Here is a 49566-nt window from a genome sequence, read left to right as displayed (position 1 = left end):
CCGGTTCGATCCCTCCGCCAAGGCAAGGCGGCACAGCTCTTCCCGGCTCTTCTCCCGGTCCTGGAACGGCATCGGAAGCCTCATGGGTACACTCCCTGGGAGTGTTCACCATGTCTCCGAACATCCGTTCACTATGTCTCCGGTCCGTACACAGATGACTGGGGAGGAAATGGACACGGCGCTGGCACGCTTGTTGCCTTCATGGGGACACCGCTTGGGGCGGAGTGGGAGTCCTTCATGATCAATCGTCGTCGTCTTCTCGCCAGCGCCAGCGTGGCTGCCGCCGGAACGCTCGCCGCGCCGTCGATCCTGCGCGCCCAGGCCGGACAGACGGTCAAGATGGGCGCGCTCCGCCTCGTCCACTCGATGCCGCCGCACTTCTACGAGAAGTTCGCGCCCGCCGGCCTCAAGATCGAGATCATCACCTTCGACAGCCCGACCGATTGCAAGAACGCCGTGGTCACCAAGTCGGTCGACCTCGGCACCTTCGGCATCGCCGCCGGCATCCTGGGCGCCGCCGCCGGCGAGCCGGTCGTCGTTGTCGGCGCGATGTCGAACAAGGGCATGGGCGTGATCTCCAAGGCCGGATCCGACGTGAAGACGATCAAGGACCTCAAGGGCAAGAAGGTCGGCATCTGGCCGGGCTCCACGCAGGAGGTCTTCATCCTCGAGCGCATGCGCATGGAAGGTCTCACGCCGAAGGACATCACCTCGGTCCGCGTGCCGTTCGGCGAGATGCCGGCGATGCTCTCGCGCGGCGACATCGACGCCTATGTCGGCGCCGAGCCGGGCCCCGCCCTTTCCATCACCTCCGGCGTCGGCCAGCTCGTCGAATATCCCTATGGCACGGCCATGGGCGGCCTCAACATGATCATCGGCACCAACGAGGAGACTGTCGCCAAGAACCCCGACGTCATCCGCACCATGCTGAAGATCCATCGCCAGGCCGTCGAGTTCATGTCGGCGAACAAGCCGGCGGTGGTCGACATGACCGTGCAGAAGCTCGGCGCCAACCGCGCCGCGGTCGAGCAGGTGCTCGCCGCCAACAATGTCGAGTATGTCTGGAAGCTCGACGACAAGGTGCAGGGCCAGGCCAAGACCTACGCCCAGCACATGCTCGAGCTGAAGCAGATCCGCGCCCTGCCGAAGTTCGAGACCTTCCTCAATCCGAAGTTCTCGAACGAGATCGCCAGCTAGCGAGACTGACATGGCGATCGTCGAGACAGGATCGGTCCCGGTGCCGGCCGTTGCCTCGGTGACGGCGGCGCCGCGCCGCTCGCGGTCGACATGGTCGCGCGTCAAGCCGACCGTGCTGGCGCTGATCGTGCCGCTGATCCTGCTGGCCTTCTGGCAGGTCGCGACGACGCAGCAATGGACCCGGCTCATCCCGACGCCCTACCAGGTCGGCGAGTACATGGTCGATTTCGCGGTGGGCGGCATCTACGACGATGCCTACTCCGCGACGCTGACGACCCATCTTCTGGCCTCGATGAGCCGCGTCTATGGCGGCTTCGCGCTGGCCGCTCTCTTCGCCCTGCCGATCGGCATCCTGATCGGCCGCGTGCCGGCCGCACGCATGGTGCTCGACCCGTTCCTGCAGGTGATGCGGCCGATCCCCGTCACCGCCTGGCTGCCGCTGTCGATGATCCTGTTCGGCCTGGGCGCCAAGTCGGCCTTCGCACTGGTCTGCCTCGGCGCCTTCTATCCGATCCTGCTGAACACGATCTTCGGCGTGCGCTCGGTGGACCCCAAGCTGTTCGAGGCGGCCTCGATGCTGGGCTGCCGCGGCAACGCCCAGTTCTACAAGGTGGTGCTGCCGGCTGCGACGCCGTCGATCTTCACCGGGCTGCGGCTCGGCCTCGGCCTTGCCTGGTTCGTCATCGTCGTCGGCGAGATGACCGGCGTGCCGCAGGGCCTGGGCGCCGTCATCATGGACGGCCGCACCCTGTCGCGCACCGAGCTGGTGATCTGCGGCATGATCGTGATCGGGCTCGCGGGCTACATCTCCGACCGCGTGGTCGTGGTCATCGGCAACCGCCTGCTGCGCTGGAGCCCCACCCATCATGGCTGACACCGCCACGCCGATCATCGAGATCCGCAACGTCTTCAAGACCTTCCAGCTGCAGGACCAGACGATCCATGCGCTCTCCGACGCGCACCTCTCGATCAACAAGGGCGAGTTCATCTGCCTGATCGGCGCCTCGGGCTGCGGCAAGTCCACCCTGCTGCGCATCATGGCGGGCTTCGACCAGCCCTCGTCGGGCCAGGCGCTGATGTGGGGCAAGCCGATCGCCGGCCCCGATCCGTCGCGCGGCATGGTGTTCCAGGACTATGCGCTGTTCCCGTGGCTGAGCGTGCGCGAAAATATCGGCTTCGGCCCGTCTGCGCGCGGCCTGGGTCGGGCCGAGGTCAAGCAGATCGTCGACAAGTTCATCGACCTGGTGGGCCTGTCCAAGTTCGCCAACGCCTATCCGCACCAGCTCTCGGGCGGCATGAAGCAGCGCGTGGCGATCGCCCGCGTGCTGGCCAACGACGCCGAGCTGGTGCTGATGGACGAGCCGTTCGGCGCCCTCGACGCCATGACGCGCGAGCGCCTGCAGGACGAGCTTCTCGACATCTGGGAGCGCACCAAGCTCACCGTCGTGTTCGTGACGCATGCGGTCGAGGAAGCGATCCTGCTGGCCAACCGCGTGGTCGTGATGACGCCGGGACCCGGTCGCATCGAGAGCGACAACCTGCTCGACCTGCCGCGTCCGCGCGACGTGGCGAGCCCCGAGTTCAACGCCATCCGCCGCGTGCTGAGCGCCAAGCTGCACAGCCACCACGGCAAGAAGGCGGCCTGATCCTTCAGCGACGCCGCGGCCTGCGCAGCATCGGCACAATGGTCGGCGAGCTGCCGTACTGGATCTGGCCCGTGATCTCGAAACCGTGGCGCTGGTAGAGCGGTATGTTCCTGGGGTTCGACGATTCGAGATAGGCCGGCACGCCATCGCGATCGCAGATCCCGGTGACATGAGCGAGCAGCGCGCCGCCCAGCCCCTTCCCCTGGTGCCTCGGGTCGATGCCGATCAGCGGCAGGTACCAGTGCGGCTCGCTTGGGTGATGGCTCTCCATCTGCCGCATCACCTGCATTCCGTCGCTCATCGACTGCGGCGACGCCGTGGTCCGCATCACCTCGCCAAGCGCTGCCCCATCCGGTTCGACGCCCGGCGGCAGCCAGAGCGCCGTGCCGGCATGATCGCCGACGATGTGGGCGCCGCCCTTCGCAAAGCCCGCGCCACCGAACGCCCTGGCGAAGCGCGGAAAGGCGTCGAGATAGGCCTGCGCATTCGGCCACGTCCAGCGCGTCGCCGGATCGGTGCTGAAGGCGAGCGTCAGCGTGGCGATAGCCGCCGCCTCTTCCGCCGGCGTGGCGTTCCGAACCGTCTTCACCATGATCGCCTCACAGGATCGCTGCCATCGAGGACGGCAGCGATCCTGAGGGCGTCCTGTCACTTCCCGCAATAGGCTTCGATGCGATAGCCGTCGGGGTCGATCACGAAGGCGGCGTAGTAGGTCGGGCTGTAATCGGACCGGACACCGGGCTTGCCGTTGTCCTTGCCGCCGGCCTTGAGCGCTCCTGCGTGGAAGGCGTCGACCGATTTCCGGTCCTTCGCCACCAGGCAGAAATGCAGGTTGGACTCCCTGTCCGCCTTCACAGGACTCGCCGACTTGCCGATCCACAGGCCGACTTCCTTTTCGCCGTAGCCCAGCGATGTCTCGCCATCGCTCAGCCGCGCGTAGCCGAGAGGCTTCAACGCCGCATCGTAGAACGTCCGGGCTCGGGCAACGTCCGCAACGCCGATGGAAACATGGTCGAACATGGCAATTCCCTCCTTCATAACCATATAACTGGTTATATAGTTATTCATGAGCCCTGCCTTGTCAACCCGACAACCGGTTAGTAAGTCCGGTCGATGACTGCCCCCGACCTCTGTCTGGACTTCGCCAACACGCGCTATTGGCGCGGCCAGGCGACGCCGACGGAGACGCTGAATGCGCCGGCCGATCTCGCGGCCTGGGCCAAGGCGCCGAAGGCGCCGGTTCAGGAGGAATTCGAGCAAGCACTGGTCCTGCGCGAAACAATCCATCGGCTGTTCGATGCCGTAGCGCAGGGCAAGGCGCCGCCCGGGCGGGACTTCGAGGCGCTGAACGCGGCCCTCGCGGCAGCCCCCGCCCGCACGACACTCAAGCGCGGCAAGGACAGCTACGACTGGGACCTCGACCTGAAATCGGGCACGGCGCTGGCGCTGCTCGCGCCCGTCCTGTGGTCGGCCGGCGACCTGCTGGCCAGCGCGAAACTCGGCAAGATCCGCCGCTGCGCCAACCCGGACTGCCTCTACCTGTTCCTGGACGAGAGCCGGGCCGGCAAGCGGCGCTGGTGCACCATGTCGTCCTGCGGCAATCGCGCCAAGGCGAAGCGCCACTATCACAAGAGCAAGCAGGCATAGAAAAGGGCCCCGGTGATGGGGCCCTTGTAATTACCGTGTGGGCTTTCGCGCCTCTGAAGGCGCTGTCGCCCACCCGCGCGTGTGAACGCGCGCTAGCGCAGAATAGACTGCAGCTTCATTGCGACGCCCATGTCGCCTTCGATCTTGAGCTTGCCGGTCATGAACGCGGTCATGCCGTCGAGCTTGCCTTCGATGAGGTCGGCGAAGTCGCTGAAATCCATCTTGATGGTGCAGTCGGCATCCGTGTCGTCGTTGGTGACGGCCGGCGGGTTCTGGTTGCCGTCGATGAGGACGACGCCCTGATCCGTGGCGAACTTGACGCTGTTTCCGAAGGACGACTTCTTGGAAGCGCCTTCCTTCATTTTCGCGGTGATTTCCTGCAAGGTCATGGGCGAGTTCCTCCAGTCGGCCAATGGTCTGGGGGCTTACTTGACCTTTACGTAAACGTCAAATACAGGCCGGTAAACGGCCGTTCAATCCGGAGGAAACATGACGTATCGCTCGGTCTTCAAACCGGGATTGTTTGAGGGCCAGACCATCGTCGTGACCGGCGGGGGCAGCGGCATCGGACGCTGCACCGCGCACGAGATCGCGTCGCTCGGCGCCCATGCCGTCATCACCGGCCGCAAGCAGGAGAAGCTCGACGCGGTGAAGGCCGAGATCGAGGCGGTGGGCGGCACCTGCGAGACGCATGTCTTCGACATCCGCGAGGAAGCCCAGGTCAAGGAAGCGATCGCAGCGATCGTGGCGAGGAACGGCCGCATCCACGGCCTGTTCAACAATGCCGGCGGCCAGTTCCCCTCGCCTGCCGCCAATCTCAGCGCCAAGGGCTTCGACGTCGTCGTGCGCAACAACCTGACGGGCGGCTTCATCGTGAGCCGCGAGGTCTTCATCCAGTCGATGCAGGAGCACGGCGGTTCGATCGTCAACATGACGGCCGACTACCGCAACGGCTTCCCCAACATGGTGCACACCGGCGCCGCGCGTGCCGGCATGGCGAACCTCACCATGACCTTGGCCTACGAATGGGCGGCGGCCGGCGTGCGCGTGAACTCGGTGGCGCCGGGCTGGGTTGCCTCCTCCGGCATGGACACCTACACGGGTGAGTTCAAGGAGCAGATCCCCAAGCTCAAGGGCTACTGCCCATTAGGGCGCCTCGCCACCGAGAGCGAAATCTCCGCCGCCGTCTGCTTCCTGCTGAGCGACGCCTCCGCTTACATGACCGGCACGGAACTGCGCATCGACGGTGGCGTGCCGCTGGCCAACCGGTCCGTCGACCTACCGGCGACTGACAAGTCGAAGCCGTTCAACGGCTTCCACCTCGCCAAGACACCCAAGGTCCTGGGCGGCTGAGGACGACATGCCCCTCCTCGAAAGCCAGATCGATCGCAACAGCGACGAGTTCAAGCAGAACCGCGAACGCATGCTCGCCTCGATCGCGGAGTTCCGCGACGCCGAAGCGAGCGTCCAGGCGGCCACCGAGAAGTCGCGGGCGCGCTTCGCCAAGCGCAAGCAGCTCATGCCGCGCGAGCGCATCGCGCTGCTGCTCGACCGCGGCGCGCCCTTCCTCGAACTGATGCCGCTCGCCGGCTACCGCATGCACGACGACAAGGACGGATCGAGCGCCGGCGGCGGCTCGGTCGCGGGCATCGGCTATGTCGAGGGCGTGCGTTGCGTCGTGTCGGCCTCGAACTCTGCCATCAAGGGCGGCACCGTTGCGCCCTCCGGCCAGCGCAAGGGCCAGAGGGTCCAGCAGATCGTGATGGAGAACAAGCTGCCGGTCGTGAACCTGGTCGAGTCCGGCGGCGCCAACCTCCTTTATCAGGCCGAGATCTTCGTGCCCGGCGGCCGCGGCTTCGCCAACCAGGCGCGCATGTCGGCGCGCGGCATCCCGCAGGTGACGGTGGTGCACGGCTCCTCGACCGCGGGCGGCGCCTATCTGCCCGGCCTCTCCGACTACGTCATCATGGTGCGCAACCAGGCCAAAGTGTTCCTGGCCGGCCCGCCGCTGCTCAAGGCCGCGACCGGCGAGATCGCGACCGACGAGGAGCTGGGCGGCGCCGAGATGCACGCCACCGTCTCCGGCGTCGCCGAATGGATGGCGGAGAACGACGCCGACGGCATCCGCATGGCGCGCGACGTGATCGCGAAGTGGCACTGGAACGACCGGCTGCCGCCGCGCGCCGAGCGGTCCTTCAAGGAGCCGCTCTACGACGTCGAGGAGCTATGCGGCGTCGTTCCGCCCTCGCACAAGGAGCCCTACGACGTGCGCGAAGTCATTGCGCGCCTGGTCGACGGTTCGGACTTCCTCGAATTCAAGGCGCTGTTCGACCAGCAGACGATCTGCGGCTGGGCCGCGATCGAGGGCGAGCCGGTGGCGTTGATCGGCAACAATGGTCCGATCACCACCAAGGGCGCGGTGAAGGCCGCGCAGTTCATCCAGCTCTGCTGCCAGCAGGGCACGCCCATCGTCTACCTGCAGAACACGACGGGCTACATGGTGGGCACCGAGAGCGAACGTGGCGGCATCGTCAAGCACGGCTCCAAGATGATCCAGGCGGTGGCCAACGCGACCGTGCCGCAGATCACCATCGTGATCGGCGGCAGCTTCGGCGCCGGCAACTACGGTATGTGCGGCCGCGCCTTCGACCCTCGCTTCATCTTTGCCTGGCCCAACACGCGTACGGCGGTGATGGGCGGCGAGCAGGCGGCGGGCGTCATGAAGACCGTGACCGAGCAGAAGTTCCTGCGCGAGGGCAAGGAGCCTCCGCACGAGCAGATCGACAAGATGTTCAAGGGCATCGTCGACCAGTTCGAGCGCGAATCGACCGCGCTCTACGGTACTGCCCATCTCTGGGACGACGGCATCATCGACCCGCGCGACACGCGCCGCGTCCTCGCCTTCACCCTGTCGATCGCCCGCGAATCGATCGTGCGACCGCTCAATCCCATCTCCTTCGGCGTGGCGAGGATGTGAAGAATGAGCGCAGCACCATTCGTGTCATCCCGAGCGCAGCGAGGGATCCTTAACAACGCCGCCCGACAAGGATCCCTCGCTGCGCTCGGGATGACACGGGAAATGGATCGCAAGACTGTGCGCAAGGAGTCGTCCAAATGAAATTCACCCCCGAGCATGAGGCATTGCGCCAGACCTGGAAGACGCTGATCGATCGCGAGATCAATCCCTATGTCGACCAGTGGGAGAAGGAGGGCCAGTTCCCGGCCCATGAGCTGTTCAAGAAGATGGGCGATGCCGGACTGCTGGGCGTCGACAAGCCCGTCGAATATGGCGGCTCCGGTCTCGATTTCTCCTACGCCATGGTCTGCGCCGAATCGCTGGGATGGGTGAACGGCGGCTCGATCCCGATGGCGACCGGTGTGCAGATCTCGATGGCGACCCCCGCCCTCGCCCGCTACGGCAGCGATGAGCTGCGCAAGGAGTTCCTGACGCCGTCGATCACTGGCGACTCCGTGGCCTGCCTTGGTGTCTCCGAAACAGGCGCCGGCTCGGACGTCGCTTCGATCAAGACCACGGCGCGCAGGGTCGGCGGCGACTGGGTGATCAACGGCGGGAAGATGTGGACAACCAACGGGGCGCAGGCCGACTGGATGTGCCTCCTCGCCAGCACCGACGACGGGCCCGCGCACAAGAACAAGTCGCTGATCGTCGTGCCGATGCAGACGAAGGGCATCGAGATCGTGAAGAAGCTCGACAAGCTCGGCATGCGCGCGTCGGACACGGTGCAGACCTTCTTCGACGAGGTGAAGGTGCCGGTGCGCTACACGATCGGCCAGCCGGGCATGGGCTTCACCTATCAGATGCAGCAGTTCCAGGAGGAGCGGCTGTGGGCCGGCGCCGGCTCGCTCAACACCTGCGAGCGGCTGATCAACGCCACCATCGACTACACACGCGAGCGCAAGGTCTTCGGCAAGCCGCTGCTCGACAACCAGGTGATCCATTTCCGCCTGGCCGAGCTCAAGAGCGAGGTCGAGGCGCTGCGCTCCATCGTCTATCGCGCCTGCGAGGATTATCTCGCCGGCAAGGACGTCACGATGCTGGCCTCGATGGGCAAGCTGAAGGCCGGCCGCCTGCGCCGCGAGGTCTCCGACTCCTGCCTGCAATACTGGGGCGGTGCCGGCTACCTCTGGGACAATCCCGTGGCCCGCGGCTATCGCGACGGCCGCCTCGGCTCGATCGGCGGCGGCGCCGACGAGGTCATGCTGCAGATCATTTCCAAGCTGATGGGCACCCTGCCCCGCTTGGGCAATCGCTAGGAGCCCGCCATGCAATTCACCCAGGAGCATGACGAGATCCGCCGCACTTTGCGGGCGATCATCGACCGGGACATCAATCCGCATGTCGACCAGTGGGAAGAGGATGGCATCTTCCCGGCCCACGAGGTCTTCAAGAAACTGGGGAATGCCGGCCTGCTCGGCATCAACAAGCCCACCGAATTCGGCGGCATGGGCCTCGACTATTCCTACGCCATGGTGATGGCGGAGGAGCTGGGCCACATCAATTGCGGCTCCGTGCCGATGGCCATCGGCGTGCAGACCGACATGGCGACCCCGGCGCTCGCGCGCCACGGCAGCGATGCGCTGCGCCAGGAATTCCTCGCGCCCTCGATCGCCGGCGACTATGTCGCCTGCCTTGGCGTCTCCGAGGTCGGTGCGGGCTCGGACGTCGCCTCGATCAAGACGACGGCCCGCAAGGTCGGCGGCGATTGGGTGATCAATGGCGGCAAGATGTGGACGACCAACGGCACCCAGGCCGACTGGATGTGCCTGCTGGCCAGCACCGGCGAGGGCCCGGTCCACAAGAACAAGTCGCTGATCTGCCTGCCGATGAAGACCAAGGGCGTGGAGGTCGTGAAGCAGCTCGACAAGCTCGGCATGCGCTCCTCCGACACCGCGCAGATCTTCCTCGACGAGGTGAAGGTGCCGGTGCGGAACCTGATCGGCCAGGAGGGCATGGGGTTCGTCTACCAGATGCAGCAGTTCCAGGAGGAGCGGCTGTGGGGCGCCATCAGCGCCGTGGTCGGCATGGAACGGCTGATCGACCAGACGATCGAGTACACGCGCGAGCGCAAGGTGTTCGGCCGGCCGTTGCTCGACAACCAGGTGATCCATTTCAAGCTGGCCGAGCTGCGCACCGAGATCGAGCTGGTGCGCTCGCTCTGCTACCGCGCCTGCGAGGACTATCTCGATGGGACGGACGTCACGATGCTGGCCTCGATGGCCAAGCTGAAGGCCGGCCGCATGATGCGCCTCGTCACCGACGGCTGCCTGCAATACTGGGGCGGCGCCGGCTACCTCTGGGAATCGCCGACCGCCCGCGCCTTCCGCGATTCCCGCCTCGCCTCGATCGGCGGCGGCGCCGACGAGGTGATGCTGCAGATCATTTCCAAGCACATGGGCACCTTGCCCCGTTTGGAAAATCGATAGTGCGCACCGTTGTCGCGACACCAACCATGTCATCCCGAGCGCAGCGAGGGACCTTTACTGCTTCAGCGCAAGGGTCCCTCGCTGCGCTCGGGATGACAATGGGTGGCGCGGCGTATGGCGTGCGCCATTTCAGGAGTTTGTGATGACTGAATTCGCCGACAAGTACGAAGCCCTCCTCCTCCGCCGTGAGCGGTCGCGTCTCTACGTCACCCTCAACCGGCCGGAGGTGAAGAACGCGCTGAACCCGACGCTGATCGGCGAACTGAAGTCGGTGTTCGCGATCCTGAAGGACCGTCGCGATATCAAGGTCGTGATCCTGCGCGGCGCCGGCGGCACCTTCTGCGCCGGTGCCGATCTGAAGAACATGGAGCAGAGCTTCACCGACACGCCGAAGCCCGGCGAGAAGGACCCGATCGCGGTCTGGAACCGCCAGTTCGGCGCCTTCCTCGAAATGGTGAACACCACGCCGCAGGTCGTCGTCGCGGCGGTCGAGGGCTACGCGATTGCCGGCGGCTTCGGCATCCTCTGCGTCTCCGACGTGGCGATCTGCACCGAGGGCGCGGGCTTCGCCATGAGCGAGACCGCCATCGGCATCGTGCCGGCCCAGATCGCGCCCTTCGTCGCCGAGCGCATCGGCGTGCCGCAGACCCGGCACCTCGCCCTCACGGCGGCGCGCTTCAAGGGCCCGGAAGCCCTGCGGCTCGGCATCGCCCACTATCTCGTGGCCGATTCTGCCGCCCTCGATGCCAAGCTCGAGGAAGTGCTGAAGCAGATCGACAAGTGCGCGCCGATCGCCAACGCACTGACCAAGCAGGTCGTGATGAAGGTCGGCAACGAGCCGCTGTCCGACGTGCTCGACTTCGCCGCCGACAAGTTCGCCGAGGCGCGTCGCGGCCCCGAGGCCGGCGAGGGCCTGCGCGCCTTCGCCGAGAAGCGGCCGCCGCGCTGGGCCGTCGAGTAATGAACTTCAGCAAGGTCCTGGTCGCCAACCGCGGCGAGATCGCCTGGAGGGTTATGCGCACCGCCAGGGCGATGGGCTATCGCACGGTCGCGGTCTATTCCGATGCCGACCGGGACGCCCCGCACGTCGCCTTCGCCGACGAGGCGGTGCGCATCGGACCACCGCCCGTGGGCGAGAGCTATCTCAGCATCGACCGCATCTTGGAGGCCGCACACAAGAGCGGCGCCGACGCGATCCATCCGGGCTATGGCTTCCGCTCGGAGAACGAGGCGTTCGCCACCGCCTGCGAGAAAGCCGGCCTCATCTTTATCGGTCCGCCGCCCGCCGCCATCGCCGCGATGGGCAACAAGGCGGCCGCCAAGCGGCGCATGATCGACGCCGGCGTGCCTTGCGTGCCGGGCTACCAGGGCGCCGACCAGAGCGACGCCAACCTCCAGGCCGAGGCGCGCAAGATCGGACTACCGGTCATGGTCAAAGCCGCCGCCGGCGGCGGTGGGCGCGGCATGCGCCTCGTGGAGACCGACGGCGACCTGCTGGAGGCGATCCGCACCGCACGCACCGAGGCCGAGAGCGCCTTCGGCTCCGGCGAACTGATCCTCGAAAAGGCCGTGGTCGATGCGCGGCATGTCGAGATCCAGGTCTTCGCCGACGCCCACGGCAACGTCATTCATCTCGGAGAGCGCGACTGCTCAGTGCAGCGTCGCCATCAGAAGGTGATCGAGGAAGCGCCCTCGCCCGCCGTCGACGCTGGCCTGCGCGACCGCATGGGCGCGGCGGCCGTCGCGGCGGCCCGCACCATCGGCTATCGCGGCGCCGGCACGGTCGAGTTCCTGCTGGGCGCCGACGGCGCCTTCTATTTCCTGGAGATGAACACCCGCCTGCAGGTCGAGCATCCGGTGACAGAGGCGATCACCGGCCTCGACCTCGTCGAATGGCAGCTGCGCGTCGCGCGCGGCGAGACGCTGCCGCTCCGCCAAGAACAGGTGACGTTCAATGGCCACGCGATCGAAGTCCGCCTCTACGCCGAGGATGCCTATGGCGGCTTCCTCCCACAGACCGGCCGCATCGACGCGTGGCGGCCGGCGACTGGCCCCGGCGTACGCATCGATCACGGCATGAAGGACGGGCTGGCGATCTCGCCCTACTACGATCCGATGATCGCCAAGGTGATCGCCCACGGCGCGACGCGCGAGGAAGCGCGGGTGCGCCTGGTGCGGGCGCTCGCCGAGACGGTCGTGCTGGGGCCGACGACCAACCGGCATTTCCTGATCCGCCTGCTGGAGCATCCCGACTTCGCGGCCGGCGAGGCCACGACGTCGTTCCTCGTGACGCACCAGTTCCCCGCCCCCGAGATCGGCGGAGCGCATTGGAGCGCCGCTGCCAATCTCCTGTGGCAGGCCTCGGCGCAAAAGTATCCCGCGTCGATGCGTGGCTGGCGTAACTCCAACCCCGAGCCGACGCCCATGCGCCTGGCCACTGGCGGCACCGAGCGCCTGATGCAGGTCCACAGCGCCGATCCGGTCGAGGTGCCGTTCCATATCGACGGCAACGACATCGTGGTCGACCTCGACGCGCTCACCGTCCGCTTCACCGACAAGACCTATGCGCCGCCCGAAACGGCGGCCGCCGGCAGCGATGGCAAGCTGCGCGCCCCGATGGACGGCCGCATCGTGTCGATCAAGGTGGCTCCGGGCGAGACGGTCACTCGCGGCCAGACGCTGATTGTGCTGGAAGCCATGAAGATCCAGCACCAGCTCAAGGCGGCACTCGACGCCAAGGTCGAGGGAATCTCCGTCCAGGAGGGCCAGCAGGTCTCCAACCGGACCGTGCTCGTGACGATGGAGCCCGCCGCAGGTTAACGCTAGGCTCCTCCCAACAAGAGAAGTTCAGGGAGGAATTGCCATGCTGCGTAGAGTTGCGCTCGCCTTGCTCGCGGTGGCCGCTGCCGGCCCCGCCTTCGGCCAGGCCTATCCCAACAAGCCGATCAACCTGATCGTGCCCTTCGCGGCCGGCGGGCCGACCGACGTCATGGCGCGCATCGTCGGCGAGCGCATGGGCAAGGAACTGGGCCAACAGTTCGTCATCGACAATGTCACCGGCGCGGCGGGCTCGATCGCCATGGGCAAGCTCGCCCGCGCCACGCCCGACGGCTACACGATCGGCATCGGCCATCTCGGCACCAACGTCGTGAACGGCGCGATCTACAAGAACCTGAACTACGACCTGATCAACGACCTCGAACCGATTGCCCTCCTCCCGTCCAACCCGCTGCTGGTCGTGACCTCGAACCAGGTGCCGGCCAAGGATCTCAAGGAGCTGGTCGCCTATCTCAAGGCCAATGCCGACAAGATCTCGGGCGGCACCGCGGGCCTGGGCTCGGGCTCGCATATCGGCGTGCTGGCCTTCTTCGCCGTCACCGGCACCAACTACCAGCTCGTGCCCTATCGCGGCACCGGTCCCGCCGTGCAGGACCTGATCGCCAACCAGATCCAGATCATGATCGACCAGTCCTCGAACTCGCTGCCGCACATCCGCGCCGGCAAGCTCAAGGTCTACGCCGTCACCGCCAAGCAGCGCACCGCCGCCGCGCCGGACATCCCGACGACCGCCGAAGCCGGCTTCCCCGGCATCGAGGTCGCGATCTGGCATGGACTGTGGGCGCCCAAGGGGACGCCGAAGGATATCATCGACAAGCTCAACGCCGCCGCCATCAAGGCCCTGCAGGACCCGGAGATCCGCCGCAAGCTCGAAGATCTCGGCCAGGACATTCCGACGCCCGAACAGATGAAGGCTGACGTGTTCGGCGCCTACCAGAAGGCCGAGTTCGCCAAATGGAAGCCGATCATCGACAAGGCCGGCGTGAAGGCGGAGTGACGACTGCCGAGCAAAGGTCCTTCGCTTCGCTCAGGATGACAATGTTGTTGAGATCAGCGCACTGCGCCAATGAAAAAGAAGGTGTCATCCTGAGCGAAGCGAAGGACCCTTCTCTTTCTTTCGGTCTCGCTCACGCGAAGCCCGGTGGCACCGGACAGCGAGGCAGGAGTTTTTCCAGCACCTTCGCGACGCCGAGCAGCTTGGCCTCGCCCCAGCGCTTGCCGGTGAGCTGCAGGCCGATCGGCAAGCCCTCCTTCGAGAAGCCGCACGGGAGCACGATCGACGGCTGGCCCGTCAGGTTCGCCAGGAAGTTGTAGGCGGTGCCCGCGAAGAAATACGGATGGTCGACACCGTCGACCTTGAGCGGCAGCTTCTGCGACTGGCGGAGGAAGGCCGCATCGGGCATCACCGGCATCAGCCAGGCGTCGTAATCGTCGAGGAAGGTCTCGCACTGGCGCGCGAGGCGGTCGCGGCGATCGAGCACGGCGAAGAACTGGGCCATGCTGAGCCGTGACGCTCGGGCGACCGACCGCTGGGTCGGATCGGGTGACTTGAGCTTGTCGAAATGGCGCTCGCGCTCGGTGAGCGGCTTGTCGTTCAGGATCATGTACTGGAACAGGTCCGCCCAGTCGTCCCAAGCCTGCTGCCAGTCCATGCCCTCGGGCTCGGCAGGCTTCACCTTGGCGCCGGCCTTCGACAAAAGCTTCGCGGTCGCCTCCACGACCGAAACCGTGTCGGCCGAGACCGGCACCAGCGGATTGCTGGTCAGGACGGCGATGCGCAGGCCCTTCGCCTCCAGCTTGGGCGTCGGTCCCAGGGGCATGGGCGCCGCCTCGGTCTCATAGCCGTCCGGCCCGGCGATGATGCGGAGCGCGGCCTCGAGATCGTCGACCGAGCGCGCCAGCGGGCCGAACGTGCCCATGTAACGGGTAGTCCTGGTCTGGCCGGGCAGGTCCGGCACATGGCCGCGCGCCGGTACGCGCCATTCGGTGGGCTTCAGCGAGAAGATGCCGTTGTAGTGCGCCGGATTGCGCACCGAGCCGCCGATGTCGCTGCCCAGTTCCAGCGGCGACAGGCGGGCTGCCACGGCGACGCCGCCCCCGCCGGTCGATCCGCCGGCGGTGCGATGCTCGTCCCAGGCATTCTTCGTGGTGCCAAAAATAGGGCTGTCCGTCTGAAAGTCTGCGCACAGTTCGGGCACATTGGTCTTGCCGAGGATCACTGCGCCTGCCGCGCGCAGCCGGGCCACGAGGCTCGCATCTTCGTTCGCGACATTGTCCTTTAGAGGGAGGTGGCTGGAGGTTGTCTTCAGGCCGGCGACGTCGAACGCTTCCTTGATGGTGATCGGCACGCCATGCAGCGGCCCCAGGGGCTTCTTCGCACTCCGCGCGCGATCGGCGGCCCGCGCGGCCTTTATCGCGCCGGCAGTGTCGACCAGTACGAGGGCATTGAGAGGCCCGTTGAGGTTCGCGATCCGCTCCAGATGCGCGGTCGTCGCCTCGACCGAACTCAACCGTCCGTTTCGTATGGCGCGTGCTAGGCGCGTCGCCGTTTCAAAGCACGGATTCATGCATGCCTCCCCTGAGCGTGGCGAGACTAGCCGCCCCAAACGAGCCCAGCTATAGAGCCCAAGGATTTCTTGGGGACGCCATGAGCTTGGGTAGCAAAACCCTGTTCGTGACCGGCGGCAGCCGCGGCATCGGACTGGCCATCGCGCTACGCGCGGCGCGCGACGGCGCCAACATCGCCATCGCCGCCAAGACGGTGAAGCCCGACCCGCGCCTGCCGGGCACGATCTTCACCGCGGCGGAGGAGATCGAGAAGGCCGGCGGCAAGGCGCTGCCGCTCGCCTGCGACATCCGCGACGAGCAGAGCGTCGACAAGGCGGTGGAAGAGACCGTCGCGAAGTTCGGTGGCATCGACATCCTGGTGAACAATGCCAGCGCCATCAGCCTGACCGGCACGCTCGCCACGCCGATGAAGCGTTACGACCTGATGCACCAGATCAATGCGCGCGGCACCTTCATGGTCTCGCAGAAGTGCATCCCGCATCTGCTGAAGGCCGCCAACCCGCATGTGCTGAACCTGTCGCCGCCGCTCGACTTCGACGTGAAGTGGTTCGCCAACCACGCCGCCTATACGCTGGCCAAGTACGGCATGTCTGTCTTCGCCTGGTCGATGGCGGCGGAGTTCAAGGATAAGGGTGTCGCCTTCAACTGCCTGTGGCCGCGCACGGCCATCGCCACCGCGGCGATCCAGAACATCCTGGGCGGCGACGAAGGCATGAAGCAGTGCCGCAAGCCCGAGATCATGGCCGATGCCGCTTATGCAATCTTCAACCGGCCGGCGCGCGACTGCACCGGCAACTTCTTCATCGACGACGAGGTCCTGGCGGCCGAAGGCATGACGAATTTCGACAAGTATGCGGTCTCACCGGGCACGCCGCTGATGCCCGACTTCTTCGTGCCCGCCCCCGGCGCGCGCACCGTCGTCGGAAAGGCCTAGGGCCGTGGCGACGTTCCTGCTGGTCCATGGCGCCTGCACCGGCGGCTGGTGCTGGGAGAAGGTCGCGCCTCTGCTCGAGGCGGCCGGCCACAAGGTCTGCGCGCCCGACCTGCCGGGCCTCGGCAAGGACCAGACGCCGCCGGCCAACGTCACGCTTGCCGACAATGTCGACAAGCTGGCGCGGCTCCTCGACAAGATGGAGGAGCAGGTCATCCTGGTCGGCCATTCGCTGGGCGGCGTGACAATCAGCCAGCTCGCCGAAGCACGGCGGCGCAAGATCAAGGCGCTGGTCTATCTCTGTGCCCTGCTGCCGACCTCGGGCAAGAGCGGCAAGGACATGACGGCGCTGGAGCCGGACGCCATGTTCCGGCTGTCGCGCCAGGTCAGCCCCGACGGCAAGACCTATACCTTCGCGCGCGACAAGCTGCCGAGCCTGTTCTACGCCGACGTCTCGCCGGAGGACCGCTACAAGGCGATGGAACGGCTTCGCCCGCAGCCGCTGGCCATCTCGACCACGCCAGTGACCTTGACCGAGGATCGCTTTGGCTCGGTGCCGCGCTGGTACATCGAGTGCATCCACGACAACGCCATCCGCATCGAGCTGCAGCGCCTGATGGCGAAGAAGACCCCGTGCAAGGTGCTGCGGCTGGAAAGCGGCCACTCGCCGTTCTTCAGCAATCCGGAAGAGCTGGTCGAGCACTTGGAGGCGATCGCGCAAAGTTAAGTGCGCAATTGGAACCGTGCGGGCTCTCGTGCCTTCGCGGCTTGTAGCCAAGCCGCTGTGAAGGCGCTGCCGCCCGCCGGCGCGTATGAACGCGCCTAATCAAAGAACGCAAATGCGCGCGCCTCGATGCTTTGCCGCGGCTTCGGGTTGGCCGGCGTCGTCGGATCGTCGAAGGCGGAATGCAGCGAGAAGCGCGACCGACCGTCCTTCATCGAATCGTAGCACTTGATCACGATCGCCTCGTCCCGCGTCAGCTTCGGGAAGTAGAACCAGCGGTGATCGGCGTTGTAGACACCCTGGTAGATCTCGCCGGTGCGGTCGGCATAGACGAGGTCGCAGACCGCGAGATCGCGCGGCGCCAGGCTCTCGGAATCGACGAGGCCCAGCGGCGTCATCTCGACCGGCTCGTGCGCGATGTTGCGCCAGACGTTGAATTCGGCGAAGCGCTTCCCGAGACGCTGCTCGGCCTCCTCGGGTGACAGCAGGTCGCGCACCCTCTGCGGTCCCGACTTCTCCGTGTAGTCGCAATGGACGCTGCGCACCGGTGTCCGCAGGCCGCGCTCGACGGCGCGATCGGCCGTACGGACGGTATGATCGAACACCACCACCTTCGACGCGCCGGTCTCGCGCTTGATCAGCGCCTCGACCTCGGCGTGGTACTTCGTGCGCACTTCCTCCTCGTCGTAGAAGTCGCGGACCTCGGTATCGTGGTGCGTCAGGATGAAGGCCTGGCGGTCGAGCGACAGATCACTCGCGATCGGACGGGCATCATGGATGCGCATCGTGAAGTCTCGGTAGTTGCCGTCGCGCCGCGGCACGCCGGTACCGTGCGGCGGATTGTAGGTGACCGGCTTGATGCTGAGATCGGCGAGGTAATTTATCGGCGCATCGACCCAGCCGGCCAGCGGCGGTCGTGCAACAGTGGATTCGGCAGTTCGGACGTCAACCATGGTTTCACCCGTGACTTTCGTTTGCTCCCTTTAGGTCGTGTGGCTTTAGCCGCTTAACACCCCTCGGGCTCACGAGAAGAATTCATGGGGTCATGTCGGGCCCCCTCATTCGTCAGGCCGCCAGTTCGAGGATCTCCATGACCTGCTCCGGACCCTTGATCGGCCGCGGATTGTTCAGCACCGCACGGTCGTGCATCGACTTCTCGGCGATCTCGCGAAAGCGGTCCTTGCCGACGCCGACTTCCGAGAGGCGTCCCGGCAGGCCGAGCGACTTCACCAGCCCTTCGACTAGGTCGCCGGCCGCCGCCTCGGGCTTGCCGAACGCCTCGCCCACCCGCTTCTGGCGCTCCGCATTGACCGGCAGGTTCCAGCGCAGCACCGAGGGCAGCATCACGCAGGAGGTATGGCCGTGCGGCACATGGCAGGCGGCCCCCAGCACGTGCCCGATCCCATGGCTCGCGCCCACGCCGACACCCGAAGTGCCGGCGCCGATCGACAGCCACATGCCGAACTGGAGGTCGAGCCGGGTCGCCATATCGTCCGGGTTCGCCTTGTGTGCGGGCAGCGCGCGGGCCAGCAGCTTCAGCGCCTCGGTGGAAGTCCCCAGCGCGAACGGATTGGCCTGCTGCGAGCACAGCCGCTCGACAGCATGGTCGACCGCCTTCAGGCCGGTCGAGAGCATCAGGTCCATCGGCGTCGCCAGGGTGGCCGCAGGGTCGAGCACGATGACCCGCGGCACGATCAGGCGATGTCCGAAGCTCTCCTTGATGCCCTTGCGTGGATCGGAGATGCCGGCGAAGGCGTTGAACTCGGCGGCCGACAGCGTGGTCGGCACGGCGATCATGCGGATCGCATCGGCCGGCGGCTTGATCGCCTCGGACGGCGGCGCCGCGCCTTCCTTGGGGCGGCCGGCGCGATAGGCGTCGAGCTGATCGACGTCCGTCACGTTCTGCCAGAGCGCGATCAGGATCGTCTTGGTGGCATCGATCACCGAGCCGCCGCCCACCGCCACGATCAGGTCGGCACCAGCCTTGCGCGCCATCTCCGCGCCCTCGACCACGCAGGGCCGCGGTGAATGCGCGGTGATGCCGGCATAGGTGCCGGCATGCAGGTCGCCGAGCCCGTCGATCACCGAGGCCAGCAGCGCGCTCTGCGCCACCGACTTCGAGGTGGTGATGAACACCTTCTTCGCGCCCAGCCGCTCGGCCTCGGCGCGCAATGCGGCGCCCGCCGGCTTGCCGTAGACCACGCGCTCGATGTCCTGATGTCCGTGGATGCCGCTCAGCATGTCGCCGTCTCCTAGCTCAAGTGCCGGCGGTAGAGCGCCAGCATGCGTTCATAGTGCTTCTCGCGGGCGGCTTCGTTCAGGTTGCCGCGGTCGGAGAAGGCGTAGCCGTGATGCGTGCCGGCTTCCGTCTCGGACCTCGACGGAAACGGTGCGGAGGCCAGCAGCTTCTCGAACTTGGCGACGTCCGACAGCGGCACGTAGGTATCGTGCTCGGCGAAGGCGTAATAGCCCTCGGCGGTGATGTCGCCCAGCATCAGGTGCGGCGAGTCCGGCTTGTCGGTGATCAGGCGCGTTCCGTAGTAGGACGCGAAGCAGCCGATACGGTCGGGATGCGCCGCCGCCGCGGCCGTGACGAAGGCGCCGCTCATGCAGTAGCCGACCAGCCCCACCTTGCCGGACTTGGCGTCGGGCAGGGTCGGCAGCACGTCGAGCACCGCGCCGGTATCGGCCGCGACCTTGGCGTTGGAGAGCGTCTCCATCAGGCCGAACATGCGCTTCAGGTTGGCCTCGGCGTCGGGATGGTTGCGCGTCGGGCCGCAGACGAATTCGCGGGTGCTGCGATAGTAGAGGTTGGGCAGCAGCACGAAGTAGCCGGACTGCGCAATCCGCCGGCAGATCTCGCGCAATCCCTCGCGCACGCCGGGGGCGTCCATCAGCATGATGACGACCGGCAACGCCCCGCCATCGTCGGGACGTACCGTGTAGGTGTTCATGGCGCCATCTTGCGTGGCGATATCCAGCTCGCGTTCGATCATGCCCGGACGGTACCGGGCCTCAGCCCCATGGTCTATAACCCCGCCTCCTGTCTCAATCCGAGGAGTGGAACGAAATGCCGGTCGCAAGCGGGGGCGCGCTCGAGGGCCTGAAAGTGATCGACCTGTCGCGCGTGCTGGGCGGTCCCTATTGCGGCCAGATGCTGGCCGACCACGGCGCCGACGTGATCAAGGTCGAGCCGCCGCAGGGCGACGAGACCCGCACCTGGGGCCCTCCGTTCGACGACGAGGGCATCTCGGCCTACTTCGCCGGCATCAACCGCAACAAGCGCACGATCGCCCTCGATCTCTCCAAGCCTGAGGGCCGCGAGGTCCTGCTGAAGCTGCTCGAGACGGCCGACGTGCTGATCGACAATTTCAAGACCGGCACGATGGAGAAGTGGGGCATCGGCTACCACGACGTGCTGGCCGCCAAGTTCCCGCGGCTGGTCCATGCCCGCGTCTCGGGCTTCGGCGCCGACGGGCCGCTGGGCGGCTTCCCCGGCTACGACGCCATGGTGCAGGCCTCGGCCGGCCTCGTCTCCGTCAACGGTTCGCCCGAGGGCGGCCAGGTGCGCATCGGCGTGCCGGTGGTCGATCTCTCGACCGGCATGAACGCCACGATCGGCATCATGATGGCGCTCTACGAGCGCAACCGCTCCGGCAAGGGCCAGTTCGTCGACGCGACGCTCTACGACAGCGCCATCGCACTGCACCAGCCGCATGCGCCGAACTATTTCATGGCGGGGCTTAAGCCGAAATTGGTCGGCAACAGCCATGCGAGCCTGGTGCCCTACTCCAACTTCCCGACCAAGACGCGCAACATCGTGGTCGGTGCCGGCAATGACGGGCAGTTCCGCAAGCTGACGAAGATGCTGGGCAAGCCGGAGCTGGCCGACGATCCGCGCTTCAAGACCAACAAGGAGCGCGTCGCCCATCGCGCCGAGCTCGAGACCGAGCTGCGCGAACTGCTGAAGGATCGCGACGCCAACGAATTCTCGCAGGAGCTGATGAAGGGCGGCGTGCCGTCGGCCGCCGTGCTCGACGTCTCCGACGTCATGGAGCATCCGCACACGAAGCATCGCGGCATGGTCTGGGAGAAGGACGGCTGGCGGAACGTCGGCAATCCCGTAAAGCTCTCGCGCACCCCGCCCGAGGCGCGCACCAAGCCCAAGAAGTTCGGCACCGACACCAAGGCCGTGCTGCAGGAGGCCGGCTATTCCGCGGCCGAGATCGACAAGCTCATCGCCTCCGGCGTCGCCCTCACCGAGATCAAGAAGTAGGAGTACCCATGTTCCAACCCGACCTGCTCAAGGGCAAGCGCATCCTCGTCACCGGCGGCGGCACCGGCCTCGGCCGCTCGATGGCGCATCGCTATCTCGAGCTGGGCGCCAACGTGATCATCTGCGGCCGCCGCGAGGAGGTGCTGAAGGAGACCGCCGCCGAACTCGCCAAGGAGACAGGCGGCGAGATCGAGACGGTGGGCTGCGACGTGCGCATCCCCGACGCCGTCGAGGAGATGATGGACAAGATCTGGGAGAAGCGGCCGCTCGACATCCTGGTGAACAATGCCGCCGGCCAGATCCTGGCGCAGACCCACAAGATGTCATCGCGCGCGATCGACGCGGTGCTGGGCATCGTCCTGCACGGCTCGGCCTATTGCACGGTCGCCGCCGGCCGCCGCTGGATCGATGCCGGCGAGCGCAACAAGGTGGTGATGTCGATCCTCACCGTCTCGTCGCTGACCGGCGCGCCCTTCACCGTGCCGTCGGCCATGGCCAAGGCCGGCGTGCTCGCCATGACCAAGAGCCTGGCCGTGGAATGGGGGCCAAAGGGTATCCGCACCTGCGCGATCGTGCCCGGCCCCTTCCCGACCGAAGGCGCCTGGAGCCGGCTGATGCCGAAGGAGCGCGGCGGCAACGACGACATGATCAAGGCCATCCCGATGCGCCGTACCGGTGATCATATCGAACTCGCCAACCTCGCCGCCTTCCTGGTGAGCGATGGCGCGGCCTACATCAACGGCGACGCAATCGTCATCGACGGCGGCAAGATGCTGCAGTCGGGTGGCGGCGGCGCCAACACATCGGCAATGCTCGACTGGACCGACGAGCAATGGGACGCCATTCGTCCGCCGAAGAAGAAGTAAGGGCTACTTGGAGCGTCATTGGAGCGCGCCACTGCGCGCGGAGTAACCTCCGCGCTGAAGTGGCGCAATCATGATCATGAGCGCAACTGGAGTTGCGCGCTCCAATGAGGGACTGATCAGGGCGACGGAGTCGGGAGGTCAACCTGCTCGACCTTCCGGCCGGCCGCGATCCAGGCGACCAGCAGGTCGTAGAAGACCGACAGCACCACCGGGCCCACGAACAGGCCGATCAGGCCGCCGGCCAGGGTGCCGCAGATGACGCCGGCCAGGATCACCGCCATCGGCGTCGCCAGGCCGCGCGCCATCAGGATCGGCCGCAGCACATTGTCGAGCAGCAGCAGCGGCGCGGTATAGACCGTGAACAGGCCGGCATGCAGCGCCGGCAGGTACATCCAGGCCCAGATGACCACCGGGATCATGACGATGTTGGGCCCGACCTGCACGATCGCCAGTACCAGGCAGACGAAGGTGATGGCGCCGGCGAAAGGCACGCCCGCCACCAGCATGCCGATGCCCAGCAGCGCCGACTGCAAAAGGGCGATGCCGATCACGCCCTGCGAGACGTTGCGGATGGTCGAGCCGGCGATCTCGAGGAAGTGTCGGCCGCGATTGTCCGCCGCCCGTGCCGCGAGGTCGCGCAAGGTGCCGGCGAGTTCGTCCGAATAGGCCAGCAGGATGCCCGCCACGATGATGGCGCCGGCGAATTGCAGCACCTCCAGGAAGACGCCCGTCGCAATCCGGCCGATCCAGCGGCCGGCCAGGGTGAGCTGGTCCATGTGGGCCGTCAGCATCGTGCGCAGGTCTTCCGATGCGTTCAGCCAGAAATCGTAGACGCGCCCGCCGACCATGGGCCAATCCCGCACCGATTCCGGCGGCGGTGGCACGACATGGCCGCCGCGCAGGAGCAGCCGCGCATAGTCTTCGAGGCTCTCGATGGCGGAGCCCGCCAGAATGACGACGGGCGTCAGCAGGAGTACCAGCAGCAGAAGGGACAGGAATGACGCCGCGAGGCCGTCGCGCACGTGCAGGCGACGACGAACCAGATTGAACAGCGGATAGACGGCGACCGACAGGATGACGGCCCACATCATCAGGGCTGCGATGGGCTGCAGGAGCAGCAGGCTCACATAGATGATGGCGGCGATCAGGCCGAGCCGAATCGCGAGGTCGATCGTGAACCGTGTGACCTCGGCCCTGCCCTTTTCCGTCTCGATCATCGCCGTCTCCGCCGCCCTCGTGGCGGAAGACGGTTATCGCACGGCGGCTGGCTTGGCGGTATCGATGACTCGGACGGCGTCGCCGTTGGACAAGCCGTCCGGCGGGCTGTCGATGACGCGATCCTGGGCAGTGAGGCCGCTACCGATCTCGACGATCTGGCCAAGGTCGCGCGCAATGGTGACCGGCTTCAGGACGACCTTGCTGTTGGCGTCGACGGTGGCGACCCTCAGGCCCTTCTGGTCGAAGATCAGAGAGCCCGACGGCACGGCCAGCGACTGCATGCTGGACGGCAATTCGATGCGGGTGTTGGCGAAGGCGCCCGGCATCAGTTCGCCGTTGGCATTGTCGACCACGACCTGCATGCGGGTCGTACCGGTCTGGGCATCGACCGAACGGGCCGACGCCTCGACCGTGCCGTTGTAGATCTTGCCGGGATATTCGGGGACCGTGATCTGCACGTTGCTGTTCAGCTTCACGGCCGGCACGTAATTCTGCGGGATGCTGACGTTGAGGCGGAGTTTCTTCACGTCGGAAATGACGAACAGCGCCAGGCCGGAACTCGACTCGGCGCCGATGAGCGCTCCGATATCGGTGTTGCGGGTCGTCACGATGCCGTCGAACGGCGAGATGATGCGCTTGAAGTCCGAGAGGACTTCGAGCCGGTCGACCGCAGCCTTCGCCGCCTTGCTCAGCGACTGCTTTACCAGCAGGTCGTTGGTCTTCTCGTCGACCGTCTGCTTCGACACGGTGTTGGCGCCACCCAGCTGCTGCCAGCGTCCGGCGGTCACGGTCGCCAGCTGCTCGGCCGCCTGGGCGCTGGCCAGCGAGGCCTTGGCCTGCAGGAGCTGCTGGTCGAGGTCGGGCGCCTCGATCTCGGCCAGGAGCTGGCCGGCTTTCACCGGCGCACCCATGTCGACGTAGTAGGCCTTCAGGAAGCCGCCGACGCGGGCATAGATGGGCGCGCGGGAATATGCTTCGAGCCGGCCCGGCAGGTCGAGCGAGGTCTTGTTCGCACCGGTCGTGGGGTTGATCACGCTGACTGTCGGCACGGCCTGGACGTCGGTCCAGTCCTTCAGCTTGGCTTCGCTGGCCTGGCGACTCCAGATGCCGTTGGCGACGACGGCGGCCAGGCCCAGCGCGGCGGCGATCCCGAATAACGCAAGGCCGCGACGGGAGCGCGGCTGGGAGGCGGCGGGAGGGTTTTCAGGCGACATGAGGCGCTCCGGGGACGGCGGCGGGCGCTTGGGGGGCCGCCTTGCCGTGTTTGCGATGGACGACGCTGAAGACCACGGGGACGAAGATCAACGTGGCTATCGTAGCAAAAATGAGGCCGCCGATGACCGCCCGGCCCAGCGGGGCGTTCTGCTCGCCGCCCTCGCCCATGCCCAGCGCCATCGGCGCCATGCCGATGATCATGGCCAGCGCCGTCATGACGACGGGCCGGAAGCGGACGAAGCCGGCATCGAGGGCGGCCGCCGTGGCGTCGCCCAGTTCGACCAGCCGTTCGCGGGCAAAGGAAATCACCAGCACGGAGTTGGCGGTCGCCACGCCCATGCACATGATCGCGCCGGTCAGGGCCGGCACCGAAGCCGTGGTGCCGGTGGCAAACAGCATCCACACGATGCCCGCCAGCGCAGCCGGCAGCGCGGTGATGATCACGAACGGATCGCTCCACGACTGGAAGTTCACGACGATCAGAAGGTAGATCAGCACGACCGCACCCAACAGGCCGAACAGCAGGCCGGAGAAGGCCGACTCCATCGTCTTCACCTGGCCCTGGACCTTGACCGAGCGGATGCGCGGCGACTGAAGCGGCGCCAGCTCGGCCACGACGGCACGGACGTCGGTGGCCACGGAACCAAGGTCCCTGCCTTGCACGGCGGCATAGATCTGCACCATGCCCTGAAGATCGTACTGCGAGACCACCGCGTTGGCGGTGTCGCGCCTGATGTCGGCGATGCCGCCCAGCACCTGGAGCTGCGAGGCCGCCGGCGCCATGATCGGCAGGTTGCTGAGCGAGGCCAGCGAATCCAGCCGGTACTGCGGCGTCTGCATGACGATGTTGTAGGTCACGCCATTGGCCGGATTGAGCCAGTAGGTAGGCGCCACCTGGCTGGAGCCCGCGAGATTGACGACCAGCGAGTTGGTGACGTCGCGCGTCGTCAGGCCGACGGTCTGCGCGCGCGAGCGGTCGATGTCGACGGCGAAGACCGGCGTGCCGCGCGACTGCTGGATGCGCGCGTCGACCACGCCGGGGATCTTGCGGATGCGTGCCAGCAGCTTGTTGGCATGCTCGAAGCCGGCGGTGAGATCGGAGGTCCGGACCTGCACGTCGATGGGCGACGGAGCGCCGAAGTTCAGGATCTGGCTGATGATGTCGGCCGGCAGGAACGAGAAGGTGAAGCCCGGGAACAGCTCGGGCAGCCGCTGCCGCAGCTCGGCCACGTACTCCTCGGTCGGCTTGTGCTCCGGTGTCAGCTTGATCTGGATGTCGCCGTCCTGCGGCCCGATCGTGCCGGTGTTGTTGTAGGCCATGTTGATGCCGCTGACCGGCATGCCGACATTGTCGGCCATCGTCGCGATCTGGTTGGACGGGATGATAGTGCGAATCGCCTTCTGGATCGCCACGAACTGATTGGCGGTCTCCTCGACCCTCGTGCCGATCGGTCCGCGCACATGCATCAGAATCTGGCCCGAATCGACGGACGGGAAGAAGTTGCGACCGAGGAACGGCACCAGGGCGAACGACCCCAGCACGAAGGCCATGAAGCAGACGATGAAAACCGGGCGATGGCGAAGCGCCAGGCCCAGCAGGTCGTGATAGACGGCGCGCAGCTTCTCGAACTGGGCCTCGAAGCCACGCTGGAACCGCACCAGCGGATTGCGCGAGCGCGGCGGTGCATGGCCTTCGGCATGCATGACATGCGGCTTCAGCAGGTAGTTCGCCATCGTCGGCACCAGCGTGCGCGACAGGATGAACGAGCAGACCATCGCGAACATCACCGACATGGCCATCGGCACGAACAGGAAGCGCGCGACACCCTCGAGGAAGAACATCGGCACGAACACGATGCAGATGCAAAGCAGCGACACGAAGGCCGGCGCCACGATCTGCTGGGCACCGTCCATGATGGAGGTTTCGACGTCCTTGCCCTGCTCCAGATGCCAGTTGATGTTCTCGATGGTGACGGTGGCGTCGTCGACCAGGATGCCGACGGCGAGTGCCAGGCCGCCCAGGGTCATGATGTTGAGGGTCTCGCCGAACGCCGCCAGCAGCGCGATCGAGCCCAGGATGGCCAGCGGGATCGAGATGGCGATGATCACCGTCGAGCGCCAGCTGCCGAGGAACAGCAGGATCATCAGGCTGGTCAGCACCGCGGCCAGCACCGCCTCGTGCGCCACGCCCGACACGGCGCCCTCGACGAAAATCGACTGGTCGCCCAGGATCTGCAGCGACACGTTTTCGGGCAGCGACTTCTTCAGGTCCGCCACGCGCTCCTTGATGCCCGAGATGATCGCGAGCGTCGAAGTGGCGCCGTTCTTCAGCACGGCCAGCAGGACGGATTTGCCGCCGTCGACATGCACGATGTTCTGCTGCGGCGGGTTGCCGTCGCGCACCTGCGCCACGTCGCGCAGGTAGACGACGGTGCCGTTGGCCGCGAACACCGGCAGGTCGGACAGGGCGTTGAAGTCGACCGGCGCGTTGTTGAGCTGGATCGCGTATTCGTGATTGCCGATCTTCTGGGTGCCGACCGGCGTCAGCAGGTTCTGGGCGGCCAGCGCATTGGCCACGTCGTTGGCCGACAGGCCGCGCGCCTGCATGGCCGCCGGGTCGAGGTCGATCTGGATCTGGCGGAACTTGCCGCCGAAGGGGAATGGAATGGCGGCGCCCGGTACCGTGACCAGCGGCGTGCGCACCGTGTTGATGGCGAGATCGAACACCGCCTGCTCGGAGATGCCCTTGCCGGCCAGAGCGAGCTGGATGATCGGGACGGTGGCGGCGTTGTAGTTCAGGATCAGCGGCGGCGTGATGTTGGGCGGCATCTGCTTCAGCACGGTCTGCGAGATCGCGGTGACCTGCGCGTTGGCGATGCTGATGTCGACGCCCGGCTGGAAGAAGACCTTCACGATGCCGATGCCGGTGTAGGACGTGCCTTCGATATGCTCGATGTCGTTGACGGTGGTGGTGAGCGAGCGCTGGAAGTTCAGCATCACGCGGCCCGACATCTGGTCGGGCGGCAGGCCGGTGTACTGCCAGACAACGGCGATGACGGGGATGCGGATTTCGGGGAAAATGTCGACCGGCGTCCGAAGGGCCGCAAGCGGCCCGACGATCAGGATAAGCAACGCCATTACGACGAACGTATAGGGACGCTTTAGGGCGACCCGGACCAAACTCAACATTCTGGCCGTACTTCCACTCGTGTGTGAGCCGCCCAGCTCCCCAGCTCCGGCAGCCGCCTATCGGAACATGTCGCTGCAAGCCTGTCGAGGCGAGATTGCCCCTGTCATCCGCATGGCGGTGCGCTACGCTTGCATGACAGAAAATGCACAAGGGATCAGGGGAAATGGCCGAGTACGATTACATCATCGTCGGGGCGGGTTCGGCAGGCGGCGCCCTGGCGGCACGGCTCACGGAAGTGCCCACCAACAAGGTGCTCCTGCTGGAGGCAGGTGCTGCCAGCCATCCCTACTCCCGCATGCCCCTGTCCTTCGGCCTGCTGATCGACAACCCGGCCGCCAACTGGCTCTACCAGTCCGAGCCGGAGCCCAACACGGCCAACCGCGCGATCCCGGTTCCTCGCGGAAAAGTGTTGGGCGGGTCGAGCTCGATCAACGGCCTGGTCTGGGTGCGCGGCCAGCCGCTCGACTTCGACACCTGGGCGCAGATGGGCTGCCGCGGCTGGAGCTGGCGCGACGTCGCCCCGCTCTTCACCCGCATGGAGAACTTCGTCGACGGCGACGGTTCGAACGGCCGCGGCACCGACGGGCCGCTCAAGGTCTCGACCGTGCCCGACCAGAACCCACTCTACGACGCGCTGTTCGCCGCCTCCAAGGCCGCCGGCTTCAAGACCAACCCGGACTACAACAGCGAGGATCAGGAAGGCGTCGTGAAGACGCAGACCTCCATCTACAAGGGCCGGCGCATGAGCGTGGCCCATTGCTACATCGAGCCGGCGATGAAGCGGCCCAACCTGCATGTCGTCACCCACGCCCACACGCTGCGCGTCCTGCTGGAGGGCAAGCGCTGCGTCGGCGTCGAGTACGAGAAGGACGGCAAGACGGTCCAGGCCAAGGCGAAGGAGACGATCCTGTCGGCCGGCGGCGTCGCCAGCCCGCAGATCCTCGAATTGTCCGGCATCGGCCAGCCGGAGCTCCTGAAGAAGCACGGCATCGAGGTGAAGCACGAGCTGAAGGCGGTCGGCGAGAATTTCCGCGACCACATCAATGCCCGCATCATCTGGCGCCTGAAGGTGGCCAACGTCTCCTACAACCACATGGCGCGCGGCCTCGGCGCCGTGACCCAGATGATGAAGTACCTCGCGACCGGCGGCGGCTTCATGAGCCTGCCCTCGGCGCCGCTGCTCGGCTTCCTGAAGACCCGGCCCGAGCTCGAGACGCCCGACGTGCAGATGCATCTCGTGCCCTACTCGATCAAGGACCCGAAGACCCGCAAGCTGCAGGACTTCCCGTCGATGACGATCGCCTGCTACCAGCTCCGCCCCGAGAGCCTGGGCTCGATCCACATCCGCTCGGCCGATCCCAAGGCCCATCCGTCGATCCGCTTCAACTTCCTGGCCGACAGGATCGACCAGGATGCGATGACCGCCGGCTTCCGCATGATGCGTCGCATCGTCGACGCCAAGCCGATGGACGCCTATCGCGACCAGGAATTCTCGCCCGGCCCGTCGGTGCAGTCCGACCAGGAGATCCTGACCTGGATCCGCAACAACTCGCAGACCGCCTATCACCCGATCGGCACCTGCCGCATGGGCCCCGAGGGCCAGAACACCGTGGTCGACGACAAGCTCAGGGTCCACGGCATCCAGGGCCTGCGCATCGCCGACGCCTCGATCTTCCCGACCATGCCGTCGGGCAACACCAATGCGCCCTCGATCATGGTCGGCGAGAAGATGGCTGACATCCTGAAGGGCGCGGCTTAGGCCGCCCCTATGCCGGCGAGCGATTTCCAGAAAGACAACCGGGAATCTTTCCTCTACGATCCGTCTCATCTACCTTTGGTTGAGCGCCCCAAAGGGGTCTACCGCGGGGGATCCGATGGGAAAGCCGGATTCAGGCGACGCAGTCGGCATGACCGCCGTCATGACCGAAGAATTCAATCAGCTACACGGCGGAACTTACGACCCGAAGAACCCGCCTCCTTTGCAGGATTTGCTGAAGGCCATTCACGACCTGCCTGCTGCGGATCGGCGAACGGCGCTCTGTTTGTCCGGCGGCGGCATACGCAGTGCCTCGTTCGCATTGGGCGTATTGCAGGGCCTCGCCGAGAAACAGCTCCTCGACAAGTTTCACTTCCTCTCGACCGTCTCGGGCGGCGGCTACATCGGCGCCTGGCTTTCGGCCTGGCGCAAGTGCGTCGGCAACGACAGCCAGCTCATGGAGATGCTCAGCGGCAGACGTGAGAAGGAAGAGGCCAGGCTTAGGCCCCCCAAGGAAGGCTACCATTCCGACCAGGCCTTCATGGAGCCGGTGGAGCTTTCCATCCTTCGCGAGCACAGCAATTTTCTCACGCCCAAACTCGGCGCCCTTTCAGCCGATACCTGGACCCTCATAGCGCTTTACATCCGAAATCTGCTGCTCAACTGGGCGGTATTCCTGCCCTTGATCGTTGCCGCGTTGCTCGTACCTCTCCTCATGAAGGAGGTGTTGGGCAGCGCCGAATTGAGAGAGCGGGTCGATCTCCATCACTGGGTCGTCCTGGCAGCCATAGTGCTCTTCACGTTGGCCGTGTTCACCTCGGTTCGAGGACGATTTGCGCAGGAGACCAAGCACCGGGTGGATCAGGGCACATTCCTGTGGCTGGAGCTGTTGCCGATCTATGTGGCCTCGGTGCTCGTGTGCTTCTACTCGGTCGGCCGCTGCAATATCGACGGCGGCATCGCCGGCGGCTGCTGGGTCGAGAAGATCACCCCGACCATGACCATCGTCGCCGGTGCGGCGATTTACCTGGTTGGCTGGCTTGCAGCATTCCTTCGGTACGGCGATCTCTCGACCTGCAAGGACGTTCCGAGCTTGAGCGACCCTTTTCCGCCGCTGTTGCTTGGCCTTTCATGGGCGATCGCCGGAGCCATCGCCGGAGCGCTGGTCGGCTGGGGACTCATCGTTGCAAGAGGCCACGCAGCCGACCCGATACCGATCGTGATCTTCGGCGTAGGCTGGATCGCCGTATCGATCTTTCTTGCCAATGCAGTTTACCTGGCCCTGACCAGCGTATCCAGGATGGGCGATGTCGAGCGCGAATGGCTTGCCCGATCTTCGGGCTGGTTTACCGCCATGACCGTCGTTTGGGCCGGCTTTTCGGCCCTCGTTCTCTACGCCACCAATTTCATCAGCATGTTCGACTTCTACTGGAGTCTGTTGGTCGGTGGAGGGGCTGGCGCCCTAGCAGCGCGGATCGGTGCCAGCGCGAAGACCATTTTCAGTTTTCGCGGCAAGCCGATCGAAAGCCTGTCGATGACCGCGGTCCTGTCCCTGGCTTCGGCGATCTTCCTGATCTTTCTCGTGATCGTTCTGTCGAGCCTTCTTCCCGGCCTTCTTGCCGCCGTCGAAGCCCTTCTCGGTTGGGAACGCCATCCGATCCACACGATCGCAGCAACCATCATCCTTTGCGGCGTCATGGTGGGGCTCATCGCCTATTTTGTGAACGTGAATCGATTCTCGGCCCACAGCCTGTACCGCAATCGCCTCATTCGCGCCTTTCTCGGATCCGCACGCGGACCGGCCGCCATCTTCAGCACGACCAGCGATCCTTTCACCGGATTCGATCGCAAGGACAACGTGTGGGTGCGTGACATGATCTTCCCCGAGGAGAAGGGCAAATCGCGCCTGTTTCCGGTGATCAATATGGCGCTCAATACCGTCGCGGGACCCAACAAAGGGTGGCAGGAACGAAAGGCGGAATCCTTTACGGTGAGCCCTCTGCGCTCGGGCAACGAGTGGGTGAAATTCTGGCCGACCGGGAATTATGGGAGCCGGGAGAACGGCCTTGGCCTCGGCACTGCCATCGCCATTTCCGGCGCCGCCGCCAGTCCCAACCAGGGCTATCATTCGTCCCCTCTCGTCGGCCTCGCGATGACGTTGTTCAACGTCCGCCTGGGATGGTGGCTCGGCAATCCGTCGCGGCCGGCCTCGGCACCGCAAGAGAGCCCGCCCTTCGGCATGATCCAGTTCATCTCCGAGCTGTTCGGGCTGACCAAGGATACGAGCGACTATGTGTACCTGTCCGATGGAGGGCATTTCGAGAATCTCGGCCTCTACGAGATGGTTCGGAGGCGCTGTCATTTCATCATCGTTTCCGATGCCGGCTGCGACCCGGACTGCGCCTTCGCGGATCTGGGTAATGCCGTGCGCAAGATATGGATAGATCTCGGCGTGCGGATCGACTTCGCGAAGATCAACATCGAAAAGAGAAAGGAGCCCGACAAAAAGGGGCAGGCCGTTTATTGCGCCGTCGGCAGGATCAAGTATCCCGGAGCCGGCGAACGGCAGGGGCATATAATCTACCTGAAGCCTGGCTTTTTCGGCACCGAGCCCGCCGACATCCTTGCATACGCGTCCGTCAACAAGACCTTTCCACACGAGACGACAGCCGACCAGTTCTTCTCGGAGTCCCAGATGGAGAGCTACCGCGCTCTTGGCGCTCACGTCGTCGAGACGGTTTTCGGTGCCCGGTCATCCAACGATCCGGATTCTCCGATCCCCTCCCTGGCCCCCTACTGGGCAAAGATAAAAACCTACGCCTGAAGAGCCGGTACAGCGCGACGGAAGGCGTTTTCCGTCTTGGTTCTCTCTACCAATTTACGCCACGACCGGCTTGCCGCTGATCAGGGCGGTGCCGGTCATCGCGGCGACCAGCTTGCCGTCGCCGCGCACGACGTCGATGCGGTAGTTCGAGGCCTTGCTGGAGCGCGAAATCTCGACCGCCGTGGCCGTCAGCACGTCGCCCAGGCGAACGGCGACGCTGTAGATGATGTGGGCATCGATGCTGCCCGAGACGACGCCCTGCGAGTTGCAGGCATAGCCGAAGGCCGCATCCGCCAGCGTGAAGGTCAGGCCGCCATGGCCGACGCCGTTGAAGTTGAGGTGGCGCTCCTCGATCGCGACCCGCGTCACGGCACGGCCGAGCGAGGCCTCGACGAATTCGATGCCGAGGGTGCGGGCGAATGTGTCCCGCCGGGCCAACGCCGAGACGTCGATCATTCCGCGGCTTGTCGCTGGTCGAGCATGGCGCAAAGTATAGGGGCGGCTACCGCCGGACGCGACGATCCCGTTTGGAGTCCCGCACGCCTTCTCGGCGCGCCTTGGCCAGCAGCGCGCGAAACGGTTCGAGGAGTTTCTCCCGCACCGCAGCATCGCCTTCGAGGACCTGCAGCGACAGCGCCACGGCCTCCAGGGTCGAGACGGCATCGGGCCGTGCCTCGCGTCGCAGGTCGCCGTACAGCGACGGTCCGTCGGGCACCACGACGAAGCGGCGCAGCTTGGTCAGCCAGGCATTGCGCCACCACAGCGCCTTGGCCTGCGCCCAGTTGCCGTCGAGCGCGATCAGCCCCTTGAGACCAGCGCGCGCCGCCGGCTGGTCGGCCATCGGTAGGCCCTTTCCATCGACGGCGACCAGCCCGGCTTGCCCCTTGGTCTGCGTAGAGCCGAGATAGAGGACGCCCCAGTCGCGCGGCTCGGCCGGCGCCCCCAGCGCGTGCGCCAGGTTACGCCACGACAGGCCCACGACCACCTTGGCGTTCGAAAGCGCGCCCACCACCAGACGCGCCGTGCCCAGCACGCGGTCCTGCTCCTGCGGGTGCTGCAGGACGAGGATCGTGACCTTGTTGTCCACCGGTTGAGACATGGCCGAGGGTATAGCCTCCCGGCTACCTTCGCGCGATGTCCGTTCCCATCCTTGTTTTCGATAGCGTGACCAAGCTGCCATCCGAAGCGGACGGCGCGGTCGTGATCGGCGCCAGCCACGCCGCCGTCTATGCGGCCTATATGTCGGCCAAGTTCGGCTGCCGCGCCGCGATCCACCACGATGCCGGCATCGGCAAGGATGAGGCCGGCGTGAGCGGCCTCGCCTATGCCGACAGGCTCAGCATGGCCATGGCGGCCGTGGCGACGGCAAGTGCTCGCATCGGCGACGGCGCCGACCTGCTGGCCCGCGGCGTCATCAGCCGGGCCAACGGGCTCGCCGGGGCCTGCGGCGTCGTGCCGGGCATGTCGGCACGCGAGGCGGCCGAGTTGCTGCAGCAGGCGCCGTGGCCGCACACGATGCCGCCCGCCAAGGGCGAGAGCCGGTACGAGATCGACGGCGCGGTCTGCGCCGACTCGGCCACCTTGCTGGTGCCCGAGGATCGCGGCCGCATCGTCGCGACCGGCAGCCACGGCGCGCTCAACTCCTACAAGGCGACGGCGCCGTTCCGGCCGCTGCTGCTGATGTTCAACGACGCGGGCTTCGGCGCCGACCGCGGCGGCGTGCTGGCCCTGCCCGAACTCGACCGGGAAGGCCTCGCCGCTCTCGCAGTCGCAACGCAATCCGCGCGCATCGGCGATGGTCGTTCCACACTGCAGGACGGCACGATTTCCGACGTCAACGCCACCGCATACCGGCTCGGCGCGCGTGTAGGAGGCTCCGCGCTTGCACTGGCCCGCGCACTGGCAGAAAAAGCGGACTAACGAGAATCGGGAGACTCTGGGGGCATGGCCGTCGTCAACGTGAAGTCGGAGATCGCCGGCAATGTCTGGAAGATCCAGGTCAAGGCGGGCGACCGGATCGAAGCCGACGGCGAGATCATGATCCTCGAATCCATGAAGATGGAAATCCCGGTCCTGTCGCCCAAGGCGGGCGTCATCAAGGAACTCAAGGTCAGCGAAGGCGAGGCGATCGGCGAAGGCCAGCTCGTGGCCGTGCTCGATGCGTAGCAGCGCCGTCGCCGTCGAGCTGGCGCGGCTCTGGGCGCCCGACAATCTCCGCCGCTCCGCCCCCGGCATCGCCCTCTGCGCCGCCATTGCTGCCGTCGCCTACTACGCCGATACGAGAAGCCTGCTGCGCTTCGGCGCCGTCTGGGTGCCGCCGCTGATCCTGACGCTGGTCATCGGCATGGCGCTGCAGCCGCTGTCGGCCAGGCCCGTGCTGAAGCCCGGCCTCGAATTCGCAGGCCGCACCTTGCTGCGCATCGGCGTCGCCCTGCTCGGCGCCCGCCTGACGCTCGGCAATCTCGTCGAGGGCGGCGCGCTGCCGATCGTGGTCGCCGTGGCGGCCGTCGGCTGCACCATCGTGTTCGGCGCCTGGGCGGCGCGCCTGTTCGGCCTCAGCCAGAATTTCGGCATCCTCACCGGCTGCGCCACCGGCGTCTGCGGCGCGGCGGCGGCGATGGCGGCCTCGGCCGTCCTGCCCAAGCACGAGAATTCCGACCGCGACCTCGCCTTCACGGTGATGGGCGTCAACTTCCTCAGCACCGTCGTGATGGTGATCTACCCCACCCTGCGCGAGGCGCTGGGCTTCTCGCTGTTCGAGATGGGCGTGTTCCTGGGCGGCGCGATCCATGACGTGGCGCAGGTCGCGGGCGCCGGCCAGACGATGGGCCCGCAGGTGCTGAGCGACGCGGTCATCACCAAGCTGCTGCGCGTCGCGGCCCTGCTGCCCGCCATCGCCGGCATCGCCTGGTGGGTGGCCCAGAGCGGCGGCCCGCAGACCTCGGCCCGGCCGACGCCGCCGGTCTTCCTGTTCGGCTTCCTGGCGCTCGCCGCCCTGAACTCGCTGGGCGTCATCCCCGCCGCCGTGCGCGACGCGGTCGGCCAGATCTCCGCCTTCCTGATCATCACCGCCATCGCGGCGCTGGGCATGAAGACGTCGCTGCTGGCGCTGGTGCGCATCGGCATGGGTCCGGTGATGCTGCTGATCACCGAGACGATCTTCGTCGGCCTTCTGGTCGTCGGCCTGATCTACGGGCTTCGGGCGGCGGGTCTCTAGTCCAGGTTTCTCCATTGGAGCGCGCAACTCCAGTTGCGCTCAAGCTTCGTCAACCAACCATGCATGAGCGCAACTGGAGTTGCGCGCTCCATTGAGACACCGCTCCTGGGGCTATCATCAAATCAGGTCCCGGGTTTGGTGCCCGTCGCCTTCACCACCGCGCTCCAAGTATCGATCTCGTTCTTGATGAACTCGGCAAACTGGATGGGCGTGCCCGGCGCCGGCAGGGCCGCGCGCTGCTCGATCTGCCGGATCACGGCATCGTCGTTCAGCAGCTTCTGCACGTCCTTGCTGACCTTGGCCACGATCTCCAGCGGCGTGCGCGCCGGCGCGGCGAGCCCGGCCCAGCCGGCGGCGTTGAAGCCCGGCAGGGTGGCGGCGATCAGCGGGATCTTGTCGAGCGGCGGCGGTGCGGGCCGCGACGTCGTCACGCCCAGCGCCTTGATGCGTCCGTCCTTGATGTGGTTCAGCGCGGCGGCCGTGCTGTCCATCATCAGCTTGACGTGGCCACCGAGAAGATCGGCCATCGCCGGTCCGCTGCCCTTGTAGGGAATGTGCACGATGTCGACGCCGGCCTTGAGCTTGAACAGCTCCATGCTGAGATGCTGCGACGTACCCGGCCCGGCCGAGGCATAGGAGAGCTGGCCCGGCTCCTTCTTGGCGAGCGCGATCAGCTCGGCCAGCGTGTTCACCGGCAGGCTGGGATGCGCCACGATCACCAGCGGCACCAGGAAGATGTTGGAGATCGGCAGGAAGTCCGTCAGCGGCTTGTACGGCAGGTCGGGATAGAGGCTGGGATTGACGCCGAACGTGCCGCTCGACACGACCATCAGCGTGTAGCCGTCGGGCGCTGCCGCCTTGCCATATTCGGTCGCAGGGATGCCGCTGCCGCCGCCCTTGTTCTCGACGACGACCTGCTGCTTCCAGATGTCGGTCAGCTTCTCCGCCATCAGGCGCGCAAAAATGTCGGCGGCCTGGCCCGGCGGAAACGGCACGATGAAGCGCACGGGTTTATTGGGCCATGCGGATTGCGCAATGGCCGGAGCGGCCAGCGTTGCGCCGGCCGCGCCAGCGAGCGCCAGGGCCTGGCGACGCGTCGGATTCATTTCTGGAGCCTCCCAGTTCGTTTCGAGTGACAGGGTAGCACAGCCCCTCGAAAATGACCGCATGACAGGCCGAATCCTTATCGCTCCGCCTCGCGATGCGGCGGATCACGACGCCATCGGCGGACTGGTCCGGGAGTATGCAGGCTCACTGGGATTCTCGCTCGACTATCAGGACTTCGAAGCCGAGCTCGCCGACCTCGCAGCGAAATACGCCCCGCCGGGCGGCGCGCTGCTTCTCGCACGGGTCGAGGGCGAAGCGGCCGGCACCGTGGCGCTCCGGCAGCTCGAGCCGGGGATCGGCGAGATGAAGCGGCTCTATGTCAGGCCGGACTTCCGCAGGGAGCGCACCGAGAGCGGCAATTCTATCGGCCGCGAGCTCGCTTATCGAATCGTCGAGGCGGCACGCGCCTGCGGCCATCGACGTCTCAGGCTCGACACAATCGGTCCCAAAATGGAGGCCGCGATCAAGCTCTATCGCACGATGGGCTTCACCGAGATCGCGCCCTATTACCCGAGCCCGGTGCCAGGCACCGTCTACATGGAGCTGGTCCTTTGACCGATCGCTTCTACGAGGACTTCAACGTCGGTGACCGCTTCGTGAGCGGCGGCATGACCTTCACCGAGGCCGCCATCATCGACTTCGCCCGCCAGTGGGATCCGCAGCCCTTCCACACCGATCCCGAATTCGCCGCGAGATGGACCTTCGGCGGGCTGATCGCCTCGGGCCTCCACACGATGGCTGCAACGCTGCGCCTCTGGCTCGATCTCGGTGTCTTCCGGGCCTGCAGCCTGGGCTCGCCCGGCATCGGCGAGGTGCAGTTCCCTCGTCCTGTCCGGCCCGGCGATACGGTGCGCGTGGTGACCGACATCGTCGAGCTTCGCCCGTCCAAGTCGAAGCCCGATCGCGGCATTGCGCTGCTGCGCCAGGTCACGATCAACCAGCGCAACGAACAGGTGATGGAACAGGAGACGACGGTCTTCCTGAAGCGACGACGGGCCGCTTAACGCCAGGCGAAGACCGGCTGCTCGTAATGGTCGACGCGAGTGTCGCGGCCGGCCAGCGCGACTTCCCGGAACTGGAACAGCACCGCCGCCGTCGGCGCGTTCACCGTGGCCACCGGCAACGGCAGGCGGATGATCGGGCGGTCGGATTCCTCGATCGCCACGATCTCGGGCGAGCCGTCGCGGAAGAGCTCGCCGCAGGCAATGCGATAGGCGCCCGCCACTTCCGACGGATTGGGCGTCAAGGTGACGCCCGGCGCCCACACGACGACGGGCGCGATCAGGTAGCCCGAGCGGGTCGGATAGTCGTCAAGCGTGCCCAGGATATCGTCGGTCGAGGCCAGCACGCCCAGCTCCTCGTGCAGCTCGCGCAGCGCGGTCTGCTCGATCGTCTCGCCGGGATCGACCCGCCCGCCCGGCAGTGCCCACTGGCCGCCATGGGCGCGCAGCTTCGGCGTGCGCCTTGTCAGCAGGAATGCAGCCTCGCCGGCCTCATCGGCCTCGGCGATGACGATGGCCACGGCCGCGCGCTTCAGGCCGCCAGCATCGACCCGGCGGCGCAGGTCGAAGCGGCTAAGATGCGCCGTGACGTCGGCGCGTAACGCCTGGTCTAGCGGAAAGGACTTCACGCGCCCGCGGGTCTCCGGAAGGTCCAGACCACGGCCGGCGGCACGTTGAACCAGATGCGGGGCCCGCGCGTGCCGACCAGCCGCAGCTCCTGCGTCAGGTTGCGCGGCACGGGCTGCGAAGGGCCGTAGGTGAACTGCACCAAGGCACCACCGCGCGGCAGGGCCTCGAACACGCCATGCACGATCCCGCGCACGACCTCGGCGGGCAGCGACAGCAGCGGCAGGCTCGACACGACCGCGGAGACCGAGCCGATCCCCTGCTCGGCCAGGATCTTCGGCAGGCGGGCGGCATCGCCCTCGACGATCTTCGGTCCGGCGAAATGACGGCGCAGGAAGGATGCGAGTTCGGGCTCGCGCTCGACCAACGCCAGCCGGTCGGCCGGGATTCCGGCCGCCAGCAGCGCCTTGGTGACCTCGCCGGTGCCGGCGCCCAGTTCGATCACATGGCCGTCGCGGCCCCTCATCGCCGCCAGGGTCGCGTGCGCCATCGCTTCGCCGAGCAGCCGTCCGCTCGGCATGACCGCGCCCATGGAAAAGGGATTGCGCAGCCAGCGCTTCAGGAAAAGGGCGGTACCGGCGCGCGAGTCGAGGCCGGGACGAGACTCGATCGGGGGCATGGGCGAAACGCTAACAGACGCTTTTCCAGGTCGACAAGGAAAAGCAGCCGCTCCCTATTGCGCGGGTTGCATGGCAGGTGCTGCCGCAGGCGCCGGTGCCGGCGGCTCGAAGGCCGCCTCGGCATGGCGCATCTGCTCGACGGCGTTGACCATGGAGACATAGACAGCCGCCGCGTAGGGCAGCGACTGCACGATCATGAACAGCGACCAGAGGCGGGCCTCGGGATCGACGACGCCGTTGCCGAACCACAGGACCGCGGCGGCGACCCACAGCAGCACGGCCAGGATCGCCTCGCCGCGCGCCATGCCCAACGCCATGCCGAGCGTCGCACGCTCGTCCATCTTGGGCGTGCGCATGAACGGCAGGCGGCTGGTCGCCAGGCCGTAGATCACGGCGCGGCCCACCGTGTAGGTGAGTGCGAGGCCGGCCAGCGAGGCGCCGATGCTCTGGCGGAAGGTGCAGCGCACGCGATCGAAATAGAGGCCGAACGAGTAGAGCAGCTTGAAGACGAAGATGCCGATGGTCGGCGCGATGAACTCCGACGGCGGCAGGCCGACCGGCTTCATGCCGAACAGCGGCGGCAGCACGACGGCCGCCACCCAGGCAAGGCCCGCCCAGGTGAAGATCAGGTTCAGCGCGTCGGCGAACCAGGGCAGCCAGCCGGCGACGAAATGATACTTCTGCCAGAAGGTGAGCTTGGTATCGCCGAAGAACATCTTGCCGGCATGCGCCTTCATGATCTGCATGGCGCCGTAGGCCCAGCGGAAGCGCTGCTTCTTGTAGCCGGAGAAGTGATCGGGCGTCAGGCCGTGGCCGAAGCGCTCGCGGCTGTACATGGCGCCGTAGCCCTTCTCCATCAGGCGCAGGCCGAGCTCGGTATCCTCGGTGATACACCAGGTCGCCCAGCCGTCCATCTCTTCCATGCAGGAGCGGCGCACCAGGGTCATGGTGCCGTGCTGGATGATGGCGTCGTACTCGTTGCGCAGGCACATGCCGATGTCGAAGAAGCCGGCATATTCCCAGTTCAGCATTTCCTTGAACCGGTCGCCGCGCCAGTCGCGATGGTCCTGTGGCGCCTGCACGTAGCTGATCTTGGCATCGTCAAAGTACGGCACCAGCGCCTTCAGCCAGTCCGGTCGCACCATGTAGTCGCTGTCTATGACGCCGATCACCTTGGCGTCGGGCGCGGTCTGGCTCAGGACGTAGTTGAGCGCGCCGGCCTTGAAGCCCTTCATGACGTCGAAATGGAAGAACTTGAAGCGCTCGCCGAGCTGGGCGCAGTAGTCCTGCACCGGACGCCACACCGCGGGGTCCTTGGTGTTGTTGTCGATGACGATGACTTCGAAGTTCGGGTAATCGAGCCCGGCCAGAGAATCGAGGGTCTGCATGACCATCGACGGCGGCTCGTTGCAGATCGCCAGATGCAGCGAAACCTTGGGCCAGTCGCGGTTCGCCGGCTGGCGGGCGATCATCTCGGCCGCGGGCAGCGCCTCGCGCGTCCAGCGGCCGCGCCAGATCGTCTCCGCCATTTCCAGCGCCTGCACCAGCGCCATGCCGAGGCTGGCGACCAGGAAGAAGGCGAGCACGCCCCAGCCGATCATCTCCGACGTGACCATGTAGGTGCCGGCCGCGACCGACGCGCCATAGGCGACCGCGCTCGCCGACAGCGCCACCAGGGCGCAGAAGCCCACCTGCCCTGCCATGCCCAGCCGCGGCCAGCGCCACAGGAAGAGCAGCATCAGGGGCAGCGACGCCGCCAGCGACCAGGCCGCGCAGGAGAACCACTGCGGGAAGGTCTCGATCGAGCCGTTCCAGGCGAACTTCTGCTGCCGGTCGGCATTCCACAGGCCCCAGTAGCCGCCCGCCTTGCCCTCCAGGTCGTAGGACTTCCAGGGCTGGTCGACGGCCTCGACGACGAAGGTGTCGATGTTCTGGGAGCGCAGCCACGCCACCATGTCGCGCACGTTCTTGGCCTGCTCGGCCGGCGTCGCGTACTTCACCACGCCCGTGCCGGGACTGCGGCGCGTGGCGCCGTTCGACGGCCAGCCGACCTCGGTCACGATGATGTTCTTGTTCGGGTAGAGCTTGCGCAGGAGCCCGATCTTTTCCTTCACGTACTCGAGCGGCGTCGAGCTCGACTGCTCGTCCCAGTAGGGCAGGATATGCACGGCGAGATAGTCGACCTCGCGGGCGAGCTCGGGATAGCGCTCCCAGATGTGCCACGGCTCGGCGGTGCTGACCGGCACCTTGACGTTGCGCTTGACGTTGCGGATCTCGCGGATGAGCTGGGCCGGGCTGGTCGCGTTGGGATCGCGCAGGTCCTTCTCGCCGTCGAAACGCAGGATGTTCTCGTTGCCGACCAGGACGCGCTCGATGTTCGGGTTCTGGTTGGCCATGCGGATCAGCGCGCCGGTCTCCTCGGCGTTGACCTCGCTCGACTCGCGGCCGAACTGCAGCTTGGCTTCGTTGGGACTGTAGATCCAGGCGCCGGGCACCAGCTTCAGCCCGTACTTGGCGGCCATCGCCGGCATCACGTCGCCGCCGTCGGTGGTGCGGTAGGTGCGAACGTAATTGACCTTGCCGCCGAGCATGGCGAAGTCGCGCTCGATCTGGTCGTTGCGCGGCCTGATCTGCGGCGTGGGTGCCTCGTTCACGGCGGTGCGCAGGAAGCTCCAGAGGCCGGTCGCCTTGCCCTCGAGCGGATCCTGGTCCTTGGCCCACGGCGCGTAGGTGACGCCATGCAGGGGCCCCTCGACGGTCGCCGCCGTGATGCGGCTGTCGAGCAGGCGCCAGCCCACCAGGGTGGCCGCGACAACGATGAGAAGAACCAAGCCCCGACGCATCATGAAGAGACGATCGCTCCGGCAAATCCGCCGGTGGTGAATGCTCGCTTCGGGATCGCGGTCGCATGTCTCCTGCGGACGACAATCGTCGACGCAAGGACCGTGCCCGGATCGACTCTCCCAGCGAGCCGACTACCACGCAGTGCGGCGGACCTCTTCGAGGTTTCCTTGCGCCCGATTTCCTCGACGGCGACCCTTCGCAGTCGGTAAGGCGACACGCGCGATCTATAACCTGTGGCTCCCGGTACGGTAAAGAGACTGAAGGTGATGATGGCCAAAATGCCTAATTCTTTGCTGGCTTTGACGCCCATCCTTCGCCAAAACGCCACAAACGATGACCGATCAGGATCCACCCGCAGCGCCGGCTGCGGTACCTCCCTCTCTCTCCGCAACCTATCGGGCGGCAGATCGTTACGGCTTTCTTGAGCGCAGCGGAACGCGTCTCCGGTACGCTTGGTGGAACGCGCTGGGTGTGCCCCGCGGCACCGTCGTCGTCCTGGGCGGGCGGGGCGAATTCATCGAAAAATATGCCACCGAGGTGGTGGCCGAATTGCTGGAGCGCGGCTTCGCGGTGGCCGCGATGGACTGGCGCGGCCAGGGCCTGTCCGACCGCCCGCTGGCCGATCCCGGCAAGGGGCACATCGACCACTTCTCGACCTACATGGCCGACCTCCGGCTGTTCCTCGATACAATCGTTACACCGGAGGCGCCCCGGCCGGTCGTCTGCCTCTGCCATTCGATGGGCGCCCATATCGCGATGCGGGAGATGGCGGAGAACGGCACGGGCCCCTTTTCGGCCGCTCTGTTCGTGTCGCCGATGACGGCGTTGCGCCGCGAGGCGATGCTGCGTTCGGTCCTGATGATCATGCCGGAGGTCCCGGCGGTCGAGGACCGCTACCTGTTCGGGACCGGGCCGTTCATCCTGCTGGCCCGGGAGTTCAACTCCAACTTCGTGACCCATGACGAGCGCCGCTACCGCTTCACGGAGGACTGGTTCGCCATCGATCCCCGCCTCTCGCTGGGCGGCCCGACGATTGGCTGGTCGCGGCAGGCCGTCCGCTCGATGACCGCCGTCCACGCACCGGGCTATCTTGAGCGCATCGACATTCCGCTGCTGCTGATGACGGCCGGCGAGGACCGGCTGATCGATCCGCGCAGCCATGGCCCACTGGTTGCCCGGTTGAAGCATGGCGAGCACTTCACGATCGGCCATGCCCGCCACGAGATCATGATGGAGACGGACGAGATCCGGGCCCTGTTCTGGGAGGGCTTCGACCGGCTGGTGAAGGGTGTGCTGAGCTGATGACCGAAGTGCAGATTCTGGTGACCTTTGTCGCGTTCATCATCGCCGGGGTCGCCAAGGGAGCGGTCGGAATCGGCCTGCCGCCCATCGCGGTCGGCCTGATGACGCTGGCCGTCCCGCTCGAGGACGCGCTGGCGATCATGACCATTCCGACCTTGGTCACCAACGTCTGGCAGGCGATCTACGGCCATGGGCTGCTGCGCCTGTTCCGTCGTTTCTGGACGCTGGCCCTGACGGCGACCATCACGCTGATCCTCGTGGCCGCGACCCTGGACAAGCTCGGCTCGGCCCAGGCCTCGGCGTGGTTGGGCGTCATGCTGGTCCTCTATTCGACCATCGTGCTGCTGGCGTGGCGTCCGCGGGTATCGCGCCAAGCGGAACGCTGGATGAACCCGCTGATGGGCATCGCCAGCGGCGCCGTCGCCGGCTTCACCGGCATCGCGGCGGTGCCGTTCCTGCCCTACATGCAGTCGCTGGACATCGACAAGGACGACCTGGTCCAGGCCCTGGGCATCCTGTTCATCTTCCTGATCGGCTCGCTCACCTTCGCCCTGTTCCGCCAGGGCGCCTTCGACACCGCGAACGTCATCGGCGGCGTTGCCGCCATCGTGCCGACCTCGATCGGCGTCTGGCTCGGCCAGAAGTCGCGCGATGCCCTGTCGCCGGAGATGTTCCGCCGCGTCTTCCTGATCGGCCTGCTGGGCCTCGGGCTGCACATGGCGCGCGGCTTGCTGTAGGTTGACGCGATGTCACTCCCTTCTTTCAAGGTCACGATCTGCGGCATTCCCGAGCTGCCGCAGCACTGCGCGGTCGGCGTCAGCCACGTCCTGTCGATCATCGACACGCATGAGCCGCGCCCGCCGGCGCTCGACACTTATTCGAGTATCGACCACGAGCTGATCCGTTTCGACGACGTGGTGGCCGAGTATCCGGGCTTCGAGGCCTGCACGCCGGCCCATATCGAGAAGGTCCTGGCCTTCGGCGAGCGCGTGCATGCGCGGCCCGACGGCCATGTGCTGGTCCATTGCCACGCCGGCATCTCGCGCTCGACCGCCGCAGCGGCCATCCTGATGACTCAGTTCACACCGGGTAGCGAGGAAGCGGCCTTCCTGAAGCTGCTGGAGCTGCGCAAGCACGGCTGGCCCAACACCCGCATGGTCGAGTTCGCCGACACGCTGCTGAAGCGCGACGGCGCGATGCTGCGCGGCCTGATCGCCTATCGCAAGGCGCTCCTTGAAGTGAAGCCTCACCTCAAGGACGTCGTCCGCAACATCGGCCGCGGCCACGAGATTCCGTAGTGTCGAGCGCAGAAGAGGAAGGATCCCTCGCTACGCTCGGGATGACACCAGTTTTTGCATCAGACGCACTGCTTCAAATCCAGCAACAGTGTCATCCTGAGCGAAGCGAAGGATCCTTGCAGCCGTCACGACCGGTGAAACACCAGCGTCCTGACTTCGATGCTTTCGCGCGGTGCGGCATCAGCCGGAGCCGTCGGATCGGTGAAGGCGCTATGCGGGGTGTAGCGCGCCGGAACGCCGGTCGAGGTATCGCAGCACTTCAGCAGCAGCGCCTCGTCGGTCCGCATCTGCGGCACGTAGTACCAGCGATGCGCGGGATTGAACTTCACCGAGTAGGTCTCGCCGACCCGGTGCGGATAGACGAGGTCCGACGGCACCAAGTCGTCCAGCGCAATGGTCGTCGCGTCGCAGACCGCGAGCGGTGAATCGAGCAGCGGGCCCTTGATCGGGCGCCACAGGTTGACGACCTGCACCCTGCCCTTCAGCAGCTCGTCGGCTTCGTCGGGCAGGAGATCGCGCACCCGCTGCGGGCCCGACTTTGCCGTATGGTCGATATGGACACGACGCACCGGCTGGCGCGGCGCATCGGCCTGGCTCTCGGCATCCGGCACGCGGCGGCGGGTCGTGTGGTCGAAGATGTGCACGCGATCCGCGCCGGTCGCCTCGCGCACCAGGCGCTCGACCTCGGGGTAGTAGACGCGGCGGACTTCCTCATCGTCGAAGAAGTCCTTCACGGCACTCTGGTGATGCAACAGCGCAAAGCCGTTGGCGTCGAGCGATACTGCGTTTGCGACGGGCCGCGCGTCGCGGATCGCGACGGCATGCGCCTCATGCTCGGTATTGCTGCGCGGGATGCCGGGCGGCGGATCGAACGTGTAGTTGCGCGGCCGCTCTACCATCGGCGCGAGATAGTTCATGTCGGCGACGACGCTCGACAGGTTGGAGAAGACGTCGAGTTGTTCTTGCAGCGTCATGGTCCGGGACCTCCGAAGATGTTCGGATGATCTTGGACCTGCCCTCTTTCCACGCCATGGAGAAGATGTGCGGCGCCGCATGAAGAGACGTTATCCGAAAGGAAAACCTCTTCTGTCGCGCCGCACGCGCACGGCAAGAACGCGTCGTTCAGCGCGCTTTCATCGGTAGGCTGGCCAGATGCGTGCCGGCATCAACGATCAGGAATTCGCCGGTGATGTTGCTGGCGCTGGTCAGGAAGAACAGCACCGCCTCGGCCATCTGCTCGGGCGTGCCGGCCTGGCGCAGCGGCGTGTTCTGCTCCTGGCCCTGCTTCATCTTGTTGTAGTTCTCCTCGCCCATGCCGCCCAGCAGCCAGCGCGTCTGGATGAAGCCCGGGCACACGGTGTTGACCCTCACCGCCGGCGACAGCCAGCGCGCCAGGGTGAGCGTCAGCGTGTTGAGCGCGCCCTTGGAGCAGGCATAGGGGATCGAGCTGCCGACACCCATGACGCCGGCGATCGAGGAGATGTTCACGATCGAGCCGCGGGCCTGGTCGGCCTCCCATTGCTTCTTCATGATCGGGAAAACGGCGCGGCTCATCATGTAGGGGCCGGTGACGTTCACGCGCATGATGCGGTCGAAGTCTTCCGGCGTGACGCCGTCGAGGTCGCCCTGGTTCTGGAACTTGGTGGTGCCGGCATTGTTGATGAGACCGTCGATGCGGCCCCACTTCTTCATCGTCTCGTCCGCGAGCTTCTTGCAGTCGGCATCCTGGCCCATGTCGGCCTGGACGAGGATCGCCTCGACGCCCTTGGCCTTCACCGCCTCGTAGGTCTCGTCCGCCTCTTTCTTGCTCTTGGTGTAGTTGATCGCGACGTTCCAGCCGCGCTCCGCCAGGTCGAGCGCGCACGAGGCGCCCAGTCCCGTCGCCGAGCCCGTCACGATCGCCACCTTGTTCGATTTCGCCATGTCGTTTCTCCCGATATCTGCGGCACCTTTCATAGGCTAGGATCGCCCTCCAAGGCAAAAAACGCACGTCGGGGCGGGGACATGGCTGATCTGTTTTCGATGAAGAATCGCGTGGTGCTGCTCACCGGCGCCTCGCGCGGGCTGGGCCGCGACATGGCGCTGGCCCTGGCCGGCGCCGGCGCCACCGTGCTCTGCGCGGGCCGCAGCGTGAAAGAACTCGACCAGACTGCCCGCGCCATCACCCGCAAGGGCGGCAAGGCCCATGTGGTCCCGCTCGACATCACCGACGAGGCGGATGTCGTGGCCAAGGTCGCGGCTATCATCTCGAAGCATCGCCGCATCGACGCGCTGGTGAACAATGCCGGGATCATCCATCGACAGGACATCGTCGACACCGCGACGCCGGATTTCCGCAAGGTGATCGAGACCAACCTGATCGCCCAGTTCGTCGTCTCCCGCGAGGTCGGCCGCCACATGCTGGCGCGCAAGTACGGCAGGATCGTCAACATCTCCTCGGTCCTGGGCGTCGTCGGCCGGGCCTCGGTCGCGGGCTATGTCTCCGCCAAGCACGGGCTCATCGGATTCACCAAGAACCTGGCCGCGGAACTCGGACCGCACGTCACGGCCAACGCGATCGCGCCCGGCTACATCCGCACCGAGCTCAACGTGCCGCTGCAGCAGAACAAGGATTTCAACGCCATGCTCGAGAGCCGCACCGCCGTTGCGCGCTGGGGCAAGCAGGAGGACCTGCGCGGCGCGCTCCTGCTGCTGGCGTCGGATGCCGGCAGCTACATCACCGGTCACACGCTGGTGATCGATGGCGGCCTCTCCCCGATTCTCGCCTGATCCATGACCGGCATTCCTCGTTGGGTAATGCTGCTGGTGGCGGCTGCGTTCGTGCTCTACGCCATCGCCGCTTCGCAGGGCTGGATTCGTGACCCGTCGCTGGCGAAGGCCGACTATGTCGGCACCATCGACGTCTCGGCCGATGATGCGAAGCTCTACCGCGCCGCGCCCTTCGAATGGCAGGTGACGAGCGCCGCCGGCAGCTTCAAGGGCAATGACACGGCCCACATCCGCATCGACCCGTCGGGCGAGCGCACGGTGATCTGCGGCTGGGTCCCGCTCGACAAGGCCGGCGCCTCGATCCGCGCCACGCGGTGGTTGAGCGAGGCGCGCCTCGCCGTGGGCGACATCAAGGTCACCGCATTGTTCATTGCCCCGGTCGACAAGAAGCCCGGCGACGGGCTGAACGCCGGTTGCCTGCGGCTCGACGAGGGCATCAAGCCGGCCGCCGACGCGCCGCTGAAGCTCGAAGGCCATCCAGTTCGCGAATAGATATTTTCTCCTAACCGAAAGAGTAACCATGCTTCCCAGACAAGGCGTAACGCCCGAACTCGCCCGCTTCATCGTCGACACCAGGTGGGAAGACCTGCCCGAGCAGGCCCGTCACGAGGCCAAGCGCGCCTTGATGAACTTCTTCGCCGTGGCGATCGCGGGCTGCCGCACCCAGCCGGTCGAACTGGCGCTGCGCACGCTGGGCGAATTCTCCGGCGGCCGGCAGGCCACGATCGTCGGCCGTCCCGAGCGGATCGATCCGTTGACGGCGGCTTTCCTGAACGCGGCCGGCGCCAACGTCTTCGACAATTGCGACACCCACCTGCCGACCGTCGTGCACCCGACCTCGCCACTGGCGCCCGCGCTGCTGGCGCTTTCGGAAATCCGCAAGGTGACCGGACCCGAACTGCTGCTCGCCTTCGCGCTGGGCTTCGAGATCGAATGCCGTGTCGGCGGCGCGGTCTCGCCCGGCCACTATCCCAAGGGCTGGCACATCACCTCGACCTGCGGCGTCTTCGGCTCGGCTGCGGGTGCGGCCAAGCTGCTCGGCCTCGACGTCGAGCGCACTGTGTGGGCGCTGGGCAGCGCCTCGACCCAGTCGGCGGGCCTCTGCGAATGCCTCGGCTGGCCGGCCAAGAGCGTCAGCGTCGGCAATGCCGCGCGCAACGGCCTGTTCTCCGCCCTGCTGGCCGAGAAGGGCTTCGCCGGCCCGCCCGAGCCGATCGCCGGGGCGCAGGGCTTCCTCGCCGCGATGGGTGAGCCGCCGAACTGGGCGGCCCTGCTCGACGGGTTGGGCAAGGATTGGCAGGTGAACAACAACTCGATCAAGCCCTACGCCGCGGGCTTCGTGATCCATCCCCTGCTCGACCTCGCCCTCGACTGGCGTCGCGCCCATCCCGACCAGGAAGTCGAACGGATCGCCGTGCGCGGCAATCCCCTGCTCCTGCAGCGCACCGATCGCGCCGACATCGCCACCGGCCGCGAGGCGCAGGTCAGCCTGCAGCATTGCGTGGCGGCCGCCCTCGTCCTCGGCAAGGCGGGCCTCGATCAGCTGACCGATGCCTGCGTCGCCGATCCCGCCATCAAGGCGCTGCGCAGCAAGTTCGAATGCTCGGCCGATGACCGCATCTCGACCATCGCGGCCGAGATGGACATCTGGACCGCCGACGGGAAGAAGCACGCGCTGTCCACCCAAGCCGCGCGCGGCAGCTCCTCGAACCCGCTGAAGGATGCCGAGATCGAGGCCAAGCTGCGCGACGAGGCGAAGCGCTGGGAGCCGGGCCACGACATCCAGCCGCTGATCGACGCCGTGTGGGCGCTCGACCGCAGCCAGGATGTATCGGGCCTGCTGGCGCTGGCGGTGCCTACTCGACGGTGACGTTGGCGGAAGCCGCGACGGCCTTCCAGGTGGCGATGTCCTTCTGGATGAAGGCGGCGAAGGCCTCCGGCGAGTTGCCGACCGTCTGCATGGCCTGGTTGACCAGCAGTTCCTTCGTTGCCGGGTCGGCCAGCGCCTTGACGATCTCGGCGTTGAGCTTGTTCACGACCGCGCTTGGCGTCTTGGCCGGCGCCAGGATGCCGTGCCAGGCCAGCGCCTCGAAGCCGGGATAGCCGCTCTCGGCGACGGTCGGCACTTCGGGCGCGACCGGCGAGCGGTCGAGGCTGGTGACGGCGAGCGCGCGCAGCTTGCCCGACTTGATGTGCGGCAGGACGCTGATCGGATCGCCGAACACGACGTTCAACGTGCCGCTCAGAAGATCGCCGACCGCGAGCGCGGTGCCGCGATAGGGCACGTGGGTCATCTTCAGGCCGGCCTTGCTGTTGAACAGCTCGGCGACGAGATGGTTGGCGGCGCCGACACCCGTCGAGCCGTAGTTCATGGCGCCGGGCTTGCTCTTCGCCAGCGCCACGAACTCCTGCAGGTTCTTGGCCGGCGACTCGGAATTGA

Annotated in this window: 47 protein-coding genes (1 of these 47 running past the window's edge); 28 read left to right on the top strand and 19 right to left on the bottom strand. The window is 66.3% G+C overall.

The features are described from left to right. The first annotated feature begins 237 nt into the window (after positions 1–237). From AC1ROX_RS25235 to AC1ROX_RS25225, 3 genes are read left to right on the top strand one after another with little or no spacing between them, the layout of a single operon-like run. Complete coding sequence (locus AC1ROX_RS25235) at positions 238–1197, top strand: ABC transporter substrate-binding protein (protein WP_493130413.1); 960 nt, start codon at positions 238–240, stop codon at positions 1195–1197. Between the two features lie 10 nt (positions 1198–1207). Further along, entirely contained in the window at positions 1208–2071 is an 864-nt protein-coding gene (locus tag AC1ROX_RS25230; protein WP_493130411.1) for an ABC transporter permease, read from the top strand. Continuing rightward, entirely contained in the window at positions 2064–2843 is a 780-nt protein-coding gene (locus tag AC1ROX_RS25225; RefSeq protein WP_493130409.1) for an ABC transporter ATP-binding protein, read from the top strand. The genes AC1ROX_RS25230 and AC1ROX_RS25225 overlap by 8 nt, the downstream gene beginning before the upstream one ends. Positions 2844–2847: 4 nt before the next feature. Here the strand turns inward: AC1ROX_RS25225 and AC1ROX_RS25220 are convergent, their stop codons facing one another. Continuing rightward, positions 2848–3438 carry a GNAT family N-acetyltransferase gene (locus AC1ROX_RS25220; RefSeq protein ID WP_493130423.1) on the bottom strand — a complete coding sequence of 197 codons (591 nt, stop codon included), beginning with the start codon at positions 3436–3438 and terminating at the stop codon, positions 2848–2850. A 53-nt stretch (positions 3439–3491) separates the two neighbouring features. Next, positions 3492–3863 carry a VOC family protein gene (locus AC1ROX_RS25215; RefSeq protein WP_493130407.1) on the bottom strand — a complete coding sequence of 124 codons (372 nt, stop codon included), beginning with the start codon at positions 3861–3863 and terminating at the stop codon, positions 3492–3494. Between the two features lie 93 nt (positions 3864–3956). Here AC1ROX_RS25215 and AC1ROX_RS25210 point away from each other — a divergent pair, with 93 nt between their 5' ends. After that, positions 3957–4490, top strand: a complete 534-nt coding sequence (locus tag AC1ROX_RS25210; RefSeq protein WP_493130405.1) for a CGNR zinc finger domain-containing protein — start codon at positions 3957–3959, stop codon at positions 4488–4490. A 92-nt stretch (positions 4491–4582) separates the two neighbouring features. Here the strand turns inward: AC1ROX_RS25210 and AC1ROX_RS25205 are convergent, their stop codons facing one another. Further along, a complete protein-coding gene (locus AC1ROX_RS25205) occupies positions 4583–4879 on the bottom strand; it encodes an SCP2 sterol-binding domain-containing protein (protein WP_493130403.1) in 297 nt (98 codons plus the stop codon). Positions 4880–4979: 100 nt separating this feature from the next. Between AC1ROX_RS25205 and AC1ROX_RS25200 the strand changes: the two genes are divergently transcribed. From AC1ROX_RS25200 to AC1ROX_RS25170, 7 genes are all read left to right on the top strand, one after another. Next, the gene (locus AC1ROX_RS25200; protein ID WP_493130401.1) at positions 4980–5843 is read left to right on the top strand and encodes an SDR family oxidoreductase; all 864 of its coding nucleotides are present in this window, start codon (positions 4980–4982) and stop codon (positions 5841–5843) included. 7 nt (positions 5844–5850) lie between these two features. Beyond that, complete coding sequence (locus AC1ROX_RS25195; RefSeq protein WP_493130399.1) at positions 5851–7467, top strand: acyl-CoA carboxylase subunit beta; 1617 nt, start codon at positions 5851–5853, stop codon at positions 7465–7467. 137 nt (positions 7468–7604) lie between these two features. Then, positions 7605–8765: an acyl-CoA dehydrogenase family protein gene (locus AC1ROX_RS25190; protein WP_493130397.1), complete on the top strand. Its 1161-nt coding sequence runs from the start codon at positions 7605–7607 to the stop codon at positions 8763–8765. Between the two features lie 9 nt (positions 8766–8774). Further along, positions 8775–9935 carry an acyl-CoA dehydrogenase family protein gene (locus tag AC1ROX_RS25185; RefSeq protein WP_493130395.1) on the top strand — a complete coding sequence of 387 codons (1161 nt, stop codon included), beginning with the start codon at positions 8775–8777 and terminating at the stop codon, positions 9933–9935. Between the two features lie 142 nt (positions 9936–10077). Beyond that, complete coding sequence (locus AC1ROX_RS25180) at positions 10078–10896, top strand: enoyl-CoA hydratase/isomerase family protein (RefSeq protein ID WP_493130393.1); 819 nt, start codon at positions 10078–10080, stop codon at positions 10894–10896. Further along, positions 10896–12755, top strand: coding sequence for an acetyl/propionyl/methylcrotonyl-CoA carboxylase subunit alpha (locus tag AC1ROX_RS25175; RefSeq protein WP_493130391.1), 1860 nt, complete (start codon positions 10896–10898; stop codon positions 12753–12755). The genes AC1ROX_RS25180 and AC1ROX_RS25175 overlap by 1 nt, the downstream gene beginning before the upstream one ends. Positions 12756–12798: 43 nt before the next feature. Beyond that, positions 12799–13770 carry a Bug family tripartite tricarboxylate transporter substrate binding protein gene (locus tag AC1ROX_RS25170; protein WP_493130389.1) on the top strand — a complete coding sequence of 324 codons (972 nt, stop codon included), beginning with the start codon at positions 12799–12801 and terminating at the stop codon, positions 13768–13770. A gap of 130 nt (positions 13771–13900) precedes the next feature. Here the strand turns inward: AC1ROX_RS25170 and AC1ROX_RS25165 are convergent, their stop codons facing one another. Next, a complete protein-coding gene (locus tag AC1ROX_RS25165) occupies positions 13901–15283 on the bottom strand; it encodes an amidase (protein WP_493130387.1) in 1383 nt (460 codons plus the stop codon). A gap of 137 nt (positions 15284–15420) precedes the next feature. On the opposite strand from AC1ROX_RS25165, the gene AC1ROX_RS25160 reads away from it, so the two are divergent. Together AC1ROX_RS25160 and AC1ROX_RS25155 are read left to right on the top strand one after the other, a co-directional pair. Beyond that, a complete protein-coding gene (locus tag AC1ROX_RS25160; RefSeq protein WP_493130385.1) occupies positions 15421–16275 on the top strand; it encodes an SDR family oxidoreductase in 855 nt (284 codons plus the stop codon). 4 nt (positions 16276–16279) lie between these two features. Next, entirely contained in the window at positions 16280–16999 is a 720-nt protein-coding gene (locus AC1ROX_RS25155; protein WP_493130383.1) for an alpha/beta fold hydrolase, read from the top strand. Positions 17000–17094: 95 nt separating this feature from the next. On the opposite strand, the gene AC1ROX_RS25150 is transcribed toward AC1ROX_RS25155, so the two are convergent. The 3 genes from AC1ROX_RS25150 to AC1ROX_RS25140 all read right to left on the bottom strand — a co-directional run bounded on the left by AC1ROX_RS25150 (position 17095) and on the right by AC1ROX_RS25140 (position 19992). Next, on the bottom strand, positions 17095–17949 hold the full coding sequence (locus tag AC1ROX_RS25150; RefSeq protein WP_493130381.1) for a CmcJ/NvfI family oxidoreductase: 855 nt from the start codon (positions 17947–17949) through the stop codon (positions 17095–17097). Positions 17950–18061: 112 nt separating this feature from the next. Then, entirely contained in the window at positions 18062–19237 is a 1176-nt protein-coding gene (locus AC1ROX_RS25145; protein ID WP_493130379.1) for an iron-containing alcohol dehydrogenase, read from the bottom strand. 11 nt (positions 19238–19248) lie between these two features. Continuing rightward, entirely contained in the window at positions 19249–19992 is a 744-nt protein-coding gene (locus AC1ROX_RS25140) for a dienelactone hydrolase family protein (protein ID WP_493130377.1), read from the bottom strand. Between the two features lie 74 nt (positions 19993–20066). Here AC1ROX_RS25140 and AC1ROX_RS25135 point away from each other — a divergent pair, with 74 nt between their 5' ends. Both AC1ROX_RS25135 and AC1ROX_RS25130 read left to right on the top strand, forming a co-directional pair. Next, a complete protein-coding gene (locus AC1ROX_RS25135; protein WP_493130375.1) occupies positions 20067–21272 on the top strand; it encodes a CaiB/BaiF CoA transferase family protein in 1206 nt (401 codons plus the stop codon). Positions 21273–21280: 8 nt separating this feature from the next. Then, positions 21281–22138, top strand: coding sequence for an SDR family oxidoreductase (locus AC1ROX_RS25130; RefSeq protein WP_493130373.1), 858 nt, complete (start codon positions 21281–21283; stop codon positions 22136–22138). Between the two features lie 116 nt (positions 22139–22254). On the opposite strand, the gene AC1ROX_RS25125 is transcribed toward AC1ROX_RS25130, so the two are convergent. From AC1ROX_RS25125 to AC1ROX_RS25115, 3 genes are read right to left on the bottom strand one after another with little or no spacing between them, the layout of a single operon-like run. Beyond that, on the bottom strand, positions 22255–23355 hold the full coding sequence (locus tag AC1ROX_RS25125; RefSeq protein WP_493130372.1) for an AI-2E family transporter: 1101 nt from the start codon (positions 23353–23355) through the stop codon (positions 22255–22257). A gap of 33 nt (positions 23356–23388) precedes the next feature. After that, positions 23389–24570: an efflux RND transporter periplasmic adaptor subunit gene (locus AC1ROX_RS25120; RefSeq protein ID WP_493130370.1), complete on the bottom strand. Its 1182-nt coding sequence runs from the start codon at positions 24568–24570 to the stop codon at positions 23389–23391. Further along, positions 24560–27760 (bottom strand): efflux RND transporter permease subunit, encoded by a 3201-nt coding sequence (locus AC1ROX_RS25115; RefSeq protein ID WP_493130368.1) that lies wholly within the window; start codon positions 27758–27760, stop codon positions 24560–24562. The genes AC1ROX_RS25120 and AC1ROX_RS25115 overlap by 11 nt, the downstream gene beginning before the upstream one ends. Before the next feature lie 164 nt (positions 27761–27924). On the opposite strand from AC1ROX_RS25115, the gene AC1ROX_RS25110 reads away from it, so the two are divergent. Then, positions 27925–29520: a GMC family oxidoreductase gene (locus AC1ROX_RS25110; protein ID WP_493130366.1), complete on the top strand. Its 1596-nt coding sequence runs from the start codon at positions 27925–27927 to the stop codon at positions 29518–29520. 148 nt (positions 29521–29668) lie between these two features. Further along, complete coding sequence (locus AC1ROX_RS25105) at positions 29669–32341, top strand: patatin-like phospholipase family protein (RefSeq protein ID WP_493130364.1); 2673 nt, start codon at positions 29669–29671, stop codon at positions 32339–32341. Positions 32342–32395: 54 nt separating this feature from the next. On the opposite strand, the gene AC1ROX_RS25100 is transcribed toward AC1ROX_RS25105, so the two are convergent. Together AC1ROX_RS25100 and AC1ROX_RS25095 are read right to left on the bottom strand one after the other, a co-directional pair. Further along, on the bottom strand, positions 32396–32797 hold the full coding sequence (locus AC1ROX_RS25100; protein ID WP_493130362.1) for a PaaI family thioesterase: 402 nt from the start codon (positions 32795–32797) through the stop codon (positions 32396–32398). A 46-nt stretch (positions 32798–32843) separates the two neighbouring features. Then, a complete protein-coding gene (locus tag AC1ROX_RS25095; protein WP_493130359.1) occupies positions 32844–33440 on the bottom strand; it encodes a DTW domain-containing protein in 597 nt (198 codons plus the stop codon). A gap of 35 nt (positions 33441–33475) precedes the next feature. Between AC1ROX_RS25095 and AC1ROX_RS25090 the strand changes: the two genes are divergently transcribed. Genes AC1ROX_RS25090 through AC1ROX_RS25080 form a run of 3 tightly spaced genes read left to right on the top strand, consistent with a single transcriptional unit; the run spans position 33476 to position 35558 of the window. Then, on the top strand, positions 33476–34261 hold the full coding sequence (locus tag AC1ROX_RS25090) for a hypothetical protein (RefSeq protein ID WP_493130357.1): 786 nt from the start codon (positions 33476–33478) through the stop codon (positions 34259–34261). Positions 34262–34285: 24 nt separating this feature from the next. After that, a complete protein-coding gene (locus AC1ROX_RS25085; protein ID WP_428681015.1) occupies positions 34286–34507 on the top strand; it encodes a biotin/lipoyl-binding carrier protein in 222 nt (73 codons plus the stop codon). Further along, positions 34500–35558, top strand: coding sequence for a YeiH family protein (locus AC1ROX_RS25080; protein ID WP_493130355.1), 1059 nt, complete (start codon positions 34500–34502; stop codon positions 35556–35558). Before AC1ROX_RS25085 ends, AC1ROX_RS25080 begins: the two co-directional genes overlap by 8 nt. A 122-nt stretch (positions 35559–35680) precedes the next feature. On the opposite strand, the gene AC1ROX_RS25075 is transcribed toward AC1ROX_RS25080, so the two are convergent. Continuing rightward, positions 35681–36664, bottom strand: a complete 984-nt coding sequence (locus tag AC1ROX_RS25075) for a Bug family tripartite tricarboxylate transporter substrate binding protein (RefSeq protein ID WP_493130353.1) — start codon at positions 36662–36664, stop codon at positions 35681–35683. 61 nt (positions 36665–36725) lie between these two features. Between AC1ROX_RS25075 and AC1ROX_RS25070 the strand changes: the two genes are divergently transcribed. Together AC1ROX_RS25070 and AC1ROX_RS25065 are read left to right on the top strand one after the other, a co-directional pair. Beyond that, positions 36726–37220 (top strand): GNAT family N-acetyltransferase, encoded by a 495-nt coding sequence (locus AC1ROX_RS25070; RefSeq protein ID WP_493130351.1) that lies wholly within the window; start codon positions 36726–36728, stop codon positions 37218–37220. After that, complete coding sequence (locus AC1ROX_RS25065) at positions 37217–37669, top strand: MaoC family dehydratase (RefSeq protein ID WP_493130349.1); 453 nt, start codon at positions 37217–37219, stop codon at positions 37667–37669. Before AC1ROX_RS25070 ends, AC1ROX_RS25065 begins: the two co-directional genes overlap by 4 nt. Here the strand turns inward: AC1ROX_RS25065 and AC1ROX_RS25060 are convergent. Genes AC1ROX_RS25060 through AC1ROX_RS25050 form a run of 3 tightly spaced genes read right to left on the bottom strand, consistent with a single transcriptional unit; the run spans position 37666 to position 41744 of the window. Further along, positions 37666–38295 carry an NUDIX hydrolase gene (locus AC1ROX_RS25060; protein ID WP_493130347.1) on the bottom strand — a complete coding sequence of 210 codons (630 nt, stop codon included), beginning with the start codon at positions 38293–38295 and terminating at the stop codon, positions 37666–37668. The genes AC1ROX_RS25065 and AC1ROX_RS25060 overlap by 4 nt on opposite strands. After that, a complete protein-coding gene (locus AC1ROX_RS25055; protein ID WP_493130345.1) occupies positions 38292–38912 on the bottom strand; it encodes a class I SAM-dependent methyltransferase in 621 nt (206 codons plus the stop codon). Before AC1ROX_RS25055 ends, AC1ROX_RS25060 begins: the two co-directional genes overlap by 4 nt. A gap of 54 nt (positions 38913–38966) precedes the next feature. After that, complete coding sequence (locus AC1ROX_RS25050) at positions 38967–41744, bottom strand: glycosyltransferase (RefSeq protein ID WP_493130343.1); 2778 nt, start codon at positions 41742–41744, stop codon at positions 38967–38969. 484 nt (positions 41745–42228) lie between these two features. Between AC1ROX_RS25050 and AC1ROX_RS25045 the strand changes: the two genes are divergently transcribed. From AC1ROX_RS25045 to AC1ROX_RS25035, 3 genes are read left to right on the top strand one after another with little or no spacing between them, the layout of a single operon-like run. Next, complete coding sequence (locus tag AC1ROX_RS25045) at positions 42229–43059, top strand: alpha/beta fold hydrolase (protein ID WP_493130341.1); 831 nt, start codon at positions 42229–42231, stop codon at positions 43057–43059. After that, positions 43059–43796: a sulfite exporter TauE/SafE family protein gene (locus AC1ROX_RS25040; protein ID WP_493130339.1), complete on the top strand. Its 738-nt coding sequence runs from the start codon at positions 43059–43061 to the stop codon at positions 43794–43796. Before AC1ROX_RS25045 ends, AC1ROX_RS25040 begins: the two co-directional genes overlap by 1 nt. 9 nt (positions 43797–43805) lie before the next feature. Then, positions 43806–44357, top strand: a complete 552-nt coding sequence (locus AC1ROX_RS25035) for a tyrosine phosphatase family protein (protein WP_493130337.1) — start codon at positions 43806–43808, stop codon at positions 44355–44357. Between the two features lie 125 nt (positions 44358–44482). On the opposite strand, the gene AC1ROX_RS25030 is transcribed toward AC1ROX_RS25035, so the two are convergent. Both AC1ROX_RS25030 and AC1ROX_RS25025 read right to left on the bottom strand, forming a co-directional pair. Next, positions 44483–45331, bottom strand: a complete 849-nt coding sequence (locus AC1ROX_RS25030; protein WP_493130335.1) for a CmcJ/NvfI family oxidoreductase — start codon at positions 45329–45331, stop codon at positions 44483–44485. 148 nt (positions 45332–45479) lie between these two features. After that, positions 45480–46280, bottom strand: coding sequence for an SDR family NAD(P)-dependent oxidoreductase (locus tag AC1ROX_RS25025; protein WP_493130333.1), 801 nt, complete (start codon positions 46278–46280; stop codon positions 45480–45482). A gap of 81 nt (positions 46281–46361) precedes the next feature. Between AC1ROX_RS25025 and AC1ROX_RS25020 the strand changes: the two genes are divergently transcribed. From AC1ROX_RS25020 to AC1ROX_RS25010, 3 genes are read left to right on the top strand one after another with little or no spacing between them, the layout of a single operon-like run. After that, the gene (locus AC1ROX_RS25020) at positions 46362–47126 is read left to right on the top strand and encodes an SDR family NAD(P)-dependent oxidoreductase (protein ID WP_493130331.1); all 765 of its coding nucleotides are present in this window, start codon (positions 46362–46364) and stop codon (positions 47124–47126) included. A gap of 3 nt (positions 47127–47129) precedes the next feature. After that, entirely contained in the window at positions 47130–47618 is a 489-nt protein-coding gene (locus AC1ROX_RS25015; RefSeq protein WP_493130329.1) for a hypothetical protein, read from the top strand. A gap of 28 nt (positions 47619–47646) precedes the next feature. Beyond that, on the top strand, positions 47647–48996 hold the full coding sequence (locus tag AC1ROX_RS25010) for an MmgE/PrpD family protein (RefSeq protein ID WP_493130327.1): 1350 nt from the start codon (positions 47647–47649) through the stop codon (positions 48994–48996). Here the strand turns inward: AC1ROX_RS25010 and AC1ROX_RS25005 are convergent. Next, positions 48983–49566: the 3' portion of a Bug family tripartite tricarboxylate transporter substrate binding protein gene (locus tag AC1ROX_RS25005; RefSeq protein ID WP_493130325.1), read on the bottom strand. 388 nt of this gene lie beyond the right edge of the window; only the last 584 of its 972 coding nucleotides appear in the window; its start codon lies off the right edge, out of view — the gene reads right to left on this strand; its stop codon occupies positions 48983–48985. The two genes, AC1ROX_RS25010 and AC1ROX_RS25005, sit on opposite strands and share 14 nt — an antisense overlap.

Source organism: Reyranella sp. GW821-FHT14A01 (assembly GCF_058803965.1).
The sequence above is the reverse complement of the archived record's forward strand: the minus strand, read 5'-3'. Positions and strand labels throughout refer to the sequence as shown.

Coding starts and splice junctions, on each gene's coding strand:
- AC1ROX_RS25235 (WP_493130413.1), top strand. CDS start 238: ATGATCAATCGTCGTCGTCTTCTCGCCAGCGCCAGCGTGGCTGCCGCC.
- AC1ROX_RS25230 (WP_493130411.1), top strand. CDS start 1,208: ATGGCGATCGTCGAGACAGGATCGGTCCCGGTGCCGGCCGTTGCCTCG.
- AC1ROX_RS25225 (WP_493130409.1), top strand. CDS start 2,064: ATGGCTGACACCGCCACGCCGATCATCGAGATCCGCAACGTCTTCAAG.
- AC1ROX_RS25215 (WP_493130407.1), bottom strand. CDS start 3,863: ATGTTCGACCATGTTTCCATCGGCGTTGCGGACGTTGCCCGAGCCCGG.
- AC1ROX_RS25210 (WP_493130405.1), top strand. CDS start 3,957: ATGACTGCCCCCGACCTCTGTCTGGACTTCGCCAACACGCGCTATTGG.
- AC1ROX_RS25205 (WP_493130403.1), bottom strand. CDS start 4,879: ATGACCTTGCAGGAAATCACCGCGAAAATGAAGGAAGGCGCTTCCAAG.
- AC1ROX_RS25200 (WP_493130401.1), top strand. CDS start 4,980: ATGACGTATCGCTCGGTCTTCAAACCGGGATTGTTTGAGGGCCAGACC.
- AC1ROX_RS25195 (WP_493130399.1), top strand. CDS start 5,851: ATGCCCCTCCTCGAAAGCCAGATCGATCGCAACAGCGACGAGTTCAAG.
- AC1ROX_RS25190 (WP_493130397.1), top strand. CDS start 7,605: ATGAAATTCACCCCCGAGCATGAGGCATTGCGCCAGACCTGGAAGACG.
- AC1ROX_RS25185 (WP_493130395.1), top strand. CDS start 8,775: ATGCAATTCACCCAGGAGCATGACGAGATCCGCCGCACTTTGCGGGCG.
- AC1ROX_RS25180 (WP_493130393.1), top strand. CDS start 10,078: ATGACTGAATTCGCCGACAAGTACGAAGCCCTCCTCCTCCGCCGTGAG.
- AC1ROX_RS25175 (WP_493130391.1), top strand. CDS start 10,896: ATGAACTTCAGCAAGGTCCTGGTCGCCAACCGCGGCGAGATCGCCTGG.
- AC1ROX_RS25170 (WP_493130389.1), top strand. CDS start 12,799: ATGCTGCGTAGAGTTGCGCTCGCCTTGCTCGCGGTGGCCGCTGCCGGC.
- AC1ROX_RS25160 (WP_493130385.1), top strand. CDS start 15,421: ATGAGCTTGGGTAGCAAAACCCTGTTCGTGACCGGCGGCAGCCGCGGC.
- AC1ROX_RS25150 (WP_493130381.1), bottom strand. CDS start 17,949: ATGGTTGACGTCCGAACTGCCGAATCCACTGTTGCACGACCGCCGCTG.
- AC1ROX_RS25145 (WP_493130379.1), bottom strand. CDS start 19,237: ATGCTGAGCGGCATCCACGGACATCAGGACATCGAGCGCGTGGTCTAC.
- AC1ROX_RS25140 (WP_493130377.1), bottom strand. CDS start 19,992: ATGATCGAACGCGAGCTGGATATCGCCACGCAAGATGGCGCCATGAAC.
- AC1ROX_RS25135 (WP_493130375.1), top strand. CDS start 20,067: ATGCCGGTCGCAAGCGGGGGCGCGCTCGAGGGCCTGAAAGTGATCGAC.
- AC1ROX_RS25130 (WP_493130373.1), top strand. CDS start 21,281: ATGTTCCAACCCGACCTGCTCAAGGGCAAGCGCATCCTCGTCACCGGC.
- AC1ROX_RS25125 (WP_493130372.1), bottom strand. CDS start 23,355: ATGATCGAGACGGAAAAGGGCAGGGCCGAGGTCACACGGTTCACGATC.
- AC1ROX_RS25120 (WP_493130370.1), bottom strand. CDS start 24,570: ATGTCGCCTGAAAACCCTCCCGCCGCCTCCCAGCCGCGCTCCCGTCGC.
- AC1ROX_RS25115 (WP_493130368.1), bottom strand. CDS start 27,760: ATGTTGAGTTTGGTCCGGGTCGCCCTAAAGCGTCCCTATACGTTCGTC.
- AC1ROX_RS25110 (WP_493130366.1), top strand. CDS start 27,925: ATGGCCGAGTACGATTACATCATCGTCGGGGCGGGTTCGGCAGGCGGC.
- AC1ROX_RS25105 (WP_493130364.1), top strand. CDS start 29,669: ATGACCGCCGTCATGACCGAAGAATTCAATCAGCTACACGGCGGAACT.
- AC1ROX_RS25100 (WP_493130362.1), bottom strand. CDS start 32,797: ATGATCGACGTCTCGGCGTTGGCCCGGCGGGACACATTCGCCCGCACC.
- AC1ROX_RS25095 (WP_493130359.1), bottom strand. CDS start 33,440: ATGTCTCAACCGGTGGACAACAAGGTCACGATCCTCGTCCTGCAGCAC.
- AC1ROX_RS25090 (WP_493130357.1), top strand. CDS start 33,476: ATGTCCGTTCCCATCCTTGTTTTCGATAGCGTGACCAAGCTGCCATCC.
- AC1ROX_RS25085 (WP_428681015.1), top strand. CDS start 34,286: ATGGCCGTCGTCAACGTGAAGTCGGAGATCGCCGGCAATGTCTGGAAG.
- AC1ROX_RS25080 (WP_493130355.1), top strand. CDS start 34,500: ATGCGTAGCAGCGCCGTCGCCGTCGAGCTGGCGCGGCTCTGGGCGCCC.
- AC1ROX_RS25075 (WP_493130353.1), bottom strand. CDS start 36,664: ATGAATCCGACGCGTCGCCAGGCCCTGGCGCTCGCTGGCGCGGCCGGC.
- AC1ROX_RS25070 (WP_493130351.1), top strand. CDS start 36,726: ATGACAGGCCGAATCCTTATCGCTCCGCCTCGCGATGCGGCGGATCAC.
- AC1ROX_RS25055 (WP_493130345.1), bottom strand. CDS start 38,912: ATGCCCCCGATCGAGTCTCGTCCCGGCCTCGACTCGCGCGCCGGTACC.
- AC1ROX_RS25040 (WP_493130339.1), top strand. CDS start 43,059: ATGACCGAAGTGCAGATTCTGGTGACCTTTGTCGCGTTCATCATCGCC.
- AC1ROX_RS25035 (WP_493130337.1), top strand. CDS start 43,806: ATGTCACTCCCTTCTTTCAAGGTCACGATCTGCGGCATTCCCGAGCTG.
- AC1ROX_RS25030 (WP_493130335.1), bottom strand. CDS start 45,331: ATGACGCTGCAAGAACAACTCGACGTCTTCTCCAACCTGTCGAGCGTC.
- AC1ROX_RS25025 (WP_493130333.1), bottom strand. CDS start 46,280: ATGGCGAAATCGAACAAGGTGGCGATCGTGACGGGCTCGGCGACGGGA.
- AC1ROX_RS25020 (WP_493130331.1), top strand. CDS start 46,362: ATGGCTGATCTGTTTTCGATGAAGAATCGCGTGGTGCTGCTCACCGGC.
- AC1ROX_RS25015 (WP_493130329.1), top strand. CDS start 47,130: ATGACCGGCATTCCTCGTTGGGTAATGCTGCTGGTGGCGGCTGCGTTC.
- AC1ROX_RS25010 (WP_493130327.1), top strand. CDS start 47,647: ATGCTTCCCAGACAAGGCGTAACGCCCGAACTCGCCCGCTTCATCGTC.